Below are 57,671 nucleotides of genomic sequence, written 5' to 3'. Positions count from 1 at the left end.
GCAGATGTGGCGATCGTTTATTTGAATGAACATGAAGATGCCAAAAAAACTCAAGAGATGGTAGAAGCAGAAGGGCGGCGCTGTCTAGCGATCGCCGGAGATATTGGGGAAAAAAGCTTTTGTGAACAGGTGGTTAAGCAAACAGTCGATGCTTTCGGCCATCTGGATATTCTGATTAATAATGCAGCAGAACAGCATCCCCAAGAAAATATTGAGGATATCACTCAAGAACAGTTGGAAAAAACATTTCGCACCAATATTTTCTCCATGTTTTATCTGACTCAGGCGGCGATGCCTCATCTTAAAGAAGGCAGTGCCATTGTGAATACCACCTCAGTAACTGCCTATAAGGGAAATGAAACGTTGCTGGATTATTCTTCCACCAAGGGGGCGATCGTTGCCTTTACCCGAGCCTTATCTCAAAAAGTGGTCAGCAAAGGAATTCGTGTTAATGGGGTCGCACCCGGTCCCATTTGGACTCCCCTAATTCCCGCCACTTTCCCCCCGGAAAAAGTTGCCTCATTCGGTCAGCAAGTACCCATGAAACGGGCCGGAGAACCTGAAGAAGTCGCCCCTTCTTATGTGTTCCTCGCCTCGGATGATTCTTCCTATATGACAGGTCAAATTCTGCATCCCAATGGGGGCACCGTTGTTGGGGGTTAAGGCTTGAGCGTCTCACTCACAAAAACTCTGTAATACGAAATCCGCTTTTAAAACCGGATTTCGTATATTTTATACAAAATCCGGTTGCTAAAAGTCAATTTTCTCGTGAGCGGGCTTAGGCAGGCTATAGCCTTAACGGCCCGGGCTTCGCTCAATCGGTGGAACCCGAGCCTTGAGGGTGCGGGGTTTGACCGACCTATCACCACCGGATTCCGTATTAAGACTCGCTTTTTCATGGGTTAAGAATTAAAAAAAGGGGAAGGTATAATCCCTCCCCTTTTAGCTAATTTACAACGTTAGGTTAGCAACTCACTGAACGGAGTCTTCATCTTACTTAGGACGCCATTGATTGCTGAATGCGGCTTTTGGCTTCCTTAAACTGCTTGGACACTTGTTCCATTTGGGACTCATTCATCGTTTGCTGGAATTTATTGAACATATCGTTCTCTTCTTCCTTGACATGATGCTGCACCATGTCTTTCAACTGTTTGACCCGAGTCATAAAGCTGGCATCGCTACCGTTGGTAGATTTGATGGCTTCGAGGAGTTGTTTCATCTCGGCCTGCTCGTTATACAGATGTTGCACTTCTGGGAATTGAGCGCGGATAGCGGGATAGACAACTTCTTCTTCAGCTTCGGCGTGAGCGCTTAGATCCTTATAGAGTTGACCGAAGAATTCTTCGCGTTTCTTCGCGTCACGGGTGTTTTCAATTTCCATGAAGAGAGTATCCGCCTTGCGGTGATCTGCACGGAGGATTTCCAGAATGTTCATGTCATCTTTGGTACGGCTGACGGCGCTACCAAATACACCACTCAAGGCGGCCATTGCATCTTGAACCCGACTCCAGACGCCTTGATCCGGGTCTTGTCCGGTGAGTTCACGAGTGCCGAGGACTTCCAGAATACCCTTGAGTTGTTCTTGGTGAGAACGGTTTTCAAAGTTCACCGTATTCAGGGGAGTGATGGCGACTTCAATGTCAGCGCCGACGATTTGAGCGGCTTTATGGACGAGGAGTCCTTTCATTACCTGAGCGTGTTTGAGCAATTCATGCTGAGAGATTTTCTCATACAGGCTCATTTTGGAATCTTCCATCATTTTCTGAGCCTGTTTGAGGGTTTCCTCAGTGGTGCTATTTGGCTCAGAGGGATTGCCATATTGAATGATGGTGGTTTCAATGATGCCGAGGTTTTTGCGGTCGTCCTCTAGCATACTTTGCAAGCGATCGCGGATATCGGAATCGTTGGTGGCGCTGATAAATTTTTGTTCATTAGAAATGAGTAAATTTTGCACAGCTTTCATATCAGCCAATTTTTGGGCGATCGCCATGCGTTTAGTATCTTGTAATTGAACGGTCATTCGGATGTTCTCCTCGTAATTCAGGATTTAAAGTTGTTGTCAACTATCCTTTACTTTAAAAGAGAGAAGTTGTATCTTCATCCTTCTTTAGGCAGATCGTCACGTTTTTAAAGGAAGATTACCTTTTAGTTGGAACTGTTTATTCTGGCAAGAGTCTTTATTTATTATTCACGAAAACTCCCTCTCTAAAAGGCATCAATTGAGGATAAACCAGGATAATCAGGGAGAATATCCCAATTTACTAAAATGTGATTTTTGAAGTAAGTCCTCCTTTTGATAGGGGAATATTTATGTCTTTAGGGGGTACACAATTTGCCATGAGATTCCTAGGAGTCCAGTAGAAAGAATTCCTCCTCCCTGGGGAAAGAGAGGAGGAATAAAAACTTAATAATTTGACAGCACCCGTAATTGGATGAATTGGGGCAATTTTCCGAGAGAAATCACCGATTCAACTGCGGCGATAGCGCATTCCTGGTAATTGCTCGACCAAACCGATTAACTCTAATTGCAATAATGCGCTGGAGACTGAGGCGGCATCGAGTTGGGCTTGGGATACAATTAGGTCAAAGGCGATCGGCTCGATCTCCGTTGCCTCCCAGACTTGCTGCAAGGGAGGGTCTAATTTGGGAACGACTGCGATGGGGAGTACCACTGCAGTAGGAAGAGGAGGCGAAGGGGGCGGATTATATTTGGGCATGGCCCCTAGCATTTCTAGCAATTCCGTTTCATTGATGATGGTTTCGGCCCCATTTTTTAACAGGCGTAAACAGCCTTGAGAATTGGGGTCATCGATGCGTCCGGGTAAGGCAAAGACGTCGCGGCTGTATTCATTGGCAACTTTGGCCGTAATCAGCGCCCCCGATCGCTCTGGTGCTTCCATGACCAGAACTGCCTGACTTAACCCGGCAATAATTCGATTACGTTGGGCGAAGTGTTCTCGCCTTGTGAGAGTTCCCACGGGATGCTCACTCAAAAACAATCCTTTTTGAATAATCTTTTCGGAGAGATGACGATTGGTCTCGGGATAGATTTTGTTGAGGGGAGTTCCAAACACGGCGATCGTGCGGCCATCGGCATCTAAACAACCGAGATGAGCGTAAGTATCAATGCCTGCGGCCATCCCGGAAACAATGGTAAAGCCACATTCAGCGAGAACTTGGCTAATTCGGCGAGTCCATCGTTGCCCATATTCTGAGGGGTGACGAGTGCCGACAATACCGACAAGGGGGCGATTCCCGAGGGTTTCCTGGCGATCAATGTGACCCTGGTAATACAGCAGGGGGGGTGGGTTGGGAATTTCTGCGAGTAACCGGGGATAATCAGGGTCGGCAGGGGTCCAAAAATGGGGGTTTGCACGCAGATGTTCCATGTAGAGTTGTTCGGGATTCAGTTGCGATCGCCGTTCTACAATTTTTTCCACCAGTTGCCGACCTAAACCTTGGACCTGAGTGAGAGCCTCGGGTTCCGCTTGCCAAGCGGCGGCTAAACTGCCGAAATACCGAAACAAGCGACCTAGCAATACCGGACCCACGGCGGGAATTTGCGACCAAGCCACCCAAAATGCACGTTCTTCCAGATACATTAGCCCTAATGACTCCTGTCAAAAAATCCGGGGGAAATATAGCCGATCGCCTCTTATACTCTGATCATTCCTTCCTAGGACAGCCCTCACCAGTGAGGCTGATCCTCCTGGGAAGGGAGGGCGATCGCACCCCCTTGAATTTTAGGGGAAAATGCAATTTGAAACAACGGGAAATCTGTTAACCGAAGGATCTCGATCGGTCCAGTCCGATCAGAATCCAGGTCAATATCTGAGTCGGGCGGTACAGTCGCTAGAAGACAAACCGGGTTTTTTTACAAAATTGTTGCTGATTTTGCGTCCAATTTGGCTCAAAAACCCGGTTTCTTGTCCCTGGGGTCTGATGCTATAAGCATTAGGCGATCGCCGGGTCTAGGGACTGGCTAGATTGGACCAGGAGGGTACTGTATAAGTTACTCAGTTGACGTGCCACGCCATCCCAGCTAAACTGACTTTCGACCCGTTCCCGCGCCGCTTGGCCTAATTCGGTTTGCCAGTCGGGGTTAGATAAAATTCGGTCAATGGCGATCGCAAAGGCGGCATCATCCTGGGGTGGACAGAGTAGACCTGTTTCTTCTGAAACCACCGTGAACTGTAATCCGCCTACATCTGACGCTACAACCGGAGTCCGGCTTGCCATTGCTTCGATCGCAACTAATCCAAAAGGTTCATAATGGCTCGGAACGACGCAGACATTGGCTGCGGCATAATATAAGGGTAACTTGTCGTGGCCGAGCCGTCCGGGAAAGGTCGTCAAATCAGTTATCCCTAATTCTTCTACCAGACTGGCAATGCGATCGCGTTCTTTGCCATCGCTTTGACCCGGACGCCAACCCCCACCAATCATCAGGCGGAGATCGTGCTGATCCCGCAGGGGGGAACGACTCACCGCCCGCACTAAGGTTTCAATCCCTTTGCGCCGGTCAAATCGGCCCACATAAAAGACCACAGAACTATCCTGGGGAATTCCTAGTTTTTCCCGGGCTACTACCTGGGAAACACGGCCAAATTGTTGAATATCCGTCCCACAAGGAATCACATCGATCTGTCCCTTGGTGGAAACGAGGGTTCTCATGTGTTCTTTTTCCTGGGGAGAGGTCGCCACAATGCGATCGGCATTTTCCAAACAAGCCTTTTCAACGCCTAAGCGTGTACTGGCAATCATAGGAATGGTGGAAACGGCTTTATACTTAACTGCACCCAGAGAGTGATAAGTATGAACCTGTTGGATGGGTTGAAATTTTTTCAACTCCATTCCCACTGCTGCCGAAATCCAGTAATTTGTATGAACTAAGCGATAGTCTAAGTGCTGTTGTTCTTGAAATTTCAAAAATTCCTGAACAAACTCGGGGACGTATTCATAAATTTTTTGCCGGGGAACGAATTCTTCGGGTCCGGCCACTAAGCGAATCGTCCGACAATTGGGGGTATGTTGTACTACCGTCGGCTGTGTTGCACTGGACTTGCGGGTGAACAAATCCACTTGCCACCCCAAATTTCCTAACGCTTCTCCAAGCTGACGAACATAAACATTTTGGCCTCCGGCCTCTTCTTTCCCAATTTCTATGGCGGGGTCGCCATGAACCGAAATTAAAGCAATCGACTTGGACATTATCATAGCTATAAACTAGGGGTGAAGAAACTGAATTATAAAAACACGGCCAGTGTTGAGCGATGGGATGCCAGTTTGCTGGGTTTATCCCTAAATACTAGAGTTGACCTGGATTATGTGGGGACTTCTTAACCATTAGCTTATTGACTTCAGGACTGTTGCCGGAATTCAAAGCGTTAAACGAACCCTCATCCTTTTCCGCCACAAATCGGAGTCAATCCCTTTATTTATGCAGGAGTTAAAATGGATCATTTTTACCCTTACATAAAATGAACTAAAAAGAGAAAAATCTCTACTCCAATGTTGGGTTTAGATTTTTTGGCGGGAAAATTTTATAGGAAAATAATAAAAAATAACTGGCTGTTAGCGCATCTACCCCCAGAAATAATTCGAGGGGAATAGCTCAAAGAACCAGACCTCAATCCCCTTCATAAAATGTAGCGACGGAATGAGGGGATTGGCCTGATGGCAGGGGGGTTAATCCCTGGATCTGATTTTATTTTTCTACTGTCCAGAAGTTCAAGTCCCGCCCCGGTTGTTTCAGGTTTGTCAAAAATTATTGACAATTCGCTAAAACTCCGATTTTTTACTAGAATTGAGCGGGAGTCAAACCCTAGTCATTCCGCCTGTCGCTCTAGTGGAGACCCTAGAAGGCTGGGCTCGGAGTGAAGTAACCTAGGCTGCTGGGCATTTTTCTGAGGTACAACCCTGTCTTAAAATTGGACTAGGCAGATTAAGCGCGTTCTTTTTCTTGTTGCTTAAGGTAGGCAAAAACACTTTTGTCTCCAATATCTGCGGGAATGTCTTGACCCGCTTTTCGTAGGGCAAAGACTAGAAAGAGAATAGCCCAAACTGCTAAGAGATTTTTTTCCATTGCAGGAGTTAATAAACCAGAGAGGTGACCTAAAATTAGCAGGGGGACTAAGGGGGTGAGCAATTTAGTTTCTAGGCGATTGAAACAAAAGGCTTCTTTAAAAAAAATGCCTGTTAAGGCAACAAAGGTAAATCCGATACCGAAGAGGGCGATCGCCTGGTGATAAACTGTGACTACAAAAGGCTCAGGCTGTGTCAAAATCACCGTTAACGCAGAGACAGCACCGATCGCCCAACAGACTTGAAGGAAGCGATGGAGGACTTTGAGATAAATGTGAATCGTCAGTAAGCTGACCCCGAGGGCGACACAGAAACAGGCATAGAGTGCGCTGAGGCTGGTGATGATCGGGGGGGTAGTTCCTTGCCAGAAGAGAAGAACCGTGGCGATCGCGAAACTGAGGGCGGCTACCATCAAGCCACTGCGATAGATGATCACGGATTGGCGATCGCTTGGGGTAATGCTAAATTCCCCAAACTGCCCTTGATAGACAGGAGATTCCATAGAATTAGCTTGCGTCATGATGAATTTGACCGATCTACTCCAAGGTAATGGGTGTTCGAGATACACTTTGATTATGACCGATCTGATGACTGACCCGACCCAGAGAAGCTCTAAAGATGACTAAATCCAAAAAACCTCGGAAACAAAGCGCCTCATCCCCCTCGGTCCTGAAAATAATAGAAATAGATGAAGGGGTTTTTGGCCCCCGACTCATGGAACGTGGGGAATTTCCCATCAATCCAGAGCAAGTCCTCGATTTAGTCAAAAGGATGAGCAAGATAGAATCCATATTACTCGATGAAGAAGATGAGGATGAGGAGGATTTATCTTTAGAAGATATTTTTGATGAAGATGAGGTGGAATTGGAATTAGAGTTACAAGAAATTTTAGGGAGTTCTAATTTAGAAGTCAATGAGGAAAATTTAACTCGATATTTAGACTTTTTAAAAAACCAAATTAAGCCCCCTTATCAACTGACGGGAAATGGAGCATTCGACTGGGAAGAAAAGTATGTGAGTGGGGGAAAGAGCAAAAAAGAATATGAAAAGTTGAAAAAACAACAGCCTTCTTATACCGATACGTTTAACTTACTGCAGTTTTGTGATGTTGGGACCGAGGGGATTATGGTGAAGGTGGAACGGACGAGCGATCGCCGCGAGTTTATCTTGCCTTTAATTGATTTAGATGTCACCGAAGAAGACCCCGAGCATTTTGAATTAATTGATAATTATTTCTTGTGGTTTTTCAGTTATTAGCGTAATGGCGGGGATGTTGAGGGGTGACGATCGCCCGAGGAATGACCGTTCCTGCTTTTTTAGCTTACCTGTACTCTCACCGTTGCACCGAGAGTAAGTTGGAGTGTATAGGAAGCATTGCCGCCATTGATAGCAATTTCCAGCCAACCGTGAGAACCGACAAGGGCGATCGGTCCTCCTCTGGTTACTTCACTGTAAGTTTTTCCCCCCGGAATCAGGCGATCGCCCACCCTCACAGATCCTAAATTCCCCATCACCCGAGTACCCGGAATGTTGGTGATCAGGTTACCAAAGCGATCGATAGATTGGATACAACCGACAATTTCCTGGTTTTGCTCGTAACATTGTGGCAGATCCAGGGTAACTAACGTTTGGGGATCGATCGCGGGTCCTAGATCCTCTAACGGGACTCCCTTGCTTAGATGAGCGCCCACGGGAGCAAAAATATCACGTCCATGAAAAGTGGTACTCGGGTCAGGAGTGCGCCAGTAGTCAGAATTACTCAGTTCCACCGCCGCCAGAATCGGGTTTTCTGCACTGAGTACCCCAGAAAACAACCCGTTATCAGGTCCCACTAAGATAGAGTGCGGCAGTTGAAGGGCGATCGCCCTGCGAGCACTGCCTACACCGGGATCCACGACTGCCACATGAACGGTCCCCTCGGGGAAATAGGGATAAGCATTCATCAGACAAAAACGACCCGCAGCGACATCCTGGGGAGGAATTTCATGGGTGAGGTCCACAATCGTGGCCTGGGGATTAATACAGGCGATGACGCCCTTCATCACGCCGACATAGACATCATGGGAACCGAAATCGGTTAACAGGGTAAGCATGGGGATGGGGGAGATGGGGTGGATGGGGGAGATGGGGGAGATGGGGGAGATGGGGGAGATGGGGGAGATGGGGGAGATGGGGGAGATGGGGGAGATGGGGATAATTATTAAAATTTTGGTAAATTTTGATACTATTCCTGATTTTAAGTGTTATTTTGGAAGTAAGGGAAAATACACGAATTGAAAACGGAAAAAGTCCACCATGAACAAAATTAGTCATGAAACCTTGAAACAAGCGGCTGCCATGCATCGGGCAACTATCCGCCAGAAGCTACAGTATCGCCTGGAAATGGCTAGACAGAAAGGCGATGAAAACTTGATTCGGATGCTTGAAGCCGAAGCCAGCTATTTCAGCTAACGCCTGAGTATAAAGAACCCCCTTGATAAAACCCCGAATACAGATTTATGTAGAGACGCCTCATTTCGCGTCTCTATTATCGTTTAAGGGTCTAACACTCGATCGGGTATTCAATGGTTTATAAAAACCCACACTCTAAAGGGTGTGGGTTTGGAAAGACTGAGGGATTTCCATAAAAAAACTTCTGCATTAGAAGTAATGCCGAATTATTCAAGCCCCCCCTTAAGAACGCCAATCGGTTGGGGGGATCTCTAATAGAAGATTTTATTTTGTGGAGTTCCCTTATTACCAGGGGATTCCGGATCAGGGGCTTAATCCGCCGGGGAGATACTCCTCTTTTCTATGGGAGATATTTTATTTGCCTCCAGAATCTGAAAAGCCCTCCTACAGAAACTGGATACTGCTGATCCCAGAGGCAGAGACTCCCATCAGGGATGCCAAAATTTCGCCGGTAGTGGCGATCGCAATGTTGGTGATGTCACCATTTTGAGTAATCACGAGTTGATCTCCGGTTAATTCCCCGGTTAATTCCAGAAAATCCTGTTCCACTTCAAAATCCCAAATTAGGTCCTGGTTGTAACCCGCCTGGAGTACAAACCGATCGCTACCGTTGCCTCCAATTAGGGTATCGTCGCCGAAATCTCCACTCAGGCGATCGTTCCCCTCTCCTCCGGCGAGGAAATCGTTCTGTTTACCTCCAAATAAGGTATCGTCTCCCTCATCGCCATTGAGAGTGTCATCGCCGCGATCGCCATAAAGTAAGTCATTTCCGCCACCCCCAGAAAGACAATCTTGCTCATTATTGGGATCCATCGGTTCCTCAATGCCAGTACCCCCGAGAATGGTGTCATCCCCATCGCCACCGCAGAGGGTATCCTTGCCGCGATCGCCGAAAATTAAATCATTGCCCTGATCTCCAGCAACGATATCATCCTCCTTGCCACCGCGCAGGGTATCATTTCCCTCACCTCCAGATACGGAATCATCCCCCTGGTTGCCATTAAGAAAATCATTTCCAGCGCCCCCAAAGAGCAAATCTTGCCCATTGGGATCGAACACTGAGGCATCATTGGGATTGCCTAAAAGCGTATCATCCCCAAGTTCGCCTAACAGGGTATCATTGCCAATGTCGCCATAGATCAAGTCGTTATCTTTGCCGCCGTGAACAAAATCATCTTCTTTTCCCGCATGAATGGTATCGTTTCCTTCGCTACCTAAAAGATAATCATTTCCGCGATTCCCAAAGAGTAAATCTGCGTCTAAAAAGGGACCGACAGGAACATTACTCCCTTTGCCTCCATAGAGAGTATCATTGCCTAAATCGCCATAGAGGGTATCGCTATCTTCATCGCCAAAGATGCGATCGTCGTCTTTTCCCCCCCAAATGCGATCGCCTCCAAATCCTCCGGAAAGGGTATCGTTACCTTCATTCCCAAATAAATCATCTTTCCCCGCATTCCCTTCTATCCAGTCGCGATCGCCTTGGGAACCGATGGGAAAATCGCTACCCATTCCCCCAAGGATAGTATCGTCTCCGGCACTTCCTAAAAGATTATCATCGCCCGAGTTGCCAAAGAGTAAATCATTGCCACTGCCTCCATTAATTTCATCAGGGCGACTGCTGCCTTCTAAGGTGTCATTTTCGTCGGTACCGATGAGGATATTTTCAACGGCATTTGGTTGGGCGATCGCTGTTTCTAATGGCACCAATTCGGGTACGGTGAGATTAGGGCAATTGCAATCGGGTATCTCTATAGAAGTTAAGGGGAGTATCGGGATTTCCGTCACGCTGGAATCTGGATTAAGGGTTGATGGCAGGATAGGTTCTGCTGTCACTTCCGGGAGGGGTTTAGGTTCGGGTTCGGGTTGGGGTTCAGGTTCGGGTTCAGGTTCAGGTTCCGGGGTTGGAGGTTCATCATCGTCAGTGATTGTGGCGATCGCTTGGGGAGTGGCAATCGCGGCATTGACAGGATTAGAAAGATTAACAAAAAACTGTTCATCAGGTTCATCAATTGTATCTGGGGCGATCGCTACCGTAATCGTGTTTGTCGTTTCCCCGGGATTAAACTGTAATGTGCCACTCGTTGCCGTATAGTCTTCCGGCGAAATCGCTGTATCATCAACCGTGGCATAATTTACGGTAGCCAGTTGGTTGAGTGCGGCATTCAGAGTAACCGTAATAGTTGCATTCGTTTGTTGAGAATTTCCTTCAATCAGCGTAATATTTTCAAGGGTAAAACGCGGTGAAATCACCACTGCACCCTCAGAAAATTCCGAAGTATTATTATTCGGGTCAGTTGCGGTAGCGGTAATCAATTCATTGGCAGGAACGGCACGGTTCAAGGTTTCCGTAAAGCTAACATTACCGCTGCCATCGGTGGTGACAGTGACAAACCCAATTAATCTTTCTCCTTCGCCAAATCGGGAGGGATCTAAAGTACGATTCGCGAAAAACTCTATATGAAATTCAGTATTAGGGGTGCTGTTAAGCGTTCCCAAAATTGTAGTTGTTGTGCCATTAGAAATCGCTGAAGTAATAATCGGAAAATTTTGCAGATTATTAGCCCCGGTATCCGCATCTCCTTCGTCATTTGCTGTTGTCCCGGCAGAGTTAGTAGCAGGACCCGCTAAATCGATTCCTAAGCGACTGTTGGAAAATATAGCATTCGATAAAATTCCGTTATTACTGCCCGGACTAACTTGAATTCCTGCACTTCCATTAAAGCCGATCTGATTACTCTCTCCCGTAGCTGTTCCGCCAATGAGATTATTCCCCGTCAGGGAAGCAATATCAACCCCATTTCCCGCATTTCCTAGGGGACTAATTCCATCAGCTTGAGTGCCTATAAAGTTACCTAATACTCGGTTATTACTGGAAGCGAGGTAAATTCCATTACCGCTATTTCCTGAAATCAGATTACGCGCATTTGGGGTAGTCCCACCAATAGTCATATTCTGAGGGAAAGCATCCGTAACAATTCCATCTCCTCCATTGGCGATCGCCAGAGTGCCTGTAATATCAGTGCCGATAGAATTTCCAGCAATTAGGATATCCGAGGCAGCACCACCTAACTCAATTCCATCGGATCGATTTCCAGAAATCAGATTACCAGAACCCGCTTCTAACCCCCCAATTGTATTTTCTGGAGAAAAAATAGCTATACCTTGCCCATTCCCAATGGCAGATCGTCCGGTGAGGTTAGTCCCAATAAAATTACCTAAAATTAGATTTTGGGTTGAATTAGTTTGAATGTTAACACCCGTTGATTGATTACCGGAAATAATATTGCGATCGCCTTCAGTAATACCTCCAATCCGATTCCCGGTTGCACCTTGAGCAATCACAACCCCCGCTTCACCATTCGCAAGTGCTACATTCCCCGTGAAATCGATCCCGATTAGATTTCCCGTCACTCGATTATTATTAGCACTATTGCCGCCTATCAGAATGCCATCTGCTCTATTTCCAGAGATTAAGTTATTCCCCATACTATTATTCGCACCCTCAATCCGCAGTCCATCTCCACTATTTTGTACGGCTTCGTTTCCTGGCAAATTTGTTCCGATGTAATTCCCCAATATTGAATTAAATGCGCTAGTTTCACGAATATAAATTCCCGAAGTACCATTACCGGAAATAACATTGCGATCAGAATCGGAATCTCCCCCAATTAGGCTCCTAGAACCACCGGATATCAAAATTCCACTAAACGTATTTCTTAATGAAATTTCCCCCGTAATATCTGTACCAATAAAATTGCCTAAAATTTGATTATCATTCGCCTCATTCCCAGTAATTTGAATTCCATCAAAATCATTACCTGAAATAATATTTCGAGCATTGACAGTTGTCCCTCCAATCTGATTATTAGGCGCATTGCGAATAACAATCCCACTGCCAGAGTTCCCTAAATCCTGAGTCCCGGTGACATCAGTTCCGATGAAATTTCCTAAAATTTGGTTTCCACTGGCCCGGTTGCCTTCAATATCAATTCCAACAGAAGAGGTATTATTATTTCCCGAAATGAGGTTATTTTGAATTGTATTATTAGCTGAGTCTCGAATAAAAATACCTGAACCGCTACGTTCTAAGAAACCCGTTCCCGTGACATCGGTTCCCAGGTAATTATTCTCAATCAAATTATTGCCATTTTCCCGAATTACAATAGCAGCATTACTAAATCCCGCCCGATTAATCACTAATCCCCGAACGGTGCTATTTCCAGCGGTAATTTGTAAAACTCCCCTATCTAATCCCCCTATATTTATCCCATCAATTTCAATCAGGGGAGTTCCCGTATATCCAGGTTGAGTTGTGGCATCAATAATCACCGAATCATTAATGATGGGTAAAACTGATAAAGGCTGAATGGTTTGCACCCCATCACCAGCGATATTAAACGCAATAGTATCAACTTCTGGATTTGTATTCGCATCTAAAATGGCTTGTCGGAAAGAACCCCCTCCACTATCATTCGTGTTGGTAACCGTGAACGTTGCCAATACGGAATTATAATGTGTTATAGTATCTAAATTAAAAGGTAAAACATTCTCGATTTCCCCGGTTTTTACTTCAAAGTCCCAATTTCCCCCTAGGGTCCTACTGCCGGTTTTGCTATGAGAAGCGGCAACCGTTATCCTGGTTAATTGGCTGAGTTTTTGGATGAATTGTTGTCCCCGATCGCCTGCTGCCACTTCGCACCCATAAAGGAGTAGGGAGGGAGAGACATCCGGGGAAAAAGCTTCACTCCACTGCTGCAACAAGTTGGCATAACAACTGATGTTTTCTAAAGTGAGATACCCGTTGCCCAATTGCAGACTAGCAGTGCTACCATGAGAGACAATATGGAGGGTATGTAATCCCTTTCTTTCGGCTAAAATAGCGGAAATCTGCTCAATTCCGTCTTGTTTGGTTCCCAGGGCGATCGCCTCTGTTCCGGGGACAGTACCCACAACCAAAGTTTCCCATTCCGGTACTCCCGAATCAATTAAAACGACGGTATGAATCGAAGACTGTTTAAAACCAAATTTTGCTAAAGTTTCTATCATGAGAGTTCTCCCAATCATTAATTATGGGTTAGGCGATAATTAAGGGTACTTTATTCACTTTTGTGATAGTCACCGGGTTTTTAACTCAAGGGTAGTCATTTAAGAAATGAAAGCATAATTTTTGAAAAATGTGGGAGCAGCTTGCCTCAAATTTATAAAAATTTACACAAAATTGAGGGCGATCGCACCCCATAGCGACACCCTCAATTTTGTGTAAATTTACTTTGAATACTTTCCGACAGACTCTATCATGCAGCCGAGGTTAGAAACCGGGTTTCTTGCCCCAATTCGGGGAGATTGCCAAAAGTTGGTTAAGAAACCCGGTTTCGGTTGCTTGTATCGAGGATGGAGAATTATCGTCCACCAACCACAACATTTTGAATAGAAATGTGGGGTCCGCCAACACTAACGGGTAACGGGGATTGTCCACCTTTACCACATCCCCCATTCAGATAAACCGAATCAGAACCGATCGCCTGAATATCCTTCAAAGTTTGGAACACATTCCCCGAAAGCGTCACATCACTCACAGGTTCCGCAATTTTGCCATCGCGAATCATGTACCCTTCTGCTGCGGCAAAAGTAAACATTTCCCCATTGGTTTGACCCCCTAACATCCGGACTGCATAAACCCCTTCATCGATAGGAGCAATCATATCTTCAAAGGAGCAATCTCCCGCTTCAATTGCCGTATTAGTCATCCGCACAATCGGCGCATAAGTAGCACTCAGGGCGCGAGCATTTCCTGTTGGGGTTTCGTGCATTTTGCCAGCCGTTTCTCGGCTATGTAAACGCTGAGTCAAAACGCCATCTTTGATTAAATATTTACGTTGACCCTCAACCCCTTCATCATCATATTTCATCGAACCTGGTAGGTTGGGAATCGTCGCATCATCCACGACATTTAATTGGGAAATTCCCAAGGGTTTACCGAGTTGTAGCACTTCTTGCATTTGAGGATTTTCATAAACAAAATCCGCCTCAGACAAATGACCGAATGCTTCATGAATGAAGACCCCAGCGAGATAAGGGTCAAGGACCACGGTATATTGACCGCCTTTAACAGATTTGGCTTCTAATTGGCGAATTGCCCGTTCTGCGGCCCCCCGAACGCGATTTTCAATGCCGGTGAATGCATCATAATCCGATCGCGAATGGACTGATTCATACCCTTGGCGCACCAACCCGCCTTCCCCCCGGGCGATCGCCCCAAAACCGCCGGAAACATCCAGGCGTTCTTGAGCAATACAGGTCCCGGTAGAATTAACAAAATAAGTAATGCCAAAGCGATCGCGATAACTGGAACTGGTGGTTTGAATCCTCGGGTCAAAATCCAGCAAAAGCTGATTATAAGTTTCCACCATTTGCCGTTTTTCTTCCAACGAGACCCCCCGAGGGTCCCGAAGTAAGGACTCGGCGACATAATCCTGAATCGGTTTAATATCCGCTAGTTGCGTGGTTTCTGAACCGATTAATTTAGCTTGGGAAATCGCTTCTTCCAAGCGATCGCCCAACTCATCTAATCCATTAAACGTCACGAAACTCCAACCCCCCTTATGACAGGCGCGGACCCCACCGGCGAGGGAAAAATTCCGATTCACCGCATCCAGGCGATCGCCACGAAACGCGATCGCCGTAGATTCGCTTTGTTCCATGCGAATTTCTAAATAATCGACGCGATCGCGGTAAGGGGCGATCGCCGAGAGTAACCGATCCTGCATTGAATGATTCACGCGCTAACTTTCCCGATTTGACAACTTGCAATCTTTCTTACTTCCAGTCTAATGTGCCAAACTAGGACGCTGATACCCCAACGATTAGAAATCCGGGTTATGCCCAAAAATTTCTAGCCCCTCATCACAAAATAGGGGCCTAACCCGGGTTTCTGGTCCCTAGAGCCTTCGTCCAGTAGCAGGCAGGGTCCCAGTTTTTTCGGATGTCCAACCCCCTGAATCCCGTACCCAGCGCCTAGAATCTAAAACTCTACCGATGCTTTAAAATCTCTAGCGTCTGGAAAATGCAATGGTATAAGATAAAAGCTTGTCCCATTACCCACCTTGAAGATGGCAGAAACCCTTTTCTTCAACGCGCTCAAAGCCGCCATTGACGAAGAAATGGCCCGCGACCCTACGGTATTCGTCCTCGGTGAAGATGTCGGTCAATATGGCGGATCCTACAAAGTCACCAAGGACCTGTACGAAAAATATGGCGAACTGCGGGTACTCGACACCCCGATCGCGGAAAATAGCTTTACCGGGATGGCGGTTGGTGCTGCTATGACGGGATTGCGCCCGATTATTGAAGGCATGAACATGGGCTTTTTGCTCCTCGCCTTCAACCAAATCGCCAACAATGCCATGCTGCGCTATACCTCCGGTGGCAACTTTACAATGCCGATGGTGATTCGCGGTCCCGGTGGGGTTGGACGACAACTGGGTGCCGAACATTCCCAGCGCTTAGAAACCTATTTTCAAGCCGTTCCTGGCTTAAAAATGGTGGCTTGTTCCACCCCGTACAACGCCAAAGGATTGCTTAAAAGCGCCATCCGTGACAATAACCCCGTGCTATTTTTCGAGCACGTCCTTCTTTATAATTTGAAAGAAGACCTGCCCTCGGAAGAATATCTGGTCCCCCTAGATAAAGCAGAAGTGGTCCGACGGGGCAAAGATGTCACGATTTTGACCTATTCACGGATGCGTCATCACGTTCTGCAAGCGGTGCCGCAGATTGTCAAAGACGGGTTTGATCCCGAAGTCATTGACTTAATTTCCCTCAAACCCCTTGACTTAGAAACCATTGGCGAATCGATTCGCAAAACCCATCGGGTCATTGTGGTAGAGGAAGCAATGAAAACCGGGGGAATTGGGGCTGAAATTATTGCTTCAATTAATGATCGGTTCTTTGATGAGCTGGATGCACCTGTGCTGAGACTTTCGTCACAGGATATTCCCACGCCCTACAATGGAACCTTAGAGCGACTAACCATCGTGCAGCCGCCGCAAATTGTCGAAGCGGTGCAAAAAATGGTCGGTCTAAAAATATAAGACAGTGTTGAAATCTGAGTTTTGAGTTTTGAGTGAAATTGTCTAAATTTTCCACTTAAAACTCAATTCTCAACCCTCTAGAAACAGGTAAAGTCATGCAAAAAAACCGTTCATTATTGGCTTTAATTCTGGTTCTGGTTATTGCCGCGATCGTTGCGTTGGTGAATGTCCCCTTCCGGTTGGGATTGGATCTTCAGGGGGGTTCCCAACTCACCCTTCTGGTGCGACCCTCACCCGAGGTCCCGCAAATTACCTCCGCCGTGATGGAAGCTGTACAGAGCGTAGTCAGAAACCGGGTTGATGCCCTTGGGGTATCTGAACCGATTGTTCAGTCCGTCGGGACCGATCAGATTCTTGTCCAACTCCCGGGGGTCAGCGATCCCGCCCAAGCCGAGCGTGTGCTTGGGGGAACAGCAGTCTTGGAGTTTCGCGAGGAAACCTCGAATCCCGAAGTCCGGGCAGAACTGGACGTGCGGATGCAAGAAGCCACTCAAATTGCCGTAGAATTGGGCAGTTTACAAGAGTCAGGAGAACAGGGACAAATTGCTGAAAAGCAAGCTGAGTTCGATCGCAAGCGTGAAGAAATTCAGGCACTCAATCTCCGACTCTATGAAAAAACCCCCCTCACAGGCTCTAACCTGGAAGACGCCTATCCCGAACCGGCGCAAGGTGGGGTGGGGGCCTGGAACGTGGGTCTGGTGTTCGATAACGAAGGGGGAGAACTCTTCGCCCAACTCACCAAAAACCTGGCCGGAACTGGACGGACTCTCGGGATTTTTCTCGATGAAAAACTGATTAGTTCTCCCACGGTCCCGGCAGAATTTGCCACCACCGGGATTACTGGCGGACGTGCAGTCATTCAAGGCAGTTTTGAGGTGCAGCAGGCGAATGACCTCGCGGTTCAATTGCGCGGTGGCGCGTTACCGGTGCCCGTAGAAATTGTAGAAAATCGCACGGTTGGAGCAACCCTGGGGCGCGATAGTATTGTTAGAAGTATCTACGCCGGAATCGGGGGCCTGGTGTTGGTCCTGATTTTTATGGTGGCCTATTACCGCTTACCCGGTGTGATTGCCGATCTGTCCTTGATCATCTATGCCCTTCTGACCTTAGCCAGTTTCTCCCTGTTAGGGGTGACCTTGACCCTACCGGGGATTGCCGGATTTATTCTCAGTATTGGGATGGCGGTGGATGCTAATGTACTGATTTTTGAACGGACCCGGGAAGAATTACGGGCGGGTAAGAGTTTATATCGGTCTGTAGAGTCGGGGTTTTACCGCGCTTTTTCGAGCATTTTGGATAGCAATGTCACCACGCTGATTGCCTGTGCTGCGTTGTTTTGGCTGGGTGCAGGTTTGGTGAAAGGGTTCGCATTGACCCTGGGAATTGGGGTGGCGGTGAGTATGTTTAGCGCCATTACTTGCAGTCGCACGTTAATGTTTTTAGCGATTAGTGTTGATAACCTTCGCAAGCCCGAACTATTTTGTCCCAACCTTCAAAATGTTAGGAAAGTTTAGGGGGATGTGTTACCAGAGGCAGATTCGATGAAATTAAACGTTAACAAACAGCGCCAATTGTGGTGGACATTATCCGCAGCGGTTGTGGTGGCTGGGTTGATTTCGATGGTGATTTCCTGGCAACAGTTGGGAGCACCCTTGCGTCCGAGTCTGGATTTTGTGGGGGGGACTCGGTTGCAGTTGGAACTCGATTGTTCAGTTCCCAACAATTGCGATCGCCCGATTGAAGCGGGTCAGGTGCGATCGATTCTTTCCACCCAAGGATTGGGCAGCAGTAGCATTCAAGTCGTGGGTGAGAAACAGCAGGCGTTATCCATTCGCACCTCAACTCTGGATGTGGACCAACGCACTCAACTGGTCAATTCTTTAACGGAAGAAGTGGGCAGTTTTGATCCAGAAAAGAGTCAAATTGATACCGTGGGTCCAACTCTGGGGCGTCAATTGTTTACCCAAGGACTCTTGGCACTAATTGTCTCGTTTGCGGGAATTATTGTCTATCTCAGTTTCCGGTTCCAGTTCGATTATGCCCTGTTTGCGATCGTGGCTTTGTTCCATGATGTCTTAATCACTGTGGGGATTTTCTCGATTCTGGGACTGGTTTTAGGGTTAGAAGTGGATAGCTTATTTATTGTGGCGTTGCTCACCATTATCGGGTTCTCGGTGAATGATACCGTGGTGATTTACGATCGCATCCGCGAAACCCTCGCTCAGGATAAGTTCAATCGCCCCATTGATGAAATCGTCGATGATGCGGTGAATCAAACCCTCGGGCGATCAATTAATACCACAGCTACCACAATGTTACCCTTGGTCGGGATTTTCCTGTTTGGCGGGGAAACCCTAAAATCCTTTGCCCTCGCCTTAATTGTGGGATTTTTGGCCGGTGTGTATTCCAGTCTCTTTTTAGCGAGTAGTTTGTTAGCCTGGTGGCGAGAACGGAATGGAACAGGAATATCTCCGGTTCCCGAGGGTCCCACCCCTGGGGATGCCTCTCCAGACTCCAATGAGAGTTAGTCAGGGTTAATGCGGCGTCGTTCTTCTGGATTTAGGGAGGTTGAAGTGAGCTTCTATCGATTGAGATTGCTCTGATGGAGAACAATCACGAATTTAGCGATCGCCCCCTTGACCCCGTTCCTCTGCCACAGGACCCCAGGTTCGAGCAAGAAGTGCAACGGTTACACGAGTACACCGTTGCCGCTCGTTGGGTGTTAGTGTTCCTGCTGTGGCTAACGGTGGGCAGTTTTAGCCTCTGGGCATTGCGAGACGATATCCGACTCCTGTCTGACCATTTTACCTGGGCGAGTCTGCGCTACGCCTTGAGTCTGCGGTACAATCCCATCCCGGCGATCGGACTCACCTTCACCGTGAGCATGACTGTGGCAGTCCTAGTTTGGCAAAGTCGTAACATTTTATTTGGAATGCCACCCTCAGAGCGATCGCGCTTAGAACAACAACTCCTCCGGATTCGCCAGCAGGGTTCATCTCATCCCCTCTATTCCTGGATTGTCCAATCTCCCCGGCTGAAATAACCCTCCTCTAGTTCTTCTTTTTACCTCCCAAAAGACAAAGCAAAAGCTAGAAATCTTCCTGTGCGGCTCATCTATTAAAGACCCGCAGCTAGGTGAGCTTGAATAATCTTAAGAAATAGCTCGTGAAAACCGATAGCATTTTTTATCGCATCTTTCAACAATATCCCCGCAGCTTTTTTGAACTCATTCGCAGTTCCCCTGGGAATGCTGAAGACTATCAATTTACCTCCGTTGAAGTTAAACAATTAGCGTTTCGTTTGGACGGGTTATTTCTTCCAAAAACCGATAAACCTGACCAACCTTTCTACCTCGCCGAAGTCCAATTTCAAGCCGATGAAACCTTTTATTCACGGATTTTTGCCGAACTTTTTCTCTACCTGCGTCAATACCAACCCCGCTCTCCTTGGCGTGTCGTCATCATTTATCCCAGTCGCACCCAGGAACGAGAACAACGCCACCAATTTCAAGAACTCCTGGAATCCGGGCGAGTCACTCGCATTTATCTCAATGAGTTAGACAACTCCAACGACTCATTAGGGTTCGCAATTGTTAAACTGGTGGTAGAACCAGAACAAGAGGCGATCGCCACCGCCAAACGCCTGATTACCAAGGCCCAACAAGAACTGACCGTCGCACCTCTTCAACGGGATATCATTGAGTTAATCGAGACCATTATCGTTTATAAACTACCCCAAGCTAGTCGAGAGGAGATTGCCAAGATGTTAGGACTTACAGATTTAAAACAAACCCGCTTTTATCAAGAAGCGTTTGTTGAAGGTCGTGAAGAAGGTCGTGAAGAAGGTCGTGAAGAAGGTAGCCAGAAAGCAAAACGAGAGTTTGTACAACGTCTTGCTAACCGAGGAGAAAGTTTAGAAGAGATTGCTCAATTGTCTGACTTACCCATATCGGTAGTTCAAGAAATCTTGGACTCCTTGAAGCAATCCTAGGGATAACAAGTCCTTTATCGTTTATAAACTGCCCCAAGCCAGTCGAGAGGAGATTGCCAAGATGTTAGGACTTACAGATTTAAAACAAACCCGCTTTTATCAAGAAGCATTTGTCGAAGGTCGTGAAGAAGGTCGCGAAGAAGGTCGCGAAGAAGGTCGCGAAGAAGGTCGCGAAGAAGGTCGCCAGAAAGCAAAACGAGAGTTTGTACAACGTCTTGCTAACCGAGGGGAGAGTTTAGAAGAGATTGCTCAATTGTCTGACTTACCCCTGTGGGTGGTTCAAGAAATCTTGGACTCTTTGAAGCAATCTTAGGGGTAACAAGTCCTCTACTTGTTAAGGGCTTTTTGCCCCGGCGCTATCCTCGAAAAAACTGGCGGAAATCTTCATCTTGGGTACTCAATTTTACCCAGTTTGCTCCCGCTTTACTTAATTTTTCGACGAGCCGATCGCAGGCGGGGCGTTCTGTAGCATAATGACCGGCATCAATCAGAACTAAGCCGCGATCGCGCGCTTCCTGGAATTGATGAAATTTGCAATCTGAGGTGAGATAAGCCTCAGCACCAGCTTGTACAACCGCATCGATATAACTCGCTCCCGAACCGCCTAAAACCGCTAACCTGCGGATGTGCTGCTGAGGTTCAGTAGGGGATACAATCAGTTCTGGCGGTTGCAATTTCTCTTGAATTAGGGTCAACAAATCCCCGAGGGAAAGTGCCGGTTCCAGTTGTCCAATTCGTCCATAACCCAGGCCCGGTTGGGTGGGGACAATCGGCTTAACTTGTTTTAGATTTAACCATTGTGCTAAGACATCCGCAGTCCCATGATTTACTTGGTCAAAGTTAGTGTGAGCGGTGTAAATGCCGATACGATGGGTAAAGGCGAGTTTTGCCATTTCCCCAATCGCCTCACCCCTACAAAGGCGATTGACTCCCCCAAAAATCAGGGGATGGTGAGCGAATATTAAATTAACGGGTTCGCCGCTTTGTTGGAGGGTGATTGCTTCTTCCATCACGGCTAAGGTGGGGGTTAAACAGACTAACACCCCAGCCGGTTCGGTTAAGATTCCCGGTTCGATTTGCCAACCACAATTATCCCACTTTTCTTGCCATACTGGGTTAGCCCAGCCTTCAAACCATTGTATTAGCTCGGAAATCTTCATGGTACTACTCAGTCATCCCTTGGTACTGCCATTCGTAGGCGATCGCTTCTGCAAGGACATCAGGGTATTTAGAGCATCGGTTTCATCTTGACAACGCCAGCCGGGGTTGTTTACAAAATCTGTAAGAATTAGCAGCCAATCTGTGCCAGAAACCCGATGTCTTGTCCCCTTACTCGAATCCTCTATTGAAGTCCTAGGTTTCAGTTTAACAAAGCTGCTCCTACTTAGGTGCGATCGCTTGTCTAAGTTGCCAATTTCCGCCAGGGGTACTCTCCTCAACCCTGGATGAAGTCAGAGGCGATCAGATCGGATGTGGGCGATCGCACGCAAAAGGTTGGCTTTCCCGCTTAGTCAGGTAGCCTGATGGTAATTTAAGAAACAATTTTACTCCCGTTGATTCGATTAGTTCGGCTTCTGCTGCCTTGCCGACCCTCTTTAAAGATTGTGCCTAAAACTTACCCCTTGTAAATCTTCCTCTAGGGAGAGTTAATTTCTGGATTTTAATCTTATAAGTAAAAAGATATTTCCGGTTTATAAGATTACCAATGTTTCTCAAGTATTCTCTAGGTTAATCCTAAAAGATTAGAGTCAATATTTAAGAAAAGTAGTTATTCATTTTTGCTTTCAACTTTACGGTAAAGGCAAAAATTAAAAAATATGTTATAAACTCAGGAATACAAAAGCACCTCTTACAAATTCAATTACCAGGAGTTCGTTTATGGCAAACCTTTGGCCGTTCATTGAAACGAATGGGGGAGACATCACCACGTTGTTGATGGGGACTCCCTTGGCTCAAGTTTTAAGCGGCCCCATTAAAGACCCCGTTGCCATTTTTTTGATTATTATGGCAATGATGCTCATTGCGCCTTTGGTGTTTGAGCGGTTAAAACTCCCGGGAATTGTGGGTTTAATTCTAGCTGGAATCGTCATCGGACCCCACGGGTTGGGATTATTAGCCCGGGATGAGACCATTGTGCTATTAGGCACCGTGGGGTTACTATTTTTAATGTTTATGGCGGGGTTAGAAACCAGTTTAGATGACCTCAAACTCAATGCCGATAAAGCCATTATCTTTGGGTTGGCAACCTTTGCCATTCCGATGGTATTGGGAACTGGGGCGATGTTGTTGCTAGGAGATAGTTTGTTAGCCTCAATTCTAGTTGCCTCTTGTTTTGCCTCTCATACCCTGTTGGCATTGCCAGTTTTGACCCGCTTGGGGATCATGCGCGCACAATCGGTAACTGCCACTTTGGGCGGAACCTTAATCACGAATGTCCTGGCGTTGTTAGTATTAGCCGTTGTGGTCAAAGCGCATGGGGGGGCATTAACCCTACAATTTTGGCTCTTTCTCATCCCTGCCTTGGCAATTTATACCGTCGCTACCTTGTGGGGAGTTCCCAAACTTGGGCGATGGTTTTTCAGAAAATTTGGGCATGATGAAGGGGCAGAATTTACTTTTGTGGTTGCCACTTTGCTGGTGGTTTCTTATGTCGCTCAATTGATTGAAATCGAAGCAATTATTGGAGCGTTTTTAGCAGGAGTTGCCATTACTCAATTGATTCCGGCTTTGAGTCCTTTAATGAATCGGATTCAGTTTATTGGAAATACGCTCTTTGTCCCCTTCTTTCTGCTTTCCGTGGGGATGTTAATTGACCCGATGATTCTGATTAGTGAACCGCGATCGCTCGTGGTGGCGGGGGTGATGATTGGGGCTGAGTTTTTGGCTAAATATCTAGCCGCTTGGGGTTCCGGGAAGTTTTTTGGCTGGACCTTTCCCAATACGATGGTTATGTTTGGGTTGTCTGTTGCCCAAGCGGCTTCTACTTTAGCCGCAATTACCGTTGCTTATGAGATAAAACTGGTGGATGAGGTCACCGTTAATGGCATTATTGCGATGATTCTCGTCAGTTGTATTGCCTCTCCCTGGATTACTGCCAAGTGGGGAAAAGGGGTGAAACCCGAGGAGAAAACAACAACCCTGGAAAGTGCCGGGTTAACCGATCGCGTTTTGGTTCCTGTTGCTAACCCCAGCACAGAAGATAACCTGTTGACTTTAGCAATTTTGCTGGCAAAAAATTCTAAAGGAACCTTGCTCCCCTTGCACGTTCTTTCGGATAAAAATAGTAAGATTTCTCCAGAGCAAAGGATTCAACAAACCCAGTTATTAGCGGCAGCAGAAACCATTGCTCATGCTGCAACCGTAGCCGTGGAACCCATTGGTCGAATTGATGCGGAAATCTCCGGGGGAATTGTGCGCAGTGCCTCGGAACGGAATGCCACCTTAATTATTTGTGGGTGGAAAGGATATTCCACCTATCGAGAAAATTTCTTTGGGGACGTGATTGATCGGATTGTGCGCCGATCGCCAGTTCCGGTTCTGATTACCCGATTTCCCCAACCTATCGAAAATACCGCCCGCATCTTTGTCGCCGCCACGGACGTGGAAACCACCTCTTGGGAATTTAAACAAGCCCTAGAAATTGCTAATACTATCGCCACTGAACTCAAGGCTAACTTACAGTTATTATTGATTGTCACTGGGGGTTCTAAAGACGTTGAGTTTGACCTCGAAGCGTTTGGACTAAGTGAAACCACTCCAGTGCAACGCCTGCGGGGAAACTTTGTCAGAAAAGTATCGAGAATGCTCAAAACCGATGATTTATTAATCTTAACCTCCGGTTCCCATCAACATCAAGCCTTTGGGTCATCGGGGAGATTAGTAGAACCAGAAGCGATCGTTCGTTCACATCCTGATGTTGCAACGATTGTCGCTCATTTTCCCCCCCGGATTTAATCCTAATCAGCTTGATACTTCTTAGAAACTCTTCAAAAGCCCCCCTTCATAAGGGGGGTTGGGGGGATTGATCCCTGAATCAAAGCAAACAGTCTATGGTTAATCACTCCGGCTGATTTTATATAGATTCGGTGACCGTTTCCCCCTGGCGATCGCCAGCCTCAAGTTCATATTTAGAAGGTTTATTCTTCCATTTGTCCATAATATCTTTAAAATATAACTCTTGAATCCAAATCTGAGCCACCACCGTCAGCGGAAGCGCTAATAATAATCCCAACACTCCAAACACACTGGCAAAGAAAATTTGGGCCACTAAGGTGACTGCGGGTAACAGAGAAACTTGTTTTGCCATCACCGTAGGCGTTAACCAATAACTTTCAATCTGTTGAATGAGGATATACCAAATTAACACCGCTAAAGCTTTCCAAGGTGCATCTAATAAAGCAATCATTAAAGGAAATACCGCGCTCATGGTTGGGCCAATATTGGGGATAAAATTAAAGAGCCCTGCCATCAAGGCATGAACTAACACTAAGTCCACTTGTAAAATCCAGAGTCCGGCTCCACTTAAACTCCCAATAAAAATACAGTTAATCGCAATTCCGGCAAACCAGTTTCCTAACCCAATTTCACATTCATCTAAAATTTCATGGGCACGGCGGCGATAAAAAGAGGGAAAGAGCCGGACGAATGCCTGCCGATATTCCAACGGATTGGCTAACAGCATCAAGGTCAGCACAATCACAAATAAAAGTTGAAGGGCAATCCGAAACGAGTTGGAGAAAAAATCGACAAAATTCGTGACCGATCGCAGGACAAAGGGCTGTAACTGCACAATCAACTCGGCCAAACTCGGCGGTTGCGGTAACCAAATCGGCAACTGAGTTTCCACCGATCGCAGCCAAAGCCGCAAGGCTACAAACACTTGCGGTAATAGCTCAATCATCCTTTGCGACTGTTCAATAAACCGGGGAACCACCAGCCAAATAAACAGCACATAGAACAAAACTGTCAAACACAGCGTGATGAAAATAGCAACGGTGCGGTTGAGACGTAACCGCGTTTGGAACTGCTTGGCAATACTATTGAGCGCAGTAGCAAAAACAACTGCAACAAATAACAGTAACAACAATTGCCGAATTTCCCACAAAATATAAAGGGAAATCAGAATGGCAACAAACCCCAGCCATTGACCAAATTTCACAGGTGTTGTTCTTTAAAATAATAGACTTTCCTCTAGGAATATAGCTCATGACTTCGACAGATTGGCGAGAGGGGCGGTGATTTTGAACTGAGGCAACTGCCCCTCCGCACTAAAAAATCCCCGGACCCGCCCGCTTTTTTGATATTCTGAACCTTTGGACTAGCAATTATTCAAACCATGCCCGCGCCCAGCACCTCTACCCTCACAGCATTTCCTCTGACAGCAGTTGTCGGTCAGGAGGCGATTAAACTCGCCCTACTGTTAACCGCAGTAGACCCCGGATTGGGAGGACTGGCGATCGCCGGTCGTCGGGGAACCGCCAAATCCGTGATGGCGCGTGCCATTCACGCCCTGTTACCCCCAATTGAAGTCGTCAAAGACTCGATCGCCAACTGCAATCCCACCAATCCCGATGAATGGGACGACCTCACCCGAGAAGCTTACCCCCACTCGGGGACCAACGGCACCACTCCCGATGAGGTTCCCACTCAAATCATTCCCGCCCCCTTTGTACAAATCCCTCTCGGGGTCACAGAAGACCGCCTGTTAGGATCCGTGGATGTGGAACAGTCGGTCAAGCAAGGGGACACGGTATTTCAACCGGGTTTACTCGCCCAAGCGCATCGGGGGGTACTCTATATCGATGAAATCAACCTCCTCGATGACCAAATTGCCAACCTGCTGTTAAGCGTCCTCACCGATGGACGCAACCAAATCGAACGGGAAGGGATTAGCTTCCAACATCCCTGCAAACCCTTGTTTATTGCCACCTATAACCCCGAGGAAGGGTCCCTGCGTGAACATCTCCTCGATCGCATTGCCATTACCCTCTCAGCAGATGGGGTCCTCGGCCTCGATCAGCGCGTGGAAGCAGTAGAACAAGCCTTATCCTACTCCGCTTCTCCCCAGGCGTTCTTACACCAATACACCGAAGACATTGACAACCTGAAAACCCAAATTCTCCTCGCCCGAGAATGGTTAAAGGATGTGGAAATTAACTCGGACCAAATCGCCTATCTCGTCAATGAAGCCCTCCGAGGCGGGGTTCAGGGACATCGCGCCGAATTATTTGCCCTGCGTGTCGCCAAGGCATCGGCGGCCCTGGATGGGCGTACTACAGTGAATGCCGAGGACCTGCGTCGGGCGGTGGAATTAGTCATTGTTCCTCGTTGCACCATTGTCCAAACCCCACCGGAGGAACAACAACCGCCACCGCCACCACCACCGCCACCGCCGCAAGACAACTCGGATCAGCAACAAGACGAACCGGACGAGGAAGAACCGGAAGAAGAAGACGAACAGGAACAACCGGAACAGGAACAAAGTATTCCCGAAGAGTTTTTGTTCGATCCTGAAGGGGTGATCATGGACCCGAGTGTGCTGTATTTCGCACAAATGGCGAAGCGGCAAGGTAAATCAGGCAGTCGCAGCATTATTTTTTCTGACGATCGCGGACGGTATATTAAGCCGATGTTACCCAAGGGTAAAGTGCAACGGGTGGCGGTTGATGCCACGTTACGCGCTGCGGCCCCCTATCAAAAAGCCCGTCGGGAACGGCAACCGGACCGAAAGGTGATTGTAGAACAAGGAGATTTGCGCTCAAAGCGCTTGGCGAGAAAAGCCGGGTCTTTAATTATCTTTGTGGTGGATGCCTCGGGCTCGATGGCACTCAACCGGATGCAATCGGCAAAAGGGGCTGTCTTACAACTGCTGACGGAAGCCTATCAAAACCGCGACCAAATTGCCTTGATTCCGTTCCGGGGAGAACAGGCGGATGTGTTGCTACCTCCGACGCGATCGATTACTTCGGCCCGCAGACGGTTGGAACGCTTGCCCTGTGGTGGTGGATCACCCTTAGCCCACGGGTTAAGCACGGCAGTGCGGGTGGGGCTAAATGCTCAACAATCCGGGGATATCGGTCAGGTGGCGATCGTTGCCATTACTGATGGACGGGGGAATGTTCCCTTATCGCGGTCCCTGGGTGAACCGCAAATTGAAGGTGAGAAACCGGATATTAAGGCGGAATTGCTCGATATTGCGGGTAAAATTCGCGGGGTGGGAATGCAGTTGTTGATGATTGATACAGAGAATAAGTTTGTTTCCACCGGATTTGCGAAAGAGTTAGCCAAAGCGGCAGGGGGTCGATATTATAGTTTACCCAAGGCCACAGACCGGGCGATCGCCGATATGGCGAGAGGTGCCCTAGCCGAAATGAAATCTCGTTAGCATTGGACATGGCACAGGGGAGAATTAGGAGATTAATTCTTCCTTCTCCCTGTCCCCGTTTCGGTTTTATTCTTGCTACTGAATATAAGTCATGGCTGCATCAAAGTCTTTGCCTCCGGGCTGTATTCTCCGCCCTGCCATTCCTGAAGATTTAGGGACAATTCGCAAGTTAGTATTTCAGGCAAAATTAGACCCAACCCAGTTGCGCTGGGAGAATTTTTCCGTGATTGAGTTTCAGGATAAAGTCATCGCTTGTGGACAATTACGACAATTTGCAGACTGTCAAGAGTTGGGAAGTTTAGTGGTTGAGAAGTCTTGGCGCGATCGCGGCCTGGGGTCTTATTTGGTTCAGCATTTAGTCAAAGAAGCGACAGCCCCAGTTTATGTAGAATGTATGGGCTGGTTAGTCGAGTTTTATGAACACTTGGGATTTGTTGAAATTGCTTGGAAAGATTTACCCAAACCTTTAAAAATCAAGTTCTTCTTAGGACAACTTGGCTCAAAAGTCTTGCCGTTAGGGGTAACCATTTTACAGGCAACTCCTATCAAATTTACTAATTCCTAGATTCTATAAATCTGGTCTGGTCAAGGTGTTTGTATCAAGAGAGTTCCCAGAAAGAGTCACTATAAATATTTATACTCACTCCTTTAGAGGTAGTCCTTGCGGAGTATATTAAGTCCGGCCCCTAAAAACAAAAAAATTAAATTCCCTCCCCCCCTTGACATTTGCGAAAATTTTTCGTAAGAATAAAGGGCAAGAGTAAGTCAGCCTAATTTTGGAGCCGCAGCTTGTCTGCGATCGTCCTAAAGCGGGGGAACCATATATCGGGGCGAATCTTTCGTTGAAAATGAGAAAGAAGAGCATCTCTCAGCTCTAGCCCGTCAGCTAACCTCGTAGGCATTGAGAGGAGACTGAAGTACAGGATATTTATAACCTGACTGCTTTAGTGTCCTAGGCCAAGTATCGCTACGACTTACTCCCTTTGGTCCTAGACTCTGAGGGTTAAATTAAATGAGTAGACGTATCGCTACCCGTAAGGGCAGCAGTTTTTCATACGCACCGCGTCGCCTGCTCCAACTCGACTCGGTACTGTTACCGGCGATTGGTTTTGCCGTGATTATTGCCCTGTGGTGGGCGATCGCCACCTTTTTTACCACCCTGATGCCGACTCCTTGGGAGGCACTGGTGGCAAATCTGGACTACATTCTCAATCCCTTTTATCGCCGGGGACCGGGCGACTTAGGCATTGGCTGGCTACTCTTAGCCAGCTTGCGCCGGGTCCTTTTGGGTTTCGGCTTAGGTACCTTAGTTGCCATTCCCGTTGGGTTCTGGATTGGGCTCTCTCCTCGGGCAATGAAAGCAATTAACCCAATCGTCCAGATTTTTAAACCTGTCTCTCCCGTTGCCTGGTTACCGATCGCCTTAGCCATCTTCAACCTGGCCGATCCTTCGGCGATTTTCGTTATTTTCATCACCTCCCTATGGCCCACCTTGATTAACACCGCCTTGGGAGTTGCCAGCGTACCGAAGGACTATCTTCAGGTGGCTGAAGTGCTGGAGATGTCCCAGTGGCGGCGAATGACTAAAATTTTGTGGCCCGCGAGTCTCCCTTATATTTTCACCGGATTGCGAATCAGTTTAGGGATTGCTTGGCTGGTCATTGTGGCAGTTGAAATGCTCACAGGCGGCATTGGCATCGGCTTTTTCGTCTGGGATGAATGGAACCGTCTGAACCTGAGTTCTGTATTTCTAGCCGTCCTCGTCATTGGCTTGACCGGGCTAATTCTGGACTACCTACTCGCACGACTGCAACAATGGGCCACCCATCGGCCAGCGGTACAGGTTTAATCCGTCGATCATTCTCTTTGGGTCACCGAACTGACCTGTCATACATTCACTCTGGGGGCAACTCTCTCGCTGTGGAGGGTTTGCCTATACCCGGATTTGTTAAGGCAGCTTACTGAACTTTAGACCTTCCGGAAAACTATGAGTTATATAAGTCGGCGATCGCTACTCAAGGGAGTAGCTGGATTTTCTGCGGGATTAGCCCTTTCTGCCTGTAGTCAAGCCTTATCGGGCCCATCAAGAGGCAACTCTCGAAGCAATGCGGCATCTCAACCCTTTGAAATTGACCAGGTAATTGACCCCAGCACTTTAGAACAGCCTAATCTTCGGGTAGGCTATGTGCCGGTCAATGATTGCGCCCCTTTTGCCGTAGCCGCCCAAAAAGGCTTTTTTTATAAGTACGGACTCAATGTCACCCTCAACCGTGAAGCCAGTTGGGGGACATCCCGAGACGGGCTCATCTTTGGCCGTTTGGATGCCGCCCCCGTGGTATCCGGTTGTATTACCAATGCTCGCTTAGGGGCAGAAGGTGCGCGTCATGCACCCATGTGTGGTGCGATGACCATTCACCGCCACGGCAATGCAATGACCATGAATCGCCGGATGTGGGATAGCGGACTGCGACCCCTGCGAGAATACAACGGAGACCTCGATCGCTTTGCCCGGGACTTTCGCAATTACTTTGACAGCTTACCCTCAGAGAAGCGAATCTGGGCGGTGGTCCTGAGTTCAGCTATCTATGAATACTTCGTTCGCTATCTGGCAGCAGCAGCGGGAATCGACCCGATCGCCACCTTTCGGCTCATGATCATTCCCCCCCCGCAGATGGTTACCAATGTGCGAATTGGGGCAATGCAGGGGTATATGGTGGCTGAACCTTGGAATAGTCGGGCAATTACAGGGAATGAAGGGGTGGGTTTTACCTTTGCTCAGGGTAAGGAACTCTGGCGCGGCCATCCAGACCGGATTTTGGGCGTGATGGAGTCTTTTATTGATGAAAATCCCCGCACTTATCGTTCCTTGGTGAAGGCCATGATTGAGGCTTGTCAGTATTGCGGTGACCCCCGTAATCGGGAAGAAGTGGCCGAAATTATTTCCGACCGAGCCTTTACTGGCGCACCGGCCAAGTTCACTCGTCCCGGGATTGTTGGCGACTACAACTATGGAGGGTTTGATGGTCAAGAGCGCATAGTTTCTCATCTTGACACCACCATTTTTGATGCACTGCCCGATGATTTACCTCATCCCCCAGGGGATCATTCTACCTTTTTATGGCAATCTCAGGCCCTCTGGCTAATGACCCAGGCGGCCCGATGGGGACAGGTTGAAAAGTTTCCCACGGATGCGGAAGCATTGGCCCGTCGCACTTGGCGTACGGACCTCTATCGTGAGATTGCCACCGAGATGGGGATTCCCTGTCCAGGGGAGGATTACAAAGTAGAACCCGGGGAGGTGTTTATCGATCGCAAATCCTTCGACCCTAGCAACCCCGTAGGCTATCTGAACAGTTTTGAAATTAGGGCTAAGGCTCCGGTTAAGTTTTTTCTATCGTAGATATCCGTTTGGATATGAGATCGCTTTCCTGTGAGATTTGATATCTATCCAACGGCGATCGCACCCAACGTTTGGGCTGTTTCTGTTCCTCATAACGTTCTGTTTTATTCAAATCCATTTAGCGAGGTGAATCGTGGTTAAACCCAGTAACTATTCCTTTAATACTGAAACTCGTTCAACCGAGGATTTTTTAGTCATTCGTGATTTAATCAAAGCCTACCCCAATGCCAATGGCGGTCAGTCTGTTATTTTAGACGGTATCGATTTAACCGTCCAGTCCGATGAGTATATTTCGATTATTGGTCACTCCGGCTGTGGCAAATCGACTTTACTGAAGATTGTCGCAGGGCTAGAGCAAGCCAGTTCAGGCCAAGTTACCTTGGAGGGACAACCCATTTCTAAGCCAGGAGCAGAACGCATGATGGTTTTCCAGCAGTATTCCCTCCTACCTTGGCTGACCGTGCGAGAGAATGTGCGACTAGCAGTGGATGAAGTGATGCGCCGTTTGCCCGAAGTAGAGAAGCGAGAAATCGTCAATGAACATTTAGCAATGGTGAATCTCAATGCCGCAGCGGAGAAATACCCCGATGAAATTTCCGGGGGGATGAAGCAACGGGTCGGAATTGCTCGGGCGTTGGCGATTCGACCCAAGATGCTGTTAATGGATGAACCTTTTGGGGCTTTGGATGCCCTCACCCGAGGGAAATTACAACGACAGGTATTAGACATTTGGGAACACCATCCCCAGGCGGTGATGATGATTACTCACGATGTAGATGAGGCGCTGTTTATGTCAGACCGAATTGTGATGATGACCAATGGTCCCCAAGCCCAGATCGGGGAAATTCTGCACGTGCCTTTTCCTCATCCACGCGATCGCGCCGCCTTGCGGGATGATAAGCGGTATTACGAGTTGCGAAATCATGCCCTTAATTTTCTTGATCGCTATTTCACTCAAGATGATTGATAGCATCAGAAATTCCTCCTGAGTTAGGGCGCGGGAGAATCGTCAACGTAACCCTCACTTGTAACTAACAAGTGAGGGTTACGTTGTTTCTATTGCAGGGACTTGTAAGGTTCCCAAGTTTTACCATTAGGAAGCATTGACAAGATTAAAATTTGGGGGAAGTTTCCGGTTTGAAAATTTGTTATAATATATACTTAGGTGGAATATTTTGTGAAACTTCTCACAAGCATTGGTTTAAAAAATAGCACTTATGAACTTGCCAGAATTTGAGTATTTAATTCGCAAAACAGTCACTTATTTGGATTTTCATAGCGATGATGCCTCTCAGGAGTTAAAGGCACAGTGGCAACAGGTGCTGGTGGAGATTCAACAGCTCAAACGACAGAAACAGCAGGAAAAAGGCCGTCGTAGTCCCAGCAAACCCTCCAAACCGGAGTAATTGCCCGGAATTTCTGGAAAAATCCCCTGGTATTATTGCCCATTTCCTATTCTCTTGGCGGATTCAAACCCAGACGGGTAGCGATCGCAGCCCGATCCGACCTAAGATCGAGAAGAAAACCAGTAACAACGACAGAAATTGTGAGTGATTCGACGCTTGAGAAAATTCTCGACTTGGCAAAATCTCGGGTAGACTCTGCTGAAGTTTACTATGTCTCCAGTCAAGATACCCCGATTGAATTTGAAAACAACCGCCTGAAATCCCTGCAAACCAAAGCCCTACAAGGGGTTGCCCTCCGGGTGATTTCCAAGGGCAAAATCGGCTTTGCCAGTTCCACGGACCTCACCCGCCTCGATGATTTAGTCGATGCTGCTGTCCAAACCTCGGAAATTGGGGACAGTGCCGAATTTGAGTTCGCTAGTAACCTCCATTTGTCCTCCCCAACCTCAGACTATCAACCCCCAACCACCCAGGAGTTGTTGGAAGTCGGGCGAAATCAAATTGAGCAAGTTCATGCTTATAACCCCGATATCCTGGTGGATGTCAGCTTTCATGTACGCAGTGGGACGGTCAAAATTATGACCAGTCAAGATCTGTATGCCACGCGATCGAGCCAGATGGTTAGCGCCAGTCTAAGCGGTAACTTAGTCAAAGGGGAAGATTTCCTGCAAGCTTATAGCTATGATGTGGCGCGCGATCGCCTACCGGACTTCGATCGCCTCCTCAAAGACCTCCTCAGAAAATACCAACTCGCCGAACGTCCCGCCACCATTACCAGCGGTTCTTTCCCCGTCTTTTTCACCCCAAGAGCGGCAGCCAGTACCCTAGGTAGTCTATTCGATACCATCTTATCCGGGCAAGCCGTGGTCCAAAAGGCATCCCCCCTCATGGATAAAGTGGGGCAAAAAGTATTTGATGAACGCCTGACCCTGTTTGAAGACCCCACCCTCGGTCCCTCCGCTTGTGAATTTGACGATGAAGGCACTCCCACCAGTCCCAATACCCTCATTGAAAACGGCGTCGTCAATGGGTTTTACTGGGACCGTCGCTGGGCTGCCCGTGTCGGGTTACAATCGACCGGAAATGGATTTCGGGGTGGACTTTCGCGCCCAGGACCCGATTTGGTCAATCTCTGCGTGAATTCGGGGAGTACCTCCACCGCTGATTTAATTGCTGGAGTCAAGGAAGGATTAATTGTTGAGCAAGTGCTGGGGGCTGGTCAATCCAATCAACTGGCGGGAGAATTTTCGGTTAACTTAGATTTAGGTTATAAAATCGAAAATGGCGAGATTGTCGGGCGGGTTAAAAATACAATGGTTGCCGGAAGTATTTTTGAAGCCTTTGACAATTTAGTAGATTTTAGTCAAGAACGGGACTGGGTAGGTGGCGGTGCATTCTTGCCCAGTATGCTGTTTGGTAAACTTGGAGTTTCGGCCAGACAAGGTTAGATTTCTAGTTGTTAAAACATGAGTTAATCCATTGACTGGAGGGAGAAAAATTTGTGAAATTAGCAGTTTTTGGGAGGATGGTCGGGGAGTGGATTCAAGGGAGAGTGCAGCGATCGCGAATCTGGATTGTCCTGTTACTGGTCCCGATGTTGCTCACCGGCTGTGTGGAATATGATGTGGGGATTAACTTTGAGAGTCAAACTCATGGAGAAATTGTCCAACATATCCAATTGGGAGAACGACTCAAAGCCTTTAGTAGTTCTACCGCTGAAGCTTGGTTAGAAAGTATCGAACGGCGGACGCGCCAATTGCACGGCCAGGTTAAGCGCAGTTCTGACCGAGAAATTACGGTAAAAATTCCGTTTAATAATGGAGCGGAATTAGTAGACAAGTTCAACCAATTTTTTAATCCCGCTGATGAAAATAAAGGGGAGTTAACGAATTCCCCCGAGGCGCAAATTCCGGATATTTCTTCTCAGATGGCGATCAGACAACGAAACTTTTTACTGGCGATTTATAATCACCTCAATTATGAATTAGATTTGCGATCGCTCGGGGTAATTTCCTCCAATGGCACGGTCATCGTCAGTCCAGGAGTCCTATTCGATCTGGAATTTACATTAAATACGCCCTGGGGTGCAACCGCCGTCGTTTCCGACAATGGACTAATCCCAGAGATTCGCAATGAGGGACGGCAACTGGTCTGGACTTTGCAACCGGGACAACTGAATCATCTGGAGACCCGATTTTGGGTCCCGAGTCCCATTGGAATTGGGGCCTTAATCATTGCATTATTTGTGACCCTGAGTATCTTCTTCAAAGACAAACTATTACCCGCCTTGGGGATGGGTCAGCGCAAACCTCCAAAGGCCAAAAAACCCCAACCGGAAGCCGCTAATCTTGGGGGTTAGAGGTTGACTTCCGGGAGTCTTTAAGTCTCTGCGTCTGATGGGGTGAGGGATGAACCGGGTCCGGTAACTGTTTCAGGAGAGTTTTTCCAAGTCTGGGGGGGGAATCGGACCTAACCCCCGTTCCCCAGGGGTCACCGGCATGGTTTTTGGGGTGATTGCTTCAGAGAATTGTCAGATCTAGGGGAGGGCTTTCTCCATCGAATAACGGTCAAGTTTACAGGCTGAAAATTCTGGAACCCCCCTGCGCAGAGAGTGGACCGTTGACATCAACCGCAAGGGTTATATCCTTGGAGTCAACTGGAAAAAAAGAAAAGGGACGAATGACATAACTCGGTGTCAGAAAGGGTCAAAAATTTGAATCCCGCCTTGATGAAGAACCGACCCTCTGGAATTAATCCAGCAGTCAACTTGAGCCAACTTTATCAAAGGTTTAAGAATGATGAAGCTAAGGGGAAAATAGGGAGGTTTGATAGCGAGAATAGAGGGCGATCGCCTTTAGAGGGCGAAGGGCGGTTGTTCTCAGGGTTTAATCTAGGTAAAACCACTGTAGCCTCATTCACCAAAACCCTGAATTTTGTTTCTGAACCCTATTCGTTATATCCTGGAAAAAATAGGGTAAAGTTAAAGAGAGAGATATGCCCATCGTTCAGGGGATAGTGTATCGTCTGAATTGAGTCAACCCAGATTTGGCGGAAAAGCCAGTCAAGCTGTTGCGATTCTAACCTGTCCATCTGAAGTGTTTTTAAGGACTGGAGAGAAAAAATGTCTGAAAATAATAGTCCCGTAGCCACCATTCTAGCAGTCGATGATAGTATCGTCATGCAAGATTTAGTTAAGCGAGCATTGGCTCAGGATTATCGCGTTCTCGTTGCAGATAATGCCGTGGATGCTTTGTCAATGATTTATCATGAGCAGGTGGCTATTTTGTTGCTCGATGTTTCAATGCCCGGAATCGATGGCTTAGAGCTTTGTCGAACCGTCAGGAACATCCCTCAATTTCAAGAACTGCCCATTGTCATGCTCACCGCTCGCGATGGTCTGTTTGATAAGGTCCAAGGTCGGTTAGCGGGAGCAACGGAATATTTAACTAAGCCCTTTGATGCCGCCCAACTGCGTCAAGTGGTGGGAAATTTTATTAATAGTAATTATCCGTCAGAAGTCGCAGAATAATCTCCAAATTTAGGGAAGGGTTATTGATACAGAATACCCCCATTATTCGCCGAAAAATAGGTCTGGCTTGAAGGATGGTGCTCTGACGGGAAACCGCGTCTTTGGACCGGGGAAAGCGGAGGGAGAGAGGGAATTTTTTTCAGGAGAAGAATGTAAGCCTTTCCTCAAAAATAGCCGACCGGATTGAAACCAGATAATAGCATATAACCCAAGGCATGGAGAGGGTTAATCCATAAAAATTAATAAATATTCAAAAAGTGTAAAAGTTGGGCTAAAAATCTGTTGATCCCGAAGGGTAGTTCCTCGAAGAAAGTCCCGACAGGTTAGCCCTGAGAGGACTAAGGGAGGACTACAAAACTCCGGGGCGATCGCTGCAAAAACGATCAAACGACCACAGCGGCAGAGGGGTTCTGCTCAGGATGGTTGAAATACTTGGACAGCTTCAAGGCAAAATAAAACTAAATCGGTTCATCGCCTGCCCCTATATGAGCTACTGCCTAAATCCCTCTTGTCAAAATCCCCAAAATCTGCCGAAGACTTCAATTTGTCAAAGTTGCGGCTCAAAGTTACTGCTGAAAGAACGCTATCGAGCGATTAAACCGATCGCCCGAGGGGGATTTGGCAGAACCTTTTTTGCGATCGATGAAGACCGTCTGAATGCCCCCTGTGCCATTAAACAACTACTGCCGACCCTACAAGGCAGTAGTGAATCCAGACAAGGAGTATTTGAGAAGGCCGTGACCCTCTTTAACCAAGAAGCAGTCCGACTGTATGAACTGGGAGAACATCCCCAAATTCCGAGTCTGCTGGCCTCGTTTGAACAGGACAAACGGCTGTATTTGGTGCAGGAGTATATTGATGGTAAAACCCTCTGGCATGAACTCAAAGAGGGGGGTCCATTTCGGGAGGATAAAATTTGTGAACTTCTGGCTAAAGTCTTGCCAGTTCTACAATTTGTCCACTCCAAAAATGTGATTCACCGCGATATAACCCCGGTTAATTTGTTGCGACGTAAGCGCGATGGTCAACTCATTTTGATTGATTTTGGGGTCGCCAAACAACTAACCGATGCTTCCTTTGCGAAACCGGGGACAAAAGTTGGGACCACCTGTTATGCCCCGATCGAACAACTGCGCAGTGGCAAAGCTTATCCGGCCAGTGATTTGTATGGGTTAGGGGTGACTTGTATTCACTTGCTGACGGGTGCAAAACCTGATGGACTGTTTGACCCGATTAAGGGCTGTATTTGGCGGGAGTATTTGAAGAATCGAGGGCGGACGATCGCCCCGCGTCTGGGGGATATCCTGGATAAAATGATTAAAGATAATTTGAGCGATCGCTATCAATCCGCCCAGGCCGTCTTGATCGATTTGGCCGCTGTTTTACCCCAGGGCGATCGCCAGGAACTCCGCAACGCCGCTACCCGGATTCAAACGCCCCAGTTCATGAAACCCCCCTCCACCCATAATTTACTACCCCCGGGCGATCGAGGGAGTCCGGTGGCCCTTTTCTCGAAACCCCCGATTAGCAATCACACCTCAACCCATAGCGGCCCTCGGTGTGTCCGGACCCTCACGGGCCATACCTCTTGGGTAACTTGTTTGGCGATCGCCCCCAACAGTCACATTCTCGCCAGTGGCAGTCTCGATGATCGCATCCTGATTTGGAATTTTTTTACCGGGGAAACTATCCGAGGTCTCTCGGGTCATAGCAAATCCATCAATGGACTTGCTATCTCTCCTGATGGAACTCTGTTAGCGAGTTGCAGCGATGATGATACCATCAAGCTTTGGCATCTGAATACAGGTCAGGAAATTGCAACCCTAACCGACCATTTACGGGATGTTAATTCCCTCGCTTTTAACACCACGGGCACAATTTTAGCATCCGGTTCTGAGGATAGAACCGTGCGACTTTGGCAGATCGGAACGGGACCCAAAGGAAACGTTTCTGTCTCACCTTTGTGTACTTTGGCCGGTCGTTCAGGAATGATTAAATCCATTGCGATCGGACCGAAGAGTGAATATTTAGCCAGTGGCGGACTGGATAACGCCATCCAAATTTGGGATTTAAAACACCATAAAGTGCGCTATACCCTGGGGGGACATCTGCAATCGGTGAACTGTTTAGCAATCAGTCCCGATGGCACACTTTTAGTCAGTGGCAGTAAAGATAAAACCCTTAAACTTTGGAATTTTGCCACAGGAAAGCTAATCACTACCTTATCCGGCCATCGGGATATGGTGAATTCTGTCGCTTTTTCTCCCAATGGCAAACATATTGTCAGTGGCAGTACCGACCAAACCTTAAATCTGTGGCAGATTCGCCAGGAAAAAGGCCAGTTTTCCGCGAACCATGTCACTACCCTGAATGGACATACCGGGGCAGTGAATGCGGTGATTTTTGCGCCCGATGGTAAACTGGTGATTAGTGGCAGTTGGGACGAAACGATTAAAATTTGGCAAGTCTTGTCTTAAAAACTAGGCGGATCAGCTAAGTTGGGACTGCAATTGACTTGTTTCGGTGCGATCGCCACTCATCACCGAGGAACGATACCCATTCTGTCAATTTCGTTAAAATTATGACCTATTGTCTCAATTCAAACTGTTCTAACCCCTCCAATCCCCCCTCTACCAAATTTTGTCTAACTTGTGGGGCTAAATTACTGTTGCGCGATCGCTATCGGGCAGTACAACCCTTGGGCCAAGGGGGGATGGGTCGCACCTTTTTTGCTGTTGATGAAGACCGCCTCAATGCACCCTGTGTCATTAAACAGTTTTTTCCCCAAATTCAAGGGACTGCTGCCTTAGCAAAAGCTACGGAACTATTTCAACGGGAAGCAGTGCAACTCCTGCATCTGGGGGAACATCCTCAAATTCCCTCCCTTTATGCTTATTTTGAACAGGATAAACGCTGGTATTTAGTTCAGGAATTAATTGATGGATTAGACCTTTTAGATGAACTCAAACAACAGGGATCCTTTAGCGAAAGCCAAATTTATTCCCTATTACTGGATTTATTGCCGATTCTGCAATTTATTCATACGAATAATGTGATTCATCGTGATATAAAACCGGAAAATATTTTACGACGACGCAAGGATAATAAGCTCGTTTTAGTTGATTTTGGGGTGGCTAAAGAAGGGACGGGGACTGCCCTGGCCCAAATGGGAACTCGGGCCGGTACTCACGGATATGCTCCTCTGGAACAAATTCGTGGGGGTCAGGCATATCCGGCGAGTGATTTATATAGTTTGGGGGTGACTTGTATTCAGTTATTAACAGCAAAAATGCCCGATGATTTATATGATGGAATGAATGCCCGCTGGGTGTGGAAAGAACAACTGGCAAAGCAAGGGAAAAGTACCTCTCCAATCTTAGCACAAATTTTAGATAAATTGCTACAAGAATTAGTGCGCGATCGCTATCAATCCGCGACAGAAGTTTTAAAAGTGTTACAACCCGGGGCGATCGCCTCCCCACCCCCTAAACCCCCTGCTGCCCCCCAAACTCCCCCTGTTCAACCGGGCAAATTTGACCCGGTTTCCCTGGATTTAGAAGCGATTAAAACTCATTTTAGTCAAGGGCAACCGGGTAAAGCGGTATCCCCTGCATCTCCCCCACCCAAACCCAGCCCAACTCCCCCCAATCAAACCCCAGGTTTTGACCCGATCGCCGCTGAATTAGAAGCCTTACGCTCGGAATTTGGACAAGGACCTTAATCTTTCAAAATTTTGAAATGCCGAGGTTTTTACCTAATAAAGTTTAATTCTTTTCTTAAAGAAATTTTATTAAAATAATGAAGGGTTAAAAACTTCCTCTATTTTATTTTTTGAAAGTAATTTAATCCACCTAAATTACAACCCCCTCCCCGGAACCGAACGACTCTAAATAAAGACGGAGAATGCCTCAAAGTAGAGGGAATATATTACTCCCTACTGCTGCTGGAAATCCAGATATTCATTCCTCTATGTAAAAGGATTGAGACGCGCTATAGAGCCTGCTCTCAGTCACTGGATCAATTTTCTAGTAAACGGGTGATTTTGGAAAATTGCGATTAAAATAGAAAGTTAGAAGAGTTTCCGAAATCCTGAACCGTTTTACCTAGAACATGGCATGAGCTATTGTCTCAATCCCCACTGTCAAAATCCTGAGAATCCAGCCGGTATCAAGTTTTGTCAAAGTTGTGGCAACGAGTTGCAACTCAACCAGCGATATCGAGCACTTTCCCTGTTGGGGGAAGGGGGATTTGGGCGCACCTTTATCGCTGAAGATGGCGATCGCTTAAATGCCACCTGTGTGATTAAACAATTTTTGCCGTTACCCCAAGTTCAGCAAAATTCCAACTTGTTGGAAACGGCCACTAAAATGTTCGCCCAAGAAGCTCAACGACTATTACAATTGGGCGATCATCCTCAGATTCCCACTCTATTTGCGGATTTTGCTATCGATGGTCGTCTCTATCTGGTGCAACAGTTTATCAATGGGAAAACTTTGTTGCAGGAGTTGGATGAAAACGGGCCGTTTTCTAGCGATAAAATCAAAAATTTATTATTAGATTTATTGCCAGTTTTACAGTTTATTCATGAGCGAAATGTAATTCATCGAGATATTAAGCCCGAAAATATTTTAAGACAAAAATCCGATGGGAAATATGTGTTAATTGATTTTGGGGTAGCTAAACAACTCAGTAATAACGTTTTAGTTAAAACGGGAACCAAAATCGGGACGGAAGGCTATGCACCCATTGAACAACTGCGGGGAGGGAAAGCCTATCCGGCGAGTGATTTGTACAGCTTGGGGGTCACTTGTATTCATTTGATGACCGATACAAACCCCGATGAATTGTACGATCCGATGAAGGGTCGCTGGTTGTGGCGAGAAGAATTAATCAAAAAAGGAATGACGATTGATCGCCGCTTAGAAAAAGTGATTGATAAGATGGTGCAGGAGTGGGTAAACGATCGCTACGAAAGTGCAGGAGGGGCACTGGCCGACCTCTATTGGTCCCTTCCCCAACGGTTTATGTCCAACTCCCCAACAGTCACTCCGCTGATTAACCCCGCAATTCCCACCACCTGGAAATGTATTCATACCTTGACGGGTCATCAGAACTATGCGATCGCGGTAGCCATTAGTCCCGATGGAGAAACCTTAGCCAGTTGTAGCTATGATAAAACAATCAAAGTTTGGCATTTGGCTACCGGGAATGCGATCGGGACTTTAACCGCTCATACCGGGTGGGTGAGTTGCCTTGCGATTAGTCCCGATGGACAAATTCTGGTCAGTGGCAGCTTGGATAATACCCTCAAGTTGTGGGATTTGGGCAGTGGGAACTTATTGCAGACCTGGGATGGATTAAATGCCTATCCGTTGTCGATTGCGATCAGTCCTGATGGGGGAATCTTAGCCGCAGGTTGTTTTGACAGTACGGTGAAACTGTGGGACCTGACAACGGGGATGGCAGTCGGGACCCTGACGGGACATACGGGGTATGTGGAATCAGTGGCGATCGCCCCGGATGGTAAAACCTTAGCCAGTGGAGGGGGATACGATGACCATACCATTAAATTATGGGACTTGAGCACTGGCCTAGAGCAAGCCACCCTCCAGGGACATTTGGCCTCAGTCCGTGCAGTCGCCTTTACTCCCAATGGTCAACAGTTAGTCAGTGGCAGTGAAGACAAAACTGTGAAACTGTGGGATTTGCAGACCCACAGCCAGACTTACAGCTTGTCAACCCTGAAAGATTGGGTACAAGCGATCGCCGTGAGTCCCGATGGGGAAATCCTCGCCTGTGGCAGTCGCGATCGCCTGATTAAATTGTTCCATCTGAGGACCGGACAAGAACTGTGCACCTTAAAATGGCATTCTGGACCTATTACCTCTCTCGCCTTTAGTCCAGAGGGCAACAAATTAGTGAGTAGCAGTTGGGATAATACCATTAAAATTTGGCAAGCTGTCTTGTCACCTGAAAATAAAACATAAAATAAGCCATCCACAAAACGAGTCCCATCCAAAAAAGCCGATTCAATTCTCTACTATTGGTAGTCTGCAATACCAATAATTCTGAAACATCAGCCTAAATTGACCCGTTTTGTAACCCCGCCGACCCAAACTTCTGGTAAAGACTGATTATTATATAACCACTTCTGAGTGTTTGCTGGTATGACATATTGCGTGAATCCCGCTTGCCAAAATCCCCAAAACCCAACGAATATCCCAGCTTGTCTAAGTTGTGGAGCAAATTTCCTGCTGAAAGAGCGCTATCGTACCATCCAACTTCTCGGAGAAGGGGGTATGGAACGAACTTTTTTGGCGGTGGATCAACAGAATCAAGACAATTACTGCATTATCAAGCAACTACTGCCGGTCGAAACTGGCTTTGAAGCCTCCGCAAACAACAGTAGTACCCTGGAAAAAGCGATTGAAGTCTTCGAGCACGATGCTCAACGTCGGCAGGCAATGGCCGATCACCGGCAGATTGCCAAGTTACTGGATTATTTTGAGCAAGACAAACGCCTCTACATGGCGATCGAGTTTATCGACGGCCAAAGTTTGCTGGAAGAGATGGAACAACAGGGTCCATTCCGAGAACCCCAAATTTGGGAACTCCTGGATCACCTATTACCCGTGTTTAAAATTATTCACGATGGCAATATTATTCACCGAGATATCAAACCCGATAATATTCGCCGCCGCCATAACGGGGAATTAGTCCTGACGAATCTAGGCATTTCTAAACATTTAGCCAGTCTGGGACTTGCCCGAACCGGGAGCACCATTGGAACGGAAGGATATGCGCCTCCAGAACAGATCCGGGGAGGTCTCGCCTATCCCGCCAGCGATCTCTACAGTCTCGGGGTCACCTGCATTCAACTGTTAACCGGAGAATGGGTGGACGATTTGTACGACCCCTTGGAGGGAAGATGGATCTGGAGAGAACGCCTCTGGAAAATGGGGACTGATGTGAGTGACGGTTTAACGCAAATCTTAGACAAACTGTTACAGGACCGCGTGAATGAACGGTATCAGTCTGTCTCAGACGTTCTGGAAGACGTCCCTTCTCGACGACCAACCTTTTTGAATTCAGTAGAAGACCAAACTTTACCACCCACTCTCCCCACCGCCACCCCACCGGCAACCCCATCCCTGGTAAATCCCAATGCCTGGAGATGCATTCGGACCCTCAAAGGTCATCAAGGTTGGGTCTGGGCGATCGCCTTTAGTCCCGATGGTAGTACCTTAGCCAGTGGTAGCGCTGATCAATCGGTCATTCTCTGGAATCCCATCACTGGCGATCGCCTGCGCACCCTAGAGGGTCATTCCGATTTAGTCCTCTCGGTTACCTTTAGTCCCGTATCTCCCCTATTAGCCAGTAGCAGCCGAGATAAAAGCATTATTCTGTGGAATGCTGAAACCGGGGAACGCATTCGCAACCTGGGAGGATGGTTTTCCGGCCATTCTGAATTAGTGGATGCTTTAGCCTTCAGTCCCGATGGGACCATGTTGGCTTCCGGCAGTTGGGACCGGAAAATCATTCTCTGGAATCCCTACACCGGCAAAGCCTTTCGCAAACTCAGGGGCCACTCAAGCTGGGTCTATTCCCTCGCCTTTAGTCCCGATGGCATTACCCTCGCCTCCGGCAGTCGCGACACCACCCTGATGCTGTGGAATGTCCACACTGGCAAGCAATTTTTTACCCTGTACGGCGATTCTGGCCTCGTCAATGCCGTGGCTTTCAGTCCAGATGGCAAAACCATCGTCAGTGGCAATTTTGATGGCACTCTCGTCTTGTGGGATGTCGGTCGGGGTGAGCAAATTACTCGCTTGGCGGGACATTCAGAACGGGTGAATACTCTCGCCTTTAGTCCCGATGGCAAATTACTCGCCAGTGGTAGCCGAGATCAAACCGTTATCCTCTGGGATGTCCGCAAGCGCAAACCAATTTGTACTCTGACCGATCATAGCGATCGCGTCTTTGCCGTGGCATTCAGTCCCGATAGCAAAACCCTCGCCACTGCCGCAGGGGATGAGACGGTTAAGTTATGGCGGGCACCGTGAGGGAGATGGGGAGGATGGGGGAGATGGGGGAGATGGGGAGGATGGGGGAGATGGGGAGGATGGGGGAGATGGGGAGGATGGGGAGGATGGGGAGGACTTACAAGAGTAGGTTTTTTACGCTTAACGGCACCTCCGGTCCCCTCCCCTTAGCAAGGGGAGGGTTAGGGTGGGGTCCTGGTGACGTGGGGTAAGCCACGTCACGCACTCTTAAGGGTTTAAGGACCTGTATGGAGGCTGGAGAAACCTCTTTGTTCGTGACGCGCGATCGCGCCTGTACGAGAAGTTTCCACCTACTCATTCCTCAATTGACACGCGATCGCCCGTCAATGAGCACCCCACCCTAACCCTCCCCTTGGTAAGGGGAGGGGACCGGAAGTAAAAAATCGACTTTTGTAAGGATGGGGAGGATGGGGGAGAAATTGGGCAGTTTGTCGTAATGACTGAGGTTGTTATCCCCATAAGTTCTTATGCTTCTCCTTCTTCCAAGTTTTGCAAAATGGACCGAATTGAGTTGAGATAGGGAACAGTAAGGTGTTCAAAGGGAATTCGGTCCGGGAATGGGGGTAGATTCCCCATCCCATTTAAGGGAGGGAGAGAATAGACTACCGCCGGGAATCCAGCAGAATTGAGGGCGGTGACCACATTATGACAATCCTGAACCCAGAAATTGGGTCCGCAAATGGCAGCGGCGCGATGGCGATCGCCGGATTTAACGATGATGGCAACGGTTGGAACTGTTGCTTGAGTTTTGTCTGCGGAATGTTCTTCAAGAATCACTTTCAGGCGATCGAGCACTTCTGGCGTATTGATGCGATCGGTCGTCAGTTCTAGCAAAATCATCTCCGTTATCCTCGTCGGTGCGATCGCCTCCGGCAGTGGGTTTAACTCATCCAATTTCAAGACTTTGGCATCTTCGACAATCAACTGAGTGCGATCGTCCCGGCGATCGACTTTCCCCTCAATCAGTATGGGTGTATCGGGAATGAGCAACTCGTGGACTTGTTCATAAGTATCGGGAAATACCACCGCTTCTGCCTTCCCTTCAATATCTTCCATTTGCAAAAAGGCCATGCGGCGTTCGTCTTTTTTGGTGAGAATCTGTTTAACTTCCGTCAATACCACCAGCACACTAATTTTAGTACGTGATTTCTGTTCATCTAGTTTCCCCAAACTCACCACCGTAATTCCCAAATGTTCGGCAATTCTGCCCGCATTTTTTAAGGGATGTTCAGATACATAAAATCCCAGCAATTCTTTCTCAAATTGCAGCTTTTCTTCCACGGGAAAATCAGCAACATTGGGAGGGACTGGGGCCGATTCAAACGTCGATGTCTCGGTCATTACTGCCAGTTGGTCAAATAAATTAAGCTGGCCGGTTTCTTGTTCCTTGGCCCGGTCCTGCGCCCATTTAATCGCCAGCGGCATATATTCGATCGCTTGTTTGCGGTTGGGATTCAGACCATCCAACGCCCCACACTTAATCAGGGCTTCTAAGGCGCGACTGTTGACCGTATGTAGATTAATGCGATCGCACAAATCTGCCAAAGAGTGAAACGGCCCCTTCGCCTCACGTTCCGCCAAAATGCACTGAATCGCATTGTCGCCAATATTTTTAATCGCCGACAATCCAAACAGAATCGTTTTCTTTTCTTCAGTTGCTTCCACCGGGGTAAAATCCACCCCAGACCGATTAATATCTGGTCCTTGAACGGTGATATTTAACTCTTGACAGTTGGCGATATATTTCTGAACTTTATCCTGGTCCCCACTATTTGAAGTCAGCAAAGCCGCCATATATTCGACGGGATAATTCGCCTTCAAATAAGCCGTTTGATAGGTTACATAACCGTAAGCAGTGGAATGGGATTTATTAAAGCAATATTCGGCGAACAAAAGCATTTGATTAAACAAGTTTTCTGCAATGGATTTAGAGACTCCATTTTTAGTTGCCCCATCCAGAAAAAGTTCCCGATGTTTATTCATTTCTTCGGGTTTCTTTTTACCCATTGCACGGCGTAATAAATCCGCTTGACCCAAGGAATATCCTCCTAAATCTTGGGCTATTTTCATGATCTGCTCTTGATAGACCATGACTGCATAAGTTTCTTGAAGAATGCCTTCTAAAAGAGGATGTTCATAGGCAATTTCTTCGCGTCCATGTTTGCGATCGATAAATTTAGGAATTAGACCCGCATCTAAAGGACCGGGACGATAGAGGGCTAAAATGGAAGAAATATCTTCAATACAAGAGGGTTTTAAATCTTGGACAATTTGTTTCATCCCCGAGGATTCTAATTGAAATACTCCTTCAAGGTCCCCTCGTTCTAAAATCTTGTAGGTATTTTCAATATCTTTGGGAAATTTTTTAGTGCCTCTGCCTCTAACTTCTTGTGCTCGTCGTTCTTCAGCGGGAAACTGATAGGGGTCAAAATCAAGATTTTTTGTTTCTTTGATATAGTCAAGGGTTTTCTGAATCATGGTTAAATTCTTTAACCCTAAAAAGTCCATTTTTAATAACCCCAGGGATTCTAAATCCTCCATCGGATACTGGGTAATGGTGGCACCGTCGTTATTCTTTTGCAGGGGAACAATTTCATCTAAGGGGTCAGCAGAAATCACGACTCCGGCAGCATGAACCCCAGAACTTTTGTTGGTTCCTTCGATTCTAATTGCCATATCCAACCATTGTTGGAATTTGACGACTGTCCCATCTTCTCGGGTAATTTCTTCATTTTTAACGTAGGCTTCTCGAAATTCCGGGGCAGGAGATTTATCGGAAATCATCACATATAATTTTTCTGGTTTCCCCCGGGCGACGGGAATTAATTTTGCCATTTCATCGGATTTTTTGTAGGGAATTCCTAACACCCGGGCGACATCTTTTAACACGGCTTTAGAAGTCAGGCGGTTAAAGGTGATGATTTGGGCAACCCGTTCTTTCCCATATTTTTCGGTAACATATTGAATCACTTCATCTCGGCGAGAGATACAAAAATCTGTATCAATATCCGGCATAGACTTCCGTTCTGGGTTCAAGAAGCGCTCAAACAGGAGTCCATGATGTACCGGATCAATATTGGTAATTTGCATGGCATAGGCGACGAGAGAACCAGCGGCAGAACCTCTTCCGGGACCGACAGGAATGCCCCGATCGCGTGCATATTTGATGTAATCCCACACTACCAAAAAGTACGCTGCAAACCCCATTTCTTGCAGCATTTTTACTTCATAAACCAGGCGATCGCGATAGACTTGGGGAATTTCTTCGTAGCTTCTACACTTAAAGCGTTCCTTCAGTCCTTCTTTGGCAATCCATTCCACATAGGTGTTGGGAGTTTCTCCCGGAGGACATTGGAAATCAGGAATCCGAGGTTCACCTAGAATATGATACGTTTCGACTTTCTGGGCAACTTCTAGGGTATTGGCGATCGCCTCTTGAATGACTTCATCCGACAAATGATCTCTAAACAATAACGCCATCTCTTCGGCGGATTTCATATACTCCGTTCCGCTATAGCGCATCCGCTTATCTTCACTAATCAGCTTGCCGGTTTGAATGCACAACAGCGCATCATGAGCTTCTACATCATAACAGGAGATAAAATGGGAATCGTTAGTAGCAATTAGTTTAATATTCAGTTCTCGGGCAATTTTTACGATCTCCACATTCACGATCCGGTCTTCCTGAGACCCATGATCTTGCAGTTCTAAATAATAATCATCCCCAAAGAGTTTCTTATACCATTTTGCTACTTTTCGAGCGACATCCAGTTTATTTTGTAAAATGGCTTGGGGAATTTCTCCCCCTAAACAAGCACTGGTAACGATTAACCCTTCGTGATATTGTTCTAACAGTTCTTTATTAATACAAGGACGGGCAAAAATTCCTTTGCCGTGAATCCCCTCCAGACTAGAAATTGTGGTTAATTTGACTAAATTTTTATAGCCTTGGGTATTTTTAGCTAAAACAACTTGATGATAGCGACGGCAACGGGCTTTGGTGTCTAAGGGTTCATTAATGACATACATTTCATTGCCGATAATCGGTTTAATTCCTTTGCCTCGGCAGACTTTAATCAGTTCGATCGCCCCATACATGACCCCGTGATCCGTCAGGGCGATCGCAGGCATTCCCAACTCGATCGCCTTGTCAATCAGTTGCGGAATCTGACTAGCACCATCGAGCAGACTATAATCGGTGTGAATATGTAGACCAACAAATGACATAACGCTACGTTTAATTGCAGTTTAATGATGAAATGAGTAGAGTATTGATATTGAGATCTGTGAAATTTATTCCGGAGTTAGTCTTATTTTAACGTTTTTATGAAGGATTGAAAATTAAACTGAATCCGATGGTCAAACCCCTATTTTAAGGGAAGCCCGCACAGGCGGGCTTGATTTACGTCGCTGCACCCTTCAAGGGGTCCGATTTGACTCGATAGACTGCTCGGAAGGATTGAACCCCGTTATCGAAAAGATTGGATTTCATTGCGGGAAATCTCTGCACTGCGGGACCTTTCAGCCAGGGTAATAAAGTCTCTCACCACTTGAAAATAAGACTCACCGGCAATCGATGCCACATTATTATGTCCGGCATCGGGTACTAAAAAGATGCGTTTCGGTTCCGGTGCAATTTGATAAAGCTGTTCGCTCATTTCACTGGGAATTTGTGGATCAGCCATCCCATGAATGAACAAAACTGGAACCTGTAATTCGCTCATTTTAGCGCGAGAATTAAAGTGATGGGTTAACAATAAATCAATGGGAAACATCCAAAAATGGAAGCGATAATCCACCATTTCTCGCATAGTGGTAAACGAACTTTGCACGATGACTCCAGCGGCATCGGGTTGACGACTTGCCAAGTCCACCGCGATCGCCCCCCCGAGAGAATGTCCATACAAGAAAATCTGTTCCGGCGATATCCCCCGGTCCTGTATTAAATAGTTCCAAGCGGTTTGCGCATCTACAAATACAGTATTCTCCGTGGGAAATGACCCTTCCGAGAGTCCATACCCCCGGTAATCAATTAACAACACGGAGAATCCTAGCTGATGAAACCGGGCAGCATGATTGACATTTGCCCCAATATTTACCCCATTCCCATGCAGGTACAACAAGACGCGATCGCTTGAAGTTTCTGACGGAATCCACCAAGCATGAATCCGTTCTACCTTGCCACTTTTCTGACTCACCGGAATCCAAACTTCTTCATACTTGAGTTCGAGTTCCGCTGGCGTTGTTTCTATAACAGGTGCGGGAAAAAAGATAAACCGATTTTGCCGCAAATAGAGAAACAAACAAGCCCCAAAGTAGGCGATCGCTAAAATCCCTGCAATCAAAACAGGTCCTTTCAAAGAAGTCGGCAGTCCCATTCCACTCATGCCAATTGCAATGTTAGAGATTTGTTTTCGGCCAAAATTAGGACAGTCTCAGTTCCCTTGGACAATCCCCCCATCACTGTTCTAAATTTGCGGTTTCCGGTTATGCCATTCTGTTGCCTGTTCGTACGCATAGGCGACTTCAAACAGTAAATCTTCCCGCAATACATTGGCAATCATTTGCATTCCAATGGGCAATCCTTGGTCATCAAAACCACAGGGAATACTCAGAGCGGGTAACCCCCCTAAATTGACCGGAATAGTCATCAAATCGGACAAATACATACTCAATGGATCAGCCGTCTTTTCCCCAGCTTTAAAGGCTGTCGAAGGAGCCGTAGGACAAACTAAAATATCCACCTGGGCGAAGGCTCGTTCAAAATCTTCCTTAATTAAGGTCCGAACTTTTTGCGCCTTGAGATAATAGGCATCATAATAGCCCGCTGATAGCGCATAAGTCCCGATCGCAATCCGGCGTTTTACCTCCGCCCCAAATCCCTGAGCCCGCGTCTTACCATACATCTCAATCAAACTTTCACTATCCTCGGCACGGAACCCATATTTCACCCCATCGTAACGGGCAAGGTTCGCCGAAGCTTCCGAAGGCGCAATAATGTAGTAAGTCGGCAACCCATAACGGAACCGGGGGCAAGATACCACCTGAATTTCTGCCCCTAACTCTTGCAACACCTCGATCGCCTTGGTGACGGCTTTTTCCACTCCCGCATCTAACCCATCCCCAAAGGTTTCCTTAATGATCCCAATCCGTCGCTGACCCTTTGGCTTTAAATTGGGCTTCACGAATTTCATATAGTCTGGGATCGTGACATTCAGACTCGTAGAATCCTTGGGATCATAGCCTGCAATGTGCTTGAGCAAAATTGCCGCATCTTCTACCGTGCGTCCAAAGGGTCCAATTTGGTCCAAGGAAGAGGCATAAGCGACTAATCCATACCGGGACACTAATCCGTAAGTCGGTTTCATCCCCACCACACCACAAAACGATGCGGGTTGGCGAATGGAACCCCCAGTATCCGAACCGAGGGCTACAATACATTCTCCCGAGGAGACAGCAGCCGCTGACCCTCCGGAAGACCCCCCAGGAATCCGGCTCAGGTCCCAAGGGTTCGCGGTGAGCTGAAAGGCTGAGTTTTCCGTGGAACTGCCCATTGCAAACTCGTCCATGTTGGTTTTACCCACCATTACCGCCCCTGCCTTAATTAAACGCTCAGTCACCGTGGATTCGTAGGGCGGCACATAGTTTTCCAGCATTCGGGATCCGCAAGTGGTGCGGACTCCCTCGGTGCACATATTGTCTTTAATCGCGATAGGAATGCCTGCGAGCATACCGATTTCTTCACCGGCAGCGATTTTGGCATCCACCCGTTTCGCTTGTTCCAAGGCGCGATCGGGTGTCACGAGTAAGAAGCTATGTAGTTTGGGTTCTAACTTATCGATCCGCTCTAGGGCTTCTTGGGTAATTTCTACCGCCGAGCGTTCTTTTCGGATTAGTTGTTTGTGTAACTCGCGGATGGATGCCATGCTCGTACCTTATGATTTCAATCTTAATATTAAGGTGACCTCAACTCGCCAGAATACCATCAAGCTTGGGGCTTTCAAATCTTTGGCGCAGCCAGCGTCTCTAAACTCATGCTATATCAGAATGAACAGGCACTCCGAGGAGTTTAATACTTTGATCGGCTCTAATTGTGGGGACACTTCACGAAGGCTGGCTCACTCAATGCCTGGATGCAGTTGAGACTCAGGGCTTGTTTCGGGGATCTATCCCCTAGGGGTAATTTTCTGCACCGGATCCCCGAGAATTTCTCTTAGAGGGGCGATGTCTCTTTGTTCTTAATCTCTTGTTGTGCCTGTTTTGCCATCAGCGCGATCGCCGCTTGATCCGGCGCAGGGGTATCGCTTGCCATCTTTAACCACAGTAAATACTCAATATTTCCCGCTGGACCACTGATGGGGGACCAAGTTAACCCGCCATACCCCCAACCGAGGTCCAGTGCCGCTTGCAAGACTTGAAAAATCGCATCGGTATGGTCCGCTGGATCCCGCACTACACCTTTTTTCCCGACCCGCGATCGCCCGACTTCAAACTGAGGTTTGACCAACAAGACTAATTCTCTAGGAGGCACCAGCAATTCCCATAAGGCCGGTAATATCTTACTCAGAGAAATAAACGAGACATCCACCACCCCCAAATTTGGCAGATTCTCTTCAGACTCATACAAATCGGTTTTCGTCAAGTACCGCAAATTAGTCCGTTCGCGCAGAATTACCCGGGGGTCGTTACGCAGTCCCCAATCTACTTGACCATAGCCCACATCAATACCATAGACGAGTTTAGCTCCCGCTTGCAGCAAACAGTCCGTAAAGCCTCCAGTAGAAATACCGCCATCGAGACAGAGGCGATCGCTCACGGGAATGGGAAAGGTTTCTAGGGCTTTTGCGAGTTTTTCGCCACCTCGGGAAACAAAGCGCGATCGCTCTTTGACCTGAAGTTCCGCATTGATATCCACTTCAGTCCCCGGTTTATCCAGCAGTTGCCCATTTACCCGGACTTCCCCAGCGCGAATAAACCGTTGTGCCTGCTGCCTAGAGGAACAGAGGTTTCTTTCTACTAACAAGGTGTCGAGTCGTTGTTTAGCCACGGGATTTCAGGAGTGCCGACGGATTTGGAATACCTGATTTTACCGTTTTTTGGGCCAAAATTTAGGCGATCGCTCGGAAAAAATGGCTCCGATCCAGCCAACCCCGTCACCCTTGAATACTTCATAAATTCCTCAAGTTTCCCTCTTTTTAAAGATGAGATGAAGCGTTTTAAATTCTTTATCTTTACTCTTGAACCCGATGGGATATGCCAGCCTAATGTTCGCACCCGTCTCATCGTATCCCTATGGACAATGCTTGGGTCAGCCAGGAGAACCACCTTGACGCGATCGCGAAGCCGTTGCGATGCATCTTGCAGCAGCTTTTGATAGGCTTCTGATTAGACCGACGCACTCAGATGAGCCAAAACTCGCCAATTCAAGGGCAAGGCACGACCCCTCACCTTCTTTTATCAGTCAATCACAGACCCTCCTTAAGCTCCAATCATTTAGGGTCTGGCAATTGGAAGTTTTACCCGTGAGTCTTATTATTAATTATGATGGAGATAGAGGCAGATGAAGCCTCCGTCGAGTTAGCAAAAACGGGCCAAATTCGAGTAATAGTGCCAGCTCACCGATCGATTCATAAAAGTTTACAAGTTCAGAGCAAATACCTTCACGGGAACTCTCAGGATGGTAGGTGTTCTTACTCTCTAAATACCGCTCAGAACTGAAAGAAATTGAAGTAAAGTAGCAGCATTTGAAACGGGATGAATTGGCCGGACGGATGTTAGAAGCTGAACTAAACCTAGCTTATGAGGTTATGGCAGGTGTAGAAGCCAGAATTACACCGGGAAACTATACCTCTTGTAAAATTCTTTAAAGCCCCCCGATAAATAAACATTCATTCCTCTGGCTTCCCCCGTTAAATAAACATTTATTCCTCTGGCTTCCCCCTTCTTAAGGGGGACGGGAGGGGGTTCCAAGGGGGACGGGAGGGGGATCTCAGGGGGTTTGGGGGGATCAATCTTTTTTTTGCAAGAGGTCTACTATACAGCCAAACGGTTTAAGTTTAATTGTTGTTCGTCTTCTTAACCTATCTTTACTTCGTAGCGATTTTTTCACGTCTTTACTTATAAATCCAAAGCAGTGAACCCAAACAACATGAAAGTTCAAAAACAACAATGGAAGCTAGGGAAAATCCTCTCCCTTGGCTTAGGAACAATTGCTCTGCTCAATATTGTTGTCAGTGCTATTGCCTACACAACAAATAGGAGTTTAGTAGAAACCATGAATTGGGTGAATCATACGAATGAAGTTAAGTCAAATATTCGATTGCTCGAAAAAGTGGTAATCGATGCGGAAACAGGTCAACGGGGATTTATATTTACTGGAAATCAAGACTTTTTAGAACCCTACAATCAAAGTCTACGACAAGAAATGAGGGTATTCCAAGACTTAAAAAAATTGATCCAGGATAACCCAGAGCAAACTCAAAAGCTCACGGTAATTAATGGGTTAATAGCAGATAAGTTTGCAGAACTGGATGAAACGATTAATTTGAAGCAAAATGGACAAAATCAACAGCTTATAGCATTGGTTAATTCGGGTAAAGGCAAACAAATTATGGATGAAATTCGCTTTCAAATCAATGAAATGGAGGATACTGAAAATGCGTTGCTCATGGTGCGGAAACAAAGAGCAACTCAGGCAGAAAATTGGATGAATATTTCGATAGTATTGGGAGCAGTTATTTTATTAATTATTGTTCTTTTAATCTTCCGATTTACACAACAAAAAATTATTCATCCCATCGAAGCAGTTTCCCTAGAGTTAACCGCAATGTCGTCTCAACTCGCAAGCACGATTGAGGAGCAGGAAACTATTGCAACTCAACAGGCAGCATCCATGAGTCAAACCACCGCAACAGTGAGCGAACTGGCGGTATCGTCGCAATATATGGCGAGCCAAGCTGAATCAACTTCAATGCAGGGTAAACAGGTTATTGCTCTTACGGAATCCGGACAGGATGCTATGGAATCCTCAGTCCAGGAAATGAAAATATTACAAGACAATGCGGGAAAAATAACACAACAAATTCAAATTCTTGAAACCCAAACTGCCCGAATTGGAATGATTTCTAATTTGGTGAGTGAAATTGCGATGCAAACAGAGTTATTGGCATTAAATGCGGCCATTGAGGCTGTTCGCGAGGGAGAGCATGGCAAAGGGTTTGGGGTGGTTGCGGCTGAAATTCGGAAGCTTGCTGACCAAAGTAAAAACTCGGCTCGTCAAATCAATACATTAGTTCAAGAAATCAAAAATTCGATTCATTCAACAACGCAGGTGACGGTAGAAGGGTCTCGAAAAATCGACCAATTAATGCAGGTGATTCAATCAGCAGCGGAAACATTTGAAACGGTTTTCACCTCGATTAATACGGTGGTGTTGAGTTCTCAACAAATTGCCGCTAATATCAAGCAGCAGGATATCGCCATTCAACAAATTACGGAAGTGGTGACGAGTATTAATTTAGGGGCGAGTCAAACGGCGGTGGGGTTTAGGCAGACTCGGGTCAGTAGCCAACAGTTAAAGGATAATGCGAAAATTTTAGCGGATTTGGTGTAGGGCGATCGCTCCCTCCCTCCATATAGGGGCCACTTCAAAACTCTTCAGCCTTCTCCTCTGATTCTTTTGTCAGTCAATCAGGTTTCAGGCACTGGATCAAGAGAGATAAATTTTTATCAGTCATGAATCATTAATAATTTTGAATTGTCAAGGTTTTATGACAATTCAAGGTTTTACATCCTTCCCAAACTTTTCATTTAAAAAGAGGGACCTGGGAGGGTCCTCGTTGTGCAAAACCTCTATAGAGGCGGTCAAAGCTGAATGCTTCATATTTTTTTACGAAAAATCATGCACAAAATTATTGACGAAACTGTAACCAATGTTACCATTAAGGAGAAATCCAAGAAAAATCACCCATCTTCTTCATCCCACTCTTAATCCCTGAAGTCTGGAGAGACGCGGTTTAATTCAATCGGGTTAGGGAGTTGGATTAAGACGAGGAATTAGCTTGGATCCGCAGTTAAAATTACAGTGGAGAGGCACTCATGTTAGAAGCAAAACTCAACCCCTGCGCCAATTTATTGTATGGCTGGATTCAGCGCCGAGGAAGCGGAGAATCCTCCGTTAAGGTAGATTTACAAGATTTTAAAGCCTGGATATCGGAATATCGAGACCGTCCTTATAGCGATCGCGAAATTTTTGATGCCTTGCAACAATTAAAAGAACTTGCCGCCGTGGGGATTTCTAAAACTGAAGTCACCGTCTGGGTAAAACCGAGAGAAATGCAAGGTTCCACTGAGCATCCTTCTCTGGAATTATTACTAAATGAGTGCAATATAACCGCAGAAAATTCAAGAAATCAGCACCATTGGAATGATTTTCTCGGCGATCGCCCGAATCGATTCCTAACCGTTTCCTTGATTGTCTTAACCTCTTTTCTCTGTGGACTCATTCCCCTGATTGCGGTTCAAACCGTCCCGGAAACCCAACTAGCCCAGGTAGAAACCCTAACTCCCTGGAGTGTACTTGGGGAAAACGATACTTATTAATGTTTTAGATCGGTTCGTTAAAATCCCAATTCCCTAGTTGCCGCTTTCATAACATGACGAAATCCGTTTTTTAAATCAACCCAGATTATCGGGGCCTTATACCAGAAAGTCATGCCCTCAAAGGGGTGTGGCATTTTCTGGAGTCGGGGAATCCTCTTGAGTTCAGCAATCAAGGAACTTTTTACGTCTATATCAGATATTGTCCATTTTAGAAACGATCGAGATCCTATTTGTCACTGTTTTCGATCGCCTAAGTGACTAAGTAAGATCACTTAGGAAATATAGAAATGGCTTGATGATTGAGATAGGTAACAATTTCAGAACCAATATTGACGTTCTAGGCAAATTCAGGTATGGCCTTCTCACAAGCGACCGACCGTGATTCCTTAAAACCCTCAGAAAATCTCTTAGCGGTTCTGAGTGGAGATAGCATTTATATTGTTTATCCCAATGGCAAGGTAGAAGCGATCGCCAGTCAATTTTTAGAGCGATCGCGGATTAAAAATCTGCTTCAAGGGTGTCAGGTCTGGGGCGACCTGGCTGCTTTCTAAAAAAAGCCAGTCATCTCAAATCCGGTGGACATAACCTCAAATCAAAAAAAGATGTAGAAACGCTCCATTTCTCATCTTTACAGCAGTGTGAGGATATAAAATTCAGCTAGAGGGTTACTCACCCGGATTGGGGATTTCCCTGATTGACCTTTTTATCAAGCTCATCAGGGAAAAATTAAAGGATTGATTAAGATCCCTAACCCCCCAAAATATAAAGTCCGCCAATGCGGACTTCCCGAGATTCAAAATTCGGTTTTAAAGTCTTACGACTAAATGTCGCGTTCGCTTAACTCGCGACTAATATGATCAAAGGGTTGATCTACCCAATCACCGGGTTGAATCCCAGCTTCGGTGATCTTTTCTCTGACCAGTTCTTTGAGGATTTGAATCCCAACGACAGTCGGTCCAATCGGAACGCCTAAAGAATTGTAAGTTTCCCGCAATCCTTGCAGAACTCGTTCATCAAGAACGTCGGTATTTCCTGCAACTAAGGCATAGCTGGCATACCGCAGATAATAATCCATATCCCGTAGGCAGGCCGCATAGCGACGGGTCGTATAAGCATTTCCACCCGGACGAATCAACTCAGGTAAATCCGCAAATAAACGGAGCCCGGCTTGTTTCACCAGTTCGGCTGCATTGGCATTAATAATTCCAGCCGCTTGTACCCGGACAGTCCCCGTTTGAAAATAGGACTTCAGGTTATCAATGGCGTCGCGATCGAGATAGCGACCTGTGACGTCATAGTTTTTTATCAGGCTTGTGATTGCGTCCCGCATTAAATTTCTTCTCCCAACAGTGTCAACAGATGGTTTACTACTCTTGTGTCAATGAGAGTGTTGTGCGTTATCAAGATTCGGGCAACAACAGGACCGATCGCCGAGTATTGTTACTACTTTGATGAGCAAAAATACTTAGGAGGGAGTGAGGCGAATTGGCCTTTGCTTCCCCTCGGATGTTAGATGCTCGAACGTTTGTAGTCTACTACAAAGCGATACCCAGGAACAGACTATGGAGTGATTGTAAAGAAAGGCGATCGGGGTGGGGGAGATGGGGAGGATGGGGAGGATGGGGAGGATGGGGAGGATGGGGAAGATGGGGAGGATGGGGGAGAGAGAG

The 57,671-nt window shown here is 47.0% G+C and carries 40 protein-coding genes, 1 pseudogene and 1 riboswitch (1 of these 42 running past the window's edge); of the genes and pseudogenes, 27 read left to right on the top strand and 14 right to left on the bottom strand.

The window, feature by feature from the left end; genetic code table 11:
• Positions 1-663 carry the 3' portion of an SDR family oxidoreductase gene (locus NG796_RS18840; RefSeq protein WP_261208433.1) on the top strand. The gene continues 198 nt to the left of window position 1, outside the view, so 663 of the gene's 861 nt are visible here — the last part of the coding sequence; its start codon lies beyond the left edge, outside the window; it ends in the stop codon at positions 661-663.
• Between the two features lie 334 nt (positions 664-997).
• On the opposite strand, the gene NG796_RS18835 is transcribed toward NG796_RS18840, so the two are convergent.
• Both NG796_RS18835 and dprA read right to left on the bottom strand, forming a co-directional pair.
• Positions 998-2,020, bottom strand: coding sequence for a hemerythrin domain-containing protein (locus tag NG796_RS18835; protein WP_261208431.1), 1,023 nt, complete (start codon positions 2,018-2,020; stop codon positions 998-1,000).
• Positions 2,021-2,468: 448 nt separating this feature from the next.
• On the bottom strand, positions 2,469-3,602 hold the full coding sequence (gene dprA / locus NG796_RS18830) for a DNA-processing protein DprA (protein ID WP_261208428.1): 1,134 nt from the start codon (positions 3,600-3,602) through the stop codon (positions 2,469-2,471).
• 151 nt (positions 3,603-3,753) lie between these two features.
• On the opposite strand from dprA, the gene NG796_RS18825 reads away from it, so the two are divergent.
• Positions 3,754-3,951: a hypothetical protein gene (locus tag NG796_RS18825; protein ID WP_261208427.1), complete on the top strand. Its 198-nt coding sequence runs from the start codon at positions 3,754-3,756 to the stop codon at positions 3,949-3,951.
• Positions 3,952-3,954: 3 nt separating this feature from the next.
• Here the strand turns inward: NG796_RS18825 and NG796_RS18820 are convergent, their stop codons facing one another.
• Both NG796_RS18820 and NG796_RS18815 read right to left on the bottom strand, forming a co-directional pair.
• Positions 3,955-5,217 carry a glycosyltransferase family 4 protein gene (locus NG796_RS18820; RefSeq protein WP_261208426.1) on the bottom strand — a complete coding sequence of 421 codons (1,263 nt, stop codon included), beginning with the start codon at positions 5,215-5,217 and terminating at the stop codon, positions 3,955-3,957.
• A gap of 727 nt (positions 5,218-5,944) precedes the next feature.
• Positions 5,945-6,604, bottom strand: coding sequence for a DUF2301 domain-containing membrane protein (locus tag NG796_RS18815; RefSeq protein ID WP_261208425.1), 660 nt, complete (start codon positions 6,602-6,604; stop codon positions 5,945-5,947).
• 98 nt (positions 6,605-6,702) lie between these two features.
• Here NG796_RS18815 and NG796_RS18810 point away from each other — a divergent pair, with 98 nt between their 5' ends.
• Entirely contained in the window at positions 6,703-7,341 is a 639-nt protein-coding gene (locus tag NG796_RS18810; protein WP_261208424.1) for a hypothetical protein, read from the top strand.
• 59 nt (positions 7,342-7,400) lie between these two features.
• On the opposite strand, the gene NG796_RS18805 is transcribed toward NG796_RS18810, so the two are convergent.
• Positions 7,401-8,177 carry an S-adenosyl-l-methionine hydroxide adenosyltransferase family protein gene (locus tag NG796_RS18805; protein WP_261208423.1) on the bottom strand — a complete coding sequence of 259 codons (777 nt, stop codon included), beginning with the start codon at positions 8,175-8,177 and terminating at the stop codon, positions 7,401-7,403.
• 202 nt (positions 8,178-8,379) lie between these two features.
• Here NG796_RS18805 and NG796_RS18800 point away from each other — a divergent pair, with 202 nt between their 5' ends.
• A complete protein-coding gene (locus NG796_RS18800) occupies positions 8,380-8,535 on the top strand; it encodes a hypothetical protein (RefSeq protein ID WP_254566045.1) in 156 nt (51 codons plus the stop codon).
• Positions 8,536-8,919: 384 nt separating this feature from the next.
• Here NG796_RS18800 and NG796_RS18795 read toward each other — a convergent pair whose 3' ends face one another.
• Entirely contained in the window at positions 8,920-13,584 is a 4,665-nt protein-coding gene (locus NG796_RS18795; protein WP_261208422.1) for a DUF4347 domain-containing protein, read from the bottom strand.
• A gap of 353 nt (positions 13,585-13,937) precedes the next feature.
• Positions 13,938-15,305 (bottom strand): TldD/PmbA family protein, encoded by a 1,368-nt coding sequence (locus NG796_RS18790; RefSeq protein WP_261208421.1) that lies wholly within the window; start codon positions 15,303-15,305, stop codon positions 13,938-13,940.
• Between the two features lie 342 nt (positions 15,306-15,647).
• Here NG796_RS18790 and NG796_RS18785 point away from each other — a divergent pair, with 342 nt between their 5' ends.
• From NG796_RS18785 to NG796_RS18760, 6 genes and pseudogenes are all read left to right on the top strand, one after another.
• Positions 15,648-16,628 (top strand): alpha-ketoacid dehydrogenase subunit beta, encoded by a 981-nt coding sequence (locus NG796_RS18785; RefSeq protein WP_261208419.1) that lies wholly within the window; start codon positions 15,648-15,650, stop codon positions 16,626-16,628.
• A gap of 95 nt (positions 16,629-16,723) precedes the next feature.
• The gene (gene secD, locus NG796_RS18780) at positions 16,724-18,142 is read left to right on the top strand and encodes a protein translocase subunit SecD (RefSeq protein WP_261208417.1); all 1,419 of its coding nucleotides are present in this window, start codon (positions 16,724-16,726) and stop codon (positions 18,140-18,142) included.
• 27 nt (positions 18,143-18,169) lie between these two features.
• The gene (gene secF, locus NG796_RS18775) at positions 18,170-19,156 is read left to right on the top strand and encodes a protein translocase subunit SecF (RefSeq protein WP_261208416.1); all 987 of its coding nucleotides are present in this window, start codon (positions 18,170-18,172) and stop codon (positions 19,154-19,156) included.
• A 74-nt stretch (positions 19,157-19,230) separates the two neighbouring features.
• Positions 19,231-19,671: a hypothetical protein gene (locus tag NG796_RS18770; protein WP_261208415.1), complete on the top strand. Its 441-nt coding sequence runs from the start codon at positions 19,231-19,233 to the stop codon at positions 19,669-19,671.
• 122 nt (positions 19,672-19,793) lie between these two features.
• Positions 19,794-20,618 (top strand): Rpn family recombination-promoting nuclease/putative transposase, encoded by an 825-nt coding sequence (locus NG796_RS18765; RefSeq protein WP_261208414.1) that lies wholly within the window; start codon positions 19,794-19,796, stop codon positions 20,616-20,618.
• 7 nt (positions 20,619-20,625) lie between these two features.
• Positions 20,626-20,931: pseudogene (locus NG796_RS18760) on the top strand (flagellar assembly protein H); the annotation flags it as partial.
• 43 nt (positions 20,932-20,974) lie between these two features.
• On the opposite strand, the gene NG796_RS18755 reads toward NG796_RS18760, so the two are convergent.
• A complete protein-coding gene (locus NG796_RS18755; protein ID WP_261208412.1) occupies positions 20,975-21,778 on the bottom strand; it encodes a Nif3-like dinuclear metal center hexameric protein in 804 nt (267 codons plus the stop codon).
• 718 nt (positions 21,779-22,496) lie between these two features.
• Between NG796_RS18755 and NG796_RS18750 the strand changes: the two genes are divergently transcribed.
• Entirely contained in the window at positions 22,497-24,572 is a 2,076-nt protein-coding gene (locus tag NG796_RS18750) for a cation:proton antiporter (RefSeq protein WP_411268820.1), read from the top strand.
• A gap of 118 nt (positions 24,573-24,690) precedes the next feature.
• On the opposite strand, the gene NG796_RS18745 is transcribed toward NG796_RS18750, so the two are convergent.
• On the bottom strand, positions 24,691-25,776 hold the full coding sequence (locus NG796_RS18745; protein ID WP_261208411.1) for an AI-2E family transporter: 1,086 nt from the start codon (positions 25,774-25,776) through the stop codon (positions 24,691-24,693).
• Between the two features lie 177 nt (positions 25,777-25,953).
• Here NG796_RS18745 and bchD point away from each other — a divergent pair, with 177 nt between their 5' ends.
• The 13 genes from bchD (at position 25,954) to NG796_RS18680 (ending at position 44,400) form a co-directional block, all read left to right on the top strand.
• Positions 25,954-28,002 carry a magnesium chelatase ATPase subunit D gene (bchD, locus tag NG796_RS18740; RefSeq protein ID WP_261208410.1) on the top strand — a complete coding sequence of 683 codons (2,049 nt, stop codon included), beginning with the start codon at positions 25,954-25,956 and terminating at the stop codon, positions 28,000-28,002.
• 91 nt (positions 28,003-28,093) lie between these two features.
• Positions 28,094-28,567 carry a GNAT family N-acetyltransferase gene (locus NG796_RS18735; RefSeq protein WP_261208409.1) on the top strand — a complete coding sequence of 158 codons (474 nt, stop codon included), beginning with the start codon at positions 28,094-28,096 and terminating at the stop codon, positions 28,565-28,567.
• Between the two features lie 192 nt (positions 28,568-28,759).
• Positions 28,760-28,918: riboswitch (cyclic di-AMP (ydaO/yuaA leader) on the top strand.
• Positions 28,919-29,014: 96 nt separating this feature from the next.
• Complete coding sequence (ntrB, locus tag NG796_RS18730) at positions 29,015-29,851, top strand: nitrate ABC transporter permease (RefSeq protein ID WP_261208408.1); 837 nt, start codon at positions 29,015-29,017, stop codon at positions 29,849-29,851.
• A 138-nt stretch (positions 29,852-29,989) separates the two neighbouring features.
• Positions 29,990-31,402, top strand: coding sequence for a CmpA/NrtA family ABC transporter substrate-binding protein (locus NG796_RS18725; protein ID WP_261208407.1), 1,413 nt, complete (start codon positions 29,990-29,992; stop codon positions 31,400-31,402).
• 133 nt (positions 31,403-31,535) lie between these two features.
• Positions 31,536-32,369, top strand: coding sequence for an ABC transporter ATP-binding protein (locus NG796_RS18720; RefSeq protein ID WP_261208406.1), 834 nt, complete (start codon positions 31,536-31,538; stop codon positions 32,367-32,369).
• A gap of 250 nt (positions 32,370-32,619) precedes the next feature.
• Positions 32,620-32,808 (top strand): hypothetical protein, encoded by a 189-nt coding sequence (locus NG796_RS18715; RefSeq protein WP_261208405.1) that lies wholly within the window; start codon positions 32,620-32,622, stop codon positions 32,806-32,808.
• Between the two features lie 140 nt (positions 32,809-32,948).
• Entirely contained in the window at positions 32,949-34,256 is a 1,308-nt protein-coding gene (locus tag NG796_RS18710) for a TldD/PmbA family protein (RefSeq protein WP_261208404.1), read from the top strand.
• A gap of 53 nt (positions 34,257-34,309) precedes the next feature.
• Positions 34,310-35,167, top strand: coding sequence for a DUF3153 domain-containing protein (locus NG796_RS18705; protein ID WP_261208403.1), 858 nt, complete (start codon positions 34,310-34,312; stop codon positions 35,165-35,167).
• 762 nt (positions 35,168-35,929) lie between these two features.
• On the top strand, positions 35,930-36,337 hold the full coding sequence (locus NG796_RS18700; protein ID WP_261208402.1) for a PleD family two-component system response regulator: 408 nt from the start codon (positions 35,930-35,932) through the stop codon (positions 36,335-36,337).
• 419 nt (positions 36,338-36,756) lie between these two features.
• A complete protein-coding gene (locus tag NG796_RS18695) occupies positions 36,757-38,814 on the top strand; it encodes a serine/threonine-protein kinase (RefSeq protein WP_261208401.1) in 2,058 nt (685 codons plus the stop codon).
• A gap of 104 nt (positions 38,815-38,918) precedes the next feature.
• A complete protein-coding gene (locus tag NG796_RS18690; RefSeq protein ID WP_317619329.1) occupies positions 38,919-40,058 on the top strand; it encodes a serine/threonine-protein kinase in 1,140 nt (379 codons plus the stop codon).
• Between the two features lie 394 nt (positions 40,059-40,452).
• The gene (locus NG796_RS18685) at positions 40,453-42,324 is read left to right on the top strand and encodes a serine/threonine-protein kinase (protein ID WP_261208400.1); all 1,872 of its coding nucleotides are present in this window, start codon (positions 40,453-40,455) and stop codon (positions 42,322-42,324) included.
• 180 nt (positions 42,325-42,504) lie between these two features.
• Positions 42,505-44,400 (top strand): serine/threonine-protein kinase, encoded by a 1,896-nt coding sequence (locus NG796_RS18680; RefSeq protein WP_261208399.1) that lies wholly within the window; start codon positions 42,505-42,507, stop codon positions 44,398-44,400.
• Between the two features lie 465 nt (positions 44,401-44,865).
• On the opposite strand, the gene NG796_RS18675 is transcribed toward NG796_RS18680, so the two are convergent.
• The 4 genes from NG796_RS18675 to NG796_RS18660 all read right to left on the bottom strand — a co-directional run bounded on the left by NG796_RS18675 (position 44,866) and on the right by NG796_RS18660 (position 52,447).
• Positions 44,866-48,627, bottom strand: coding sequence for a DNA polymerase III subunit alpha (locus tag NG796_RS18675; RefSeq protein ID WP_261208398.1), 3,762 nt, complete (start codon positions 48,625-48,627; stop codon positions 44,866-44,868).
• 242 nt (positions 48,628-48,869) lie between these two features.
• Positions 48,870-49,787: an alpha/beta hydrolase gene (locus NG796_RS18670; protein WP_261208397.1), complete on the bottom strand. Its 918-nt coding sequence runs from the start codon at positions 49,785-49,787 to the stop codon at positions 48,870-48,872.
• Positions 49,788-49,868: 81 nt separating this feature from the next.
• Entirely contained in the window at positions 49,869-51,326 is a 1,458-nt protein-coding gene (gene gatA, locus NG796_RS18665) for an Asp-tRNA(Asn)/Glu-tRNA(Gln) amidotransferase subunit GatA (protein WP_261208396.1), read from the bottom strand.
• A gap of 287 nt (positions 51,327-51,613) precedes the next feature.
• Entirely contained in the window at positions 51,614-52,447 is an 834-nt protein-coding gene (locus NG796_RS18660) for a TlyA family RNA methyltransferase (RefSeq protein ID WP_261208394.1), read from the bottom strand.
• Between the two features lie 1,101 nt (positions 52,448-53,548).
• Here NG796_RS18660 and NG796_RS18655 point away from each other — a divergent pair.
• From NG796_RS18655 to NG796_RS18645, 3 genes are all read left to right on the top strand, one after another.
• Positions 53,549-55,012 carry a CHASE3 domain-containing protein gene (locus tag NG796_RS18655; protein ID WP_261208393.1) on the top strand — a complete coding sequence of 488 codons (1,464 nt, stop codon included), beginning with the start codon at positions 53,549-53,551 and terminating at the stop codon, positions 55,010-55,012.
• 485 nt (positions 55,013-55,497) lie between these two features.
• Positions 55,498-56,001, top strand: coding sequence for a hypothetical protein (locus NG796_RS18650; protein ID WP_261208392.1), 504 nt, complete (start codon positions 55,498-55,500; stop codon positions 55,999-56,001).
• 353 nt (positions 56,002-56,354) lie between these two features.
• A complete protein-coding gene (locus NG796_RS18645) occupies positions 56,355-56,552 on the top strand; it encodes a hypothetical protein (RefSeq protein ID WP_261208391.1) in 198 nt (65 codons plus the stop codon).
• A 269-nt stretch (positions 56,553-56,821) separates the two neighbouring features.
• Here NG796_RS18645 and apcB read toward each other — a convergent pair whose 3' ends face one another.
• On the bottom strand, positions 56,822-57,331 hold the full coding sequence (gene apcB, locus NG796_RS18640) for an allophycocyanin subunit beta (RefSeq protein ID WP_261208390.1): 510 nt from the start codon (positions 57,329-57,331) through the stop codon (positions 56,822-56,824).
• Between the last annotated feature and the right edge of the window lie 340 nt (positions 57,332-57,671).

Source organism: Laspinema sp. D2d (assembly GCF_025370755.1).
Taxonomy (GTDB): domain Bacteria; phylum Cyanobacteriota; class Cyanobacteriia; order Cyanobacteriales; family Laspinemataceae; genus Laspinema.
The sequence above is the reverse complement of the archived record's forward strand: the minus strand, read 5'-3'. Positions and strand labels throughout refer to the sequence as shown.

Coding starts and splice junctions, on each gene's coding strand:
- NG796_RS18835 (WP_261208431.1), bottom strand. CDS start 2,020: ATGACCGTTCAATTACAAGATACTAAACGCATGGCGATCGCCCAAAAA.
- dprA (WP_261208428.1), bottom strand. CDS start 3,602: ATGTATCTGGAAGAACGTGCATTTTGGGTGGCTTGGTCGCAAATTCCC.
- NG796_RS18825 (WP_261208427.1), top strand. CDS start 3,754: ATGCAATTTGAAACAACGGGAAATCTGTTAACCGAAGGATCTCGATCG.
- NG796_RS18820 (WP_261208426.1), bottom strand. CDS start 5,217: ATGATAATGTCCAAGTCGATTGCTTTAATTTCGGTTCATGGCGACCCC.
- NG796_RS18815 (WP_261208425.1), bottom strand. CDS start 6,604: ATGACGCAAGCTAATTCTATGGAATCTCCTGTCTATCAAGGGCAGTTT.
- NG796_RS18810 (WP_261208424.1), top strand. CDS start 6,703: ATGACTAAATCCAAAAAACCTCGGAAACAAAGCGCCTCATCCCCCTCG.
- NG796_RS18805 (WP_261208423.1), bottom strand. CDS start 8,177: ATGCTTACCCTGTTAACCGATTTCGGTTCCCATGATGTCTATGTCGGC.
- NG796_RS18800 (WP_254566045.1), top strand. CDS start 8,380: ATGAACAAAATTAGTCATGAAACCTTGAAACAAGCGGCTGCCATGCAT.
- NG796_RS18795 (WP_261208422.1), bottom strand. CDS start 13,584: ATGATAGAAACTTTAGCAAAATTTGGTTTTAAACAGTCTTCGATTCAT.
- NG796_RS18790 (WP_261208421.1), bottom strand. CDS start 15,305: ATGCAGGATCGGTTACTCTCGGCGATCGCCCCTTACCGCGATCGCGTC.
- NG796_RS18785 (WP_261208419.1), top strand. CDS start 15,648: ATGGCAGAAACCCTTTTCTTCAACGCGCTCAAAGCCGCCATTGACGAA.
- secD (WP_261208417.1), top strand. CDS start 16,724: ATGCAAAAAAACCGTTCATTATTGGCTTTAATTCTGGTTCTGGTTATT.
- secF (WP_261208416.1), top strand. CDS start 18,170: ATGAAATTAAACGTTAACAAACAGCGCCAATTGTGGTGGACATTATCC.
- NG796_RS18770 (WP_261208415.1), top strand. CDS start 19,231: ATGGAGAACAATCACGAATTTAGCGATCGCCCCCTTGACCCCGTTCCT.
- NG796_RS18755 (WP_261208412.1), bottom strand. CDS start 21,778: ATGAAGATTTCCGAGCTAATACAATGGTTTGAAGGCTGGGCTAACCCA.
- NG796_RS18750 (WP_411268820.1), top strand. CDS start 22,497: ATGGCAAACCTTTGGCCGTTCATTGAAACGAATGGGGGAGACATCACC.
- bchD (WP_261208410.1), top strand. CDS start 25,954: ATGCCCGCGCCCAGCACCTCTACCCTCACAGCATTTCCTCTGACAGCA.
- NG796_RS18735 (WP_261208409.1), top strand. CDS start 28,094: ATGGCTGCATCAAAGTCTTTGCCTCCGGGCTGTATTCTCCGCCCTGCC.
- ntrB (WP_261208408.1), top strand. CDS start 29,015: ATGAGTAGACGTATCGCTACCCGTAAGGGCAGCAGTTTTTCATACGCA.
- NG796_RS18725 (WP_261208407.1), top strand. CDS start 29,990: ATGAGTTATATAAGTCGGCGATCGCTACTCAAGGGAGTAGCTGGATTT.
- NG796_RS18715 (WP_261208405.1), top strand. CDS start 32,620: ATGAACTTGCCAGAATTTGAGTATTTAATTCGCAAAACAGTCACTTAT.
- NG796_RS18700 (WP_261208402.1), top strand. CDS start 35,930: ATGTCTGAAAATAATAGTCCCGTAGCCACCATTCTAGCAGTCGATGAT.
- NG796_RS18695 (WP_261208401.1), top strand. CDS start 36,757: ATGGTTGAAATACTTGGACAGCTTCAAGGCAAAATAAAACTAAATCGG.
- NG796_RS18690 (WP_317619329.1), top strand. CDS start 38,919: ATGACCTATTGTCTCAATTCAAACTGTTCTAACCCCTCCAATCCCCCC.
- NG796_RS18685 (WP_261208400.1), top strand. CDS start 40,453: ATGAGCTATTGTCTCAATCCCCACTGTCAAAATCCTGAGAATCCAGCC.
- NG796_RS18680 (WP_261208399.1), top strand. CDS start 42,505: ATGACATATTGCGTGAATCCCGCTTGCCAAAATCCCCAAAACCCAACG.
- NG796_RS18675 (WP_261208398.1), bottom strand. CDS start 48,627: ATGTCATTTGTTGGTCTACATATTCACACCGATTATAGTCTGCTCGAT.
- NG796_RS18670 (WP_261208397.1), bottom strand. CDS start 49,787: ATGAGTGGAATGGGACTGCCGACTTCTTTGAAAGGACCTGTTTTGATT.
- gatA (WP_261208396.1), bottom strand. CDS start 51,326: ATGGCATCCATCCGCGAGTTACACAAACAACTAATCCGAAAAGAACGC.
- NG796_RS18655 (WP_261208393.1), top strand. CDS start 53,549: ATGAAAGTTCAAAAACAACAATGGAAGCTAGGGAAAATCCTCTCCCTT.
- NG796_RS18650 (WP_261208392.1), top strand. CDS start 55,498: ATGTTAGAAGCAAAACTCAACCCCTGCGCCAATTTATTGTATGGCTGG.
- NG796_RS18645 (WP_261208391.1), top strand. CDS start 56,355: ATGGCCTTCTCACAAGCGACCGACCGTGATTCCTTAAAACCCTCAGAA.
- apcB (WP_261208390.1), bottom strand. CDS start 57,331: ATGCGGGACGCAATCACAAGCCTGATAAAAAACTATGACGTCACAGGT.